Source organism: Pseudomonas sp. UM16 (assembly GCF_050312595.1).
In the GTDB taxonomy this organism is placed as follows: domain Bacteria; phylum Pseudomonadota; class Gammaproteobacteria; order Pseudomonadales; family Pseudomonadaceae; genus Aquipseudomonas.
On record NZ_JBNPJT010000001.1, the window covers coordinates 1 to 54,684 of the forward strand.

At 59.9% G+C, this 54,684-nt stretch carries 57 protein-coding genes and 1 pseudogene (1 of these 58 only partly in view); 28 read left to right on the top strand and 30 right to left on the bottom strand.

The window, feature by feature from the left end; genetic code table 11:
• Window positions 1–75: 75 nt before the first annotated feature.
• The 4 genes and pseudogenes from ACQRAX_RS00005 to ACQRAX_RS00020 all read right to left on the bottom strand — a co-directional run.
• Window positions 76–255: pseudogene (locus ACQRAX_RS00005) on the bottom strand (IS66 family transposase); the annotation flags it as partial.
• Window positions 256–272: 17 nt separating this feature from the next.
• Entirely contained in the window at window positions 273–632 is a 360-nt protein-coding gene (gene tnpB / locus ACQRAX_RS00010) for an IS66 family insertion sequence element accessory protein TnpB (protein WP_412037789.1), read from the bottom strand.
• Between the two features lie 213 nt (window positions 633–845).
• Entirely contained in the window at window positions 846–1,463 is a 618-nt protein-coding gene (locus ACQRAX_RS00015) for a GAD-like domain-containing protein (RefSeq protein WP_412037788.1), read from the bottom strand.
• A gap of 9 nt (window positions 1,464–1,472) precedes the next feature.
• Window positions 1,473–2,834: a DUF6861 domain-containing protein gene (locus tag ACQRAX_RS00020; protein ID WP_412037787.1), complete on the bottom strand. Its 1,362-nt coding sequence runs from the start codon at window positions 2,832–2,834 to the stop codon at window positions 1,473–1,475.
• Window positions 2,835–3,058: 224 nt separating this feature from the next.
• On the opposite strand from ACQRAX_RS00020, the gene ACQRAX_RS00025 reads away from it, so the two are divergent.
• Window positions 3,059–3,604, top strand: a complete 546-nt coding sequence (locus ACQRAX_RS00025; protein WP_412037786.1) for an AAA family ATPase — start codon at window positions 3,059–3,061, stop codon at window positions 3,602–3,604.
• A 71-nt stretch (window positions 3,605–3,675) separates the two neighbouring features.
• Here ACQRAX_RS00025 and ACQRAX_RS00030 read toward each other — a convergent pair whose 3' ends face one another.
• Entirely contained in the window at window positions 3,676–4,488 is an 813-nt protein-coding gene (locus ACQRAX_RS00030; RefSeq protein WP_412037785.1) for a class I SAM-dependent methyltransferase, read from the bottom strand.
• Window positions 4,489–4,864: 376 nt separating this feature from the next.
• Window positions 4,865–5,746: a LysR family transcriptional regulator gene (locus ACQRAX_RS00035; RefSeq protein ID WP_412037784.1), complete on the bottom strand. Its 882-nt coding sequence runs from the start codon at window positions 5,744–5,746 to the stop codon at window positions 4,865–4,867.
• A 170-nt stretch (window positions 5,747–5,916) separates the two neighbouring features.
• Between ACQRAX_RS00035 and ACQRAX_RS00040 the strand changes: the two genes are divergently transcribed.
• Window positions 5,917–6,711, top strand: coding sequence for an SDR family NAD(P)-dependent oxidoreductase (locus ACQRAX_RS00040; protein ID WP_412037783.1), 795 nt, complete (start codon window positions 5,917–5,919; stop codon window positions 6,709–6,711).
• Window positions 6,712–6,762: 51 nt separating this feature from the next.
• Here ACQRAX_RS00040 and ACQRAX_RS00045 read toward each other — a convergent pair whose 3' ends face one another.
• Together ACQRAX_RS00045 and ACQRAX_RS00050 are read right to left on the bottom strand one after the other, a co-directional pair.
• Window positions 6,763–7,701: a p-hydroxyphenylacetate 3-hydroxylase reductase component gene (locus ACQRAX_RS00045; protein ID WP_412037782.1), complete on the bottom strand. Its 939-nt coding sequence runs from the start codon at window positions 7,699–7,701 to the stop codon at window positions 6,763–6,765.
• A gap of 57 nt (window positions 7,702–7,758) precedes the next feature.
• A complete protein-coding gene (locus ACQRAX_RS00050) occupies window positions 7,759–8,928 on the bottom strand; it encodes a p-hydroxyphenylacetate 3-hydroxylase oxygenase component (protein ID WP_412037781.1) in 1,170 nt (389 codons plus the stop codon).
• Between the two features lie 290 nt (window positions 8,929–9,218).
• Between ACQRAX_RS00050 and ACQRAX_RS00055 the strand changes: the two genes are divergently transcribed.
• On the top strand, window positions 9,219–10,427 hold the full coding sequence (locus ACQRAX_RS00055) for an MFS transporter (RefSeq protein ID WP_412037780.1): 1,209 nt from the start codon (window positions 9,219–9,221) through the stop codon (window positions 10,425–10,427).
• Here the strand turns inward: ACQRAX_RS00055 and ACQRAX_RS00060 are convergent.
• From ACQRAX_RS00060 to ACQRAX_RS00075, 4 genes are all read right to left on the bottom strand, one after another.
• The gene (locus ACQRAX_RS00060) at window positions 10,414–11,589 is read right to left on the bottom strand and encodes a Bcr/CflA family multidrug efflux MFS transporter (protein ID WP_412037779.1); all 1,176 of its coding nucleotides are present in this window, start codon (window positions 11,587–11,589) and stop codon (window positions 10,414–10,416) included. The genes ACQRAX_RS00055 and ACQRAX_RS00060 overlap by 14 nt on opposite strands.
• Window positions 11,590–11,679: 90 nt before the next feature.
• Window positions 11,680–13,002, bottom strand: a complete 1,323-nt coding sequence (locus ACQRAX_RS00065) for a TRAP transporter large permease (protein WP_412037778.1) — start codon at window positions 13,000–13,002, stop codon at window positions 11,680–11,682.
• On the bottom strand, window positions 12,999–13,532 hold the full coding sequence (locus tag ACQRAX_RS00070) for a TRAP transporter small permease (protein ID WP_412037777.1): 534 nt from the start codon (window positions 13,530–13,532) through the stop codon (window positions 12,999–13,001). Before ACQRAX_RS00070 ends, ACQRAX_RS00065 begins: the two co-directional genes overlap by 4 nt.
• A 5-nt stretch (window positions 13,533–13,537) precedes the next feature.
• Window positions 13,538–14,557, bottom strand: a complete 1,020-nt coding sequence (locus ACQRAX_RS00075; protein WP_412037776.1) for a TRAP transporter substrate-binding protein — start codon at window positions 14,555–14,557, stop codon at window positions 13,538–13,540.
• 336 nt (window positions 14,558–14,893) lie between these two features.
• Here ACQRAX_RS00075 and ACQRAX_RS00080 point away from each other — a divergent pair, with 336 nt between their 5' ends.
• Window positions 14,894–16,159, top strand: a complete 1,266-nt coding sequence (locus ACQRAX_RS00080) for an OprD family porin (RefSeq protein WP_412037775.1) — start codon at window positions 14,894–14,896, stop codon at window positions 16,157–16,159.
• A gap of 108 nt (window positions 16,160–16,267) precedes the next feature.
• Here the strand turns inward: ACQRAX_RS00080 and hpaA are convergent, their stop codons facing one another.
• A complete protein-coding gene (hpaA, locus tag ACQRAX_RS00085; RefSeq protein ID WP_412037774.1) occupies window positions 16,268–17,176 on the bottom strand; it encodes a 4-hydroxyphenylacetate catabolism regulatory protein HpaA in 909 nt (302 codons plus the stop codon).
• 51 nt (window positions 17,177–17,227) lie between these two features.
• Window positions 17,228–17,650 carry a homoprotocatechuate degradation operon regulator HpaR gene (gene hpaR, locus ACQRAX_RS00090; RefSeq protein WP_412037773.1) on the bottom strand — a complete coding sequence of 141 codons (423 nt, stop codon included), beginning with the start codon at window positions 17,648–17,650 and terminating at the stop codon, window positions 17,228–17,230.
• Window positions 17,651–17,863: 213 nt separating this feature from the next.
• On the opposite strand from hpaR, the gene ACQRAX_RS00095 reads away from it, so the two are divergent.
• The 7 genes from ACQRAX_RS00095 (at window position 17,864) to hpaI (ending at window position 23,934) form a co-directional block, all read left to right on the top strand.
• Window positions 17,864–18,520, top strand: a complete 657-nt coding sequence (locus tag ACQRAX_RS00095; protein ID WP_412037772.1) for a fumarylacetoacetate hydrolase family protein — start codon at window positions 17,864–17,866, stop codon at window positions 18,518–18,520.
• Between the two features lie 11 nt (window positions 18,521–18,531).
• Entirely contained in the window at window positions 18,532–19,296 is a 765-nt protein-coding gene (locus tag ACQRAX_RS00100; protein WP_412037771.1) for a fumarylacetoacetate hydrolase family protein, read from the top strand.
• A 24-nt stretch (window positions 19,297–19,320) separates the two neighbouring features.
• Entirely contained in the window at window positions 19,321–20,781 is a 1,461-nt protein-coding gene (hpaE, locus tag ACQRAX_RS00105) for a 5-carboxymethyl-2-hydroxymuconate semialdehyde dehydrogenase (protein WP_412037770.1), read from the top strand.
• A gap of 117 nt (window positions 20,782–20,898) precedes the next feature.
• Window positions 20,899–21,822 carry a 3,4-dihydroxyphenylacetate 2,3-dioxygenase gene (hpaD, locus tag ACQRAX_RS00110; protein WP_412037769.1) on the top strand — a complete coding sequence of 308 codons (924 nt, stop codon included), beginning with the start codon at window positions 20,899–20,901 and terminating at the stop codon, window positions 21,820–21,822.
• 73 nt (window positions 21,823–21,895) lie between these two features.
• Window positions 21,896–22,306: a 5-carboxymethyl-2-hydroxymuconate isomerase gene (locus ACQRAX_RS00115; protein ID WP_412037768.1), complete on the top strand. Its 411-nt coding sequence runs from the start codon at window positions 21,896–21,898 to the stop codon at window positions 22,304–22,306.
• A gap of 8 nt (window positions 22,307–22,314) precedes the next feature.
• On the top strand, window positions 22,315–23,118 hold the full coding sequence (gene hpaH, locus ACQRAX_RS00120) for a 2-oxo-hept-4-ene-1,7-dioate hydratase (RefSeq protein ID WP_412037767.1): 804 nt from the start codon (window positions 22,315–22,317) through the stop codon (window positions 23,116–23,118).
• A gap of 12 nt (window positions 23,119–23,130) precedes the next feature.
• On the top strand, window positions 23,131–23,934 hold the full coding sequence (gene hpaI / locus ACQRAX_RS00125) for a 4-hydroxy-2-oxoheptanedioate aldolase (RefSeq protein WP_412037766.1): 804 nt from the start codon (window positions 23,131–23,133) through the stop codon (window positions 23,932–23,934).
• Window positions 23,935–23,983: 49 nt separating this feature from the next.
• Here hpaI and ACQRAX_RS00130 read toward each other — a convergent pair whose 3' ends face one another.
• Window positions 23,984–24,733 carry a PDC sensor domain-containing protein gene (locus ACQRAX_RS00130; RefSeq protein ID WP_412037765.1) on the bottom strand — a complete coding sequence of 250 codons (750 nt, stop codon included), beginning with the start codon at window positions 24,731–24,733 and terminating at the stop codon, window positions 23,984–23,986.
• A gap of 86 nt (window positions 24,734–24,819) precedes the next feature.
• On the bottom strand, window positions 24,820–25,572 hold the full coding sequence (locus tag ACQRAX_RS00135) for a FadR/GntR family transcriptional regulator (protein WP_412037764.1): 753 nt from the start codon (window positions 25,570–25,572) through the stop codon (window positions 24,820–24,822).
• A 262-nt stretch (window positions 25,573–25,834) separates the two neighbouring features.
• On the opposite strand from ACQRAX_RS00135, the gene ACQRAX_RS00140 reads away from it, so the two are divergent.
• The 5 genes from ACQRAX_RS00140 (at window position 25,835) to ACQRAX_RS00160 (ending at window position 31,226) form a co-directional block, all read left to right on the top strand.
• Window positions 25,835–27,259 carry a gamma-aminobutyraldehyde dehydrogenase gene (locus ACQRAX_RS00140; protein WP_412037763.1) on the top strand — a complete coding sequence of 475 codons (1,425 nt, stop codon included), beginning with the start codon at window positions 25,835–25,837 and terminating at the stop codon, window positions 27,257–27,259.
• A gap of 58 nt (window positions 27,260–27,317) precedes the next feature.
• Complete coding sequence (locus ACQRAX_RS00145; RefSeq protein ID WP_412037762.1) at window positions 27,318–27,923, top strand: dimethylamine monooxygenase subunit DmmA family protein; 606 nt, start codon at window positions 27,318–27,320, stop codon at window positions 27,921–27,923.
• Window positions 27,920–28,888 carry a PDR/VanB family oxidoreductase gene (locus ACQRAX_RS00150; protein ID WP_412037761.1) on the top strand — a complete coding sequence of 323 codons (969 nt, stop codon included), beginning with the start codon at window positions 27,920–27,922 and terminating at the stop codon, window positions 28,886–28,888. The genes ACQRAX_RS00145 and ACQRAX_RS00150 overlap by 4 nt, the downstream gene beginning before the upstream one ends.
• A 17-nt stretch (window positions 28,889–28,905) precedes the next feature.
• A complete protein-coding gene (locus ACQRAX_RS00155; protein WP_412037760.1) occupies window positions 28,906–29,952 on the top strand; it encodes a heme-dependent oxidative N-demethylase family protein in 1,047 nt (348 codons plus the stop codon).
• Window positions 29,953–30,023: 71 nt separating this feature from the next.
• Window positions 30,024–31,226 (top strand): MFS transporter, encoded by a 1,203-nt coding sequence (locus tag ACQRAX_RS00160; protein ID WP_412037759.1) that lies wholly within the window; start codon window positions 30,024–30,026, stop codon window positions 31,224–31,226.
• Here ACQRAX_RS00160 and ACQRAX_RS00165 read toward each other — a convergent pair.
• Window positions 31,223–31,837, bottom strand: a complete 615-nt coding sequence (locus ACQRAX_RS00165) for a dihydrofolate reductase family protein (RefSeq protein ID WP_412037758.1) — start codon at window positions 31,835–31,837, stop codon at window positions 31,223–31,225. The two genes, ACQRAX_RS00160 and ACQRAX_RS00165, sit on opposite strands and share 4 nt — an antisense overlap.
• Window positions 31,838–31,921: 84 nt before the next feature.
• On the bottom strand, window positions 31,922–32,590 hold the full coding sequence (locus ACQRAX_RS00170; RefSeq protein ID WP_412037757.1) for a class I SAM-dependent methyltransferase: 669 nt from the start codon (window positions 32,588–32,590) through the stop codon (window positions 31,922–31,924).
• A 109-nt stretch (window positions 32,591–32,699) separates the two neighbouring features.
• On the opposite strand from ACQRAX_RS00170, the gene ACQRAX_RS00175 reads away from it, so the two are divergent.
• Window positions 32,700–33,092: a GFA family protein gene (locus ACQRAX_RS00175; protein ID WP_412037756.1), complete on the top strand. Its 393-nt coding sequence runs from the start codon at window positions 32,700–32,702 to the stop codon at window positions 33,090–33,092.
• Window positions 33,093–33,097: 5 nt separating this feature from the next.
• On the opposite strand, the gene ACQRAX_RS00180 is transcribed toward ACQRAX_RS00175, so the two are convergent.
• Entirely contained in the window at window positions 33,098–35,011 is a 1,914-nt protein-coding gene (locus tag ACQRAX_RS00180; RefSeq protein WP_412037755.1) for a hypothetical protein, read from the bottom strand.
• A 388-nt stretch (window positions 35,012–35,399) separates the two neighbouring features.
• Here ACQRAX_RS00180 and ACQRAX_RS00185 point away from each other — a divergent pair, with 388 nt between their 5' ends.
• The 3 genes from ACQRAX_RS00185 (at window position 35,400) to ACQRAX_RS00195 (ending at window position 38,348) form a co-directional block, all read left to right on the top strand.
• Window positions 35,400–36,536 (top strand): acyltransferase family protein, encoded by a 1,137-nt coding sequence (locus ACQRAX_RS00185; RefSeq protein ID WP_412037754.1) that lies wholly within the window; start codon window positions 35,400–35,402, stop codon window positions 36,534–36,536.
• A gap of 24 nt (window positions 36,537–36,560) precedes the next feature.
• Window positions 36,561–37,619 (top strand): acyltransferase family protein, encoded by a 1,059-nt coding sequence (locus ACQRAX_RS00190; RefSeq protein ID WP_412037753.1) that lies wholly within the window; start codon window positions 36,561–36,563, stop codon window positions 37,617–37,619.
• 102 nt (window positions 37,620–37,721) lie between these two features.
• Window positions 37,722–38,348: a hypothetical protein gene (locus tag ACQRAX_RS00195; RefSeq protein ID WP_412037752.1), complete on the top strand. Its 627-nt coding sequence runs from the start codon at window positions 37,722–37,724 to the stop codon at window positions 38,346–38,348.
• Here ACQRAX_RS00195 and ACQRAX_RS00200 read toward each other — a convergent pair.
• The 7 genes from ACQRAX_RS00200 to ACQRAX_RS00230 form a co-directional block, all read right to left on the bottom strand.
• Window positions 38,306–39,865 (bottom strand): diguanylate cyclase, encoded by a 1,560-nt coding sequence (locus ACQRAX_RS00200; protein ID WP_412037751.1) that lies wholly within the window; start codon window positions 39,863–39,865, stop codon window positions 38,306–38,308. The two genes, ACQRAX_RS00195 and ACQRAX_RS00200, sit on opposite strands and share 43 nt — an antisense overlap.
• A gap of 123 nt (window positions 39,866–39,988) precedes the next feature.
• Complete coding sequence (locus ACQRAX_RS00205) at window positions 39,989–40,498, bottom strand: GNAT family N-acetyltransferase (RefSeq protein ID WP_412037750.1); 510 nt, start codon at window positions 40,496–40,498, stop codon at window positions 39,989–39,991.
• 134 nt (window positions 40,499–40,632) lie between these two features.
• On the bottom strand, window positions 40,633–41,811 hold the full coding sequence (locus ACQRAX_RS00210) for a trans-sulfuration enzyme family protein (RefSeq protein ID WP_412037749.1): 1,179 nt from the start codon (window positions 41,809–41,811) through the stop codon (window positions 40,633–40,635).
• Entirely contained in the window at window positions 41,808–43,184 is a 1,377-nt protein-coding gene (locus ACQRAX_RS00215; RefSeq protein WP_412037748.1) for a pyridoxal-phosphate dependent enzyme, read from the bottom strand. Before ACQRAX_RS00215 ends, ACQRAX_RS00210 begins: the two co-directional genes overlap by 4 nt.
• Window positions 43,185–43,303: 119 nt before the next feature.
• The gene (locus tag ACQRAX_RS00220; RefSeq protein ID WP_412037747.1) at window positions 43,304–43,729 is read right to left on the bottom strand and encodes a DUF1850 domain-containing protein; all 426 of its coding nucleotides are present in this window, start codon (window positions 43,727–43,729) and stop codon (window positions 43,304–43,306) included.
• Entirely contained in the window at window positions 43,726–45,750 is a 2,025-nt protein-coding gene (locus ACQRAX_RS00225) for a TRAP transporter permease (protein WP_412037746.1), read from the bottom strand. The genes ACQRAX_RS00220 and ACQRAX_RS00225 overlap by 4 nt, the downstream gene beginning before the upstream one ends.
• 85 nt (window positions 45,751–45,835) lie before the next feature.
• A complete protein-coding gene (locus ACQRAX_RS00230) occupies window positions 45,836–46,789 on the bottom strand; it encodes a TAXI family TRAP transporter solute-binding subunit (protein ID WP_412037745.1) in 954 nt (317 codons plus the stop codon).
• A 191-nt stretch (window positions 46,790–46,980) separates the two neighbouring features.
• Between ACQRAX_RS00230 and ACQRAX_RS00235 the strand changes: the two genes are divergently transcribed.
• From ACQRAX_RS00235 to ACQRAX_RS00250, 4 genes are all read left to right on the top strand, one after another.
• A complete protein-coding gene (locus ACQRAX_RS00235) occupies window positions 46,981–47,310 on the top strand; it encodes a hypothetical protein (protein ID WP_412037744.1) in 330 nt (109 codons plus the stop codon).
• A 218-nt stretch (window positions 47,311–47,528) separates the two neighbouring features.
• Window positions 47,529–47,861, top strand: coding sequence for a YegP family protein (locus ACQRAX_RS00240; RefSeq protein WP_412037743.1), 333 nt, complete (start codon window positions 47,529–47,531; stop codon window positions 47,859–47,861).
• Window positions 47,862–48,083: 222 nt separating this feature from the next.
• Window positions 48,084–49,298: a DUF1835 domain-containing protein gene (locus tag ACQRAX_RS00245; protein WP_412037742.1), complete on the top strand. Its 1,215-nt coding sequence runs from the start codon at window positions 48,084–48,086 to the stop codon at window positions 49,296–49,298.
• 140 nt (window positions 49,299–49,438) lie between these two features.
• Complete coding sequence (locus ACQRAX_RS00250; RefSeq protein WP_045179753.1) at window positions 49,439–49,687, top strand: hypothetical protein; 249 nt, start codon at window positions 49,439–49,441, stop codon at window positions 49,685–49,687.
• A gap of 31 nt (window positions 49,688–49,718) precedes the next feature.
• Here the strand turns inward: ACQRAX_RS00250 and ACQRAX_RS00255 are convergent, their stop codons facing one another.
• On the bottom strand, window positions 49,719–49,934 hold the full coding sequence (locus ACQRAX_RS00255; protein WP_412037741.1) for a DUF3079 domain-containing protein: 216 nt from the start codon (window positions 49,932–49,934) through the stop codon (window positions 49,719–49,721).
• A 197-nt stretch (window positions 49,935–50,131) separates the two neighbouring features.
• Between ACQRAX_RS00255 and ACQRAX_RS00260 the strand changes: the two genes are divergently transcribed.
• The 4 genes from ACQRAX_RS00260 to ACQRAX_RS00275 are packed head-to-tail and all read left to right on the top strand — an operon-like array spanning window position 50,132 to window position 53,279.
• Complete coding sequence (locus ACQRAX_RS00260) at window positions 50,132–50,662, top strand: iron transporter (protein WP_412037740.1); 531 nt, start codon at window positions 50,132–50,134, stop codon at window positions 50,660–50,662.
• A complete protein-coding gene (locus ACQRAX_RS00265) occupies window positions 50,662–51,036 on the top strand; it encodes a cupredoxin domain-containing protein (protein ID WP_412037739.1) in 375 nt (124 codons plus the stop codon). The genes ACQRAX_RS00260 and ACQRAX_RS00265 overlap by 1 nt, the downstream gene beginning before the upstream one ends.
• A 21-nt stretch (window positions 51,037–51,057) precedes the next feature.
• Complete coding sequence (locus ACQRAX_RS00270) at window positions 51,058–51,912, top strand: FTR1 family iron permease (protein ID WP_412037738.1); 855 nt, start codon at window positions 51,058–51,060, stop codon at window positions 51,910–51,912.
• Complete coding sequence (locus ACQRAX_RS00275; protein WP_412037737.1) at window positions 51,900–53,279, top strand: 4Fe-4S binding protein; 1,380 nt, start codon at window positions 51,900–51,902, stop codon at window positions 53,277–53,279. Before ACQRAX_RS00270 ends, ACQRAX_RS00275 begins: the two co-directional genes overlap by 13 nt.
• Window positions 53,280–53,299: 20 nt before the next feature.
• Here the strand turns inward: ACQRAX_RS00275 and ACQRAX_RS00280 are convergent, their stop codons facing one another.
• The 3 genes in view from ACQRAX_RS00280 to ACQRAX_RS00290 are tightly spaced (at most 32 nt apart) and all read right to left on the bottom strand, a layout consistent with a single transcriptional unit that may run on beyond the window.
• Entirely contained in the window at window positions 53,300–53,995 is a 696-nt protein-coding gene (locus ACQRAX_RS00280) for an anaerobic ribonucleoside-triphosphate reductase activating protein (RefSeq protein WP_412037736.1), read from the bottom strand.
• The gene (nrdD, locus tag ACQRAX_RS00285) at window positions 53,992–54,159 is read right to left on the bottom strand and encodes an anaerobic ribonucleoside-triphosphate reductase (protein WP_412037735.1); all 168 of its coding nucleotides are present in this window, start codon (window positions 54,157–54,159) and stop codon (window positions 53,992–53,994) included. The genes ACQRAX_RS00280 and nrdD overlap by 4 nt, the downstream gene beginning before the upstream one ends.
• Before the next feature lie 32 nt (window positions 54,160–54,191).
• Window positions 54,192–54,684 carry the end of a ribonucleoside triphosphate reductase gene (locus ACQRAX_RS00290; RefSeq protein ID WP_412037734.1) on the bottom strand. It continues 1,520 nt past the right edge of the window, so the window shows 493 of its 2,013 coding nt (coding positions 1,521–2,013); the start codon falls outside the window, past its right edge; it ends in the stop codon at window positions 54,192–54,194.

Sequence of the window (54,684 nt, forward strand, 5' to 3'; positions counted from 1 at the left end):
AGATAGCCGCCGACTCTACAAAATCTAAGCTTCCGAGGGACGCCGATTGGGTTTCTCGGGATTTCGTACAGAGCCTACGGTCTGTTCAGATTTGCGGCCAAAGATACGGTCACGCAACAACTTGATCTGTTCTTTCAGATCGACGATATGAGCCTCGTATGCCTCTGCGGTTACCTCCTGACGGCTGAATGCCTCAAGCAACATTTGCTTGAGCAGAACAGGATCATCAGGGAGGTCTTCGGGCAAGGGTCGCATGCCCTGGATTATACCCGTCAGGCAACAAATCTTGGAGTCAAAACCTTGTGCGGACGGTTGCGCCACAGATCAAATCCGTCCAGTAACCAGTTCAGTTCCTGCACTGTCAGGACGATGGCTTCGTCCGCGGCGTCAGGAGAGGTTTGGAAGCGCTCGGACTCGAGGCGCTTAAGCCAAAGACAGAAGCCGTTGCGCTCCCAGTACAACACCTTGATGCGGTTACGGGCTTTATTTAGGAAGACGAAAAGGACGGGGTCGAACACGGCGACTTTGATGTCCAGCTCGACCAGGGCGGCCAGGCCGTCGATTGATTTTCGAAAGTCCACTGGCTTGGGGTAGAGGTACACTTTTTCCACTTGACTGTCGGGGCGCATCATAGCGGCGGACTCCAGAAAGAAATCGGGAGCGCAGCATCGGGTTTCAGTTAGTCGCTTGGAATGTGGCCTTCATGGAGCGGATACCTGCAACTGAACATGCGCCCGCGTAAGCGCTTCGATTTCAAGTGCCCGATCGAAGCCATGGCTATGCGGCATGATGCTCCAGCTTCAATTCAATAACTGCGTTGCACTCAGCTCCTGCAACCGCCAGGATTAAAACTCTGGAAATCCCCAGTTCTGAAGCGGAGAGACTTGAGAAAGAAACTCGAGATGCTCAATAGCTTTAACCTTCTGCAGATTCTGCAAATCTATTGAACCACCGAGAGCCAATGCAGGTACGAACCCATACATCTCATCACCTTTCAGTTTACCCAACGTATCCACTGCAGGTTTAAAGAGATGTTCCAAATCATTATGCTCGGCACTCATTGAAGCGAAAAATGCTTTTACCCCGAAGTCGAGCTTGCCTTCAGAAAATATTGACGTGCGGGTCGAAAAGCGAGACATATAAGCAGTAACGGTCAAACAATATCCACTTCTTTCACCCCATACATAAACAACTCCAAAGGCGCTACGCGCGATGACGTAGTAGTTGTCCTGCCTGATCAGACCGGCATCAGTCAACCATTGATTGAGGATATGCTCATAATCCTGGGGATTTACAGTCCAGAACAATCCATCTGCATACCCGCACCAACCATAGTCCTTCCAATACTCGATCAATTGTTCAGGCAGCTTATTTCGATATCGCTGAATACTCGACAACGGAACTTCATGCCTTTCTATTACAGGGCTAAAATTTTTTAGAAAAAAACCATAATGCTCATCCATTGAAACACCTCATTTACATCTTTCAAGTTTGGCACTAATTTTAGTGGTACTGCGAACGCCCTCAGGCACTGCGGTTGCCGCCGTGTCTAAGCCGGAAATACGGCTTGGCCATTGGGGGCCAATACTGGAGTTCACACGCCGGTCACCGAAGGTACTGATGATGTCCTTCCCTCCAGCAACCAGATCAGGGTTATGCAAAGCCGCTAACGTAGCCATTTTTTGCGAGGCCTTTTCTTTGGCTATGATCATGGCTTGATCAGGTAGAGCGCCGACCGATAATAATTCGTCGAAAAATTTGGTTTCCAATTCAAGGCTGAGCCCTCGACGTGCGTCCGCAGCGATTTTCGGATTTCTAGAACTCGCCTTCGTCGTAAACGCCTCTCGTCCTCTCAAATACTCAGCTACAGTCAGCTCATTCAGCCCTTGCTGCTGTCCTGCCAACTGCCGATCAAACTCCGGAATCTTACTGGCAGGCATGTTGCTAGCGTTGAAGCATGGCACTTTATGCTCTGGCATGACTAACGTTTTTTTTGCCCCAGGCCGGGATGAGTCGCGAGGTGGAGGCGGCGGTGATTGCTGTGGAGTAAATTTCCCGCTACGCGGTTCCGGTACTTGAAGGTCTGACCGCTTTTTCAGGGCATCCTCATGTTTGAGTATCCATTGCCCCAAACGAGCGCCTTTTGAACTTGTTCGCATCTCGTGGGCGAGTACTTGTGCGCCTCCTCGACCACGTGTGAGGTAAGCAACAATAGCTCCCAACAACAACACCACAACTTCCTCGTGCCCTTTTGAGATGTAATGGGATGCACGTTCTTGCGCAAATGGATCATCCGAGCTGAAAGGGTTTAACCCTTCATCACCGCGGGGGCCTTCCCACGCGATACTGATTCCTTCCAAGTAATATTCGCCAATTCGCGGTAAATCTTCGACAAAAAACTCGGCGACAGAAACCAAACCAAGCGCTGCCAACATCCACGTGCTAGCCTGCAAGCCCATAGCAGCCCCGGCAGCGCCAACAGGAATAGCGCCTACCCCCCCCCCAGCAAATGCGCCTATACCTGCTCCAATGCCCCCTCCGGTCACCACGCTACCAACAACAATCATCGCCATTTGGTTCACGACCCCCAACAACTCAGTAAGAATGCTGGAAATGTCGAGGTCGGCGAAGCGTTGCCTCAATGCGTCGGCAGCTTGCCATTCCGCTCGATTGAATGCACTCCTGACACTCTCTACGCGCCGAATATTTAGACCAATAGAAGGTACGTATTCATTGAGATAGCTGCGAAAGCGCCCTCCCCCTTGAAATCCCATTTCTCGGGTAACTCGATTCTCTATCTCGAACCATGAGGGTACGAAGTTCCATAGTGGCATTCGGTGTCTCCCTGACACTTCCGAACTGCAAACGAGAACCTACCGTAGAAGATTGAGATAGAGATGTCAAAAACACGATGTTTATAGACCTAAGACATATCTGAGGCCGCCGTTACCGCTCCCGTAAACAGTGAAATCAAGCTGAATGTGAGAATACAAGCAGCTACCCCTTTAACTGTAATTGCAAAACCCACAAATTACCGGTTTCCGGAAAGGACGCCTCCATGCAACGCATCGTCATCCTGGGCAACGCCGGCAGCGGTAAATCGACCCTGGCCCGTGCCCTCGGCCAGCGCCTGGAAGTGCCGGTGGTGCACCTGGATAAACTGTTCTGGGAACCCGACTGGACAGAACCGGATCCCGAGGCGTTCCGCACCCGCGTCAGCAGCGTAGTGGCTTCAGACGCCTGGGTTTGCGAAGGCAACTACGCACGGCGCACCTTTGATTTAAGGCTGCCCCGTGCGCAGCTGATCATCTGGCTAGATGCCCCACGCATGACCTGCTTTACCCGGGTGATCCGGCGCAGCCTGTTGAATCGACCGCGCGCCGATAAACCGCTCGGCTGCGAAGAAAAACTGGACCGGGCGTTTTTAACCTTCCTTAAGTTCGTGTGGACGTTTGACCGTGACTATCGCCCGTCCATCGACGCCGTACGCGTGGTCAAAGGGCCGCAAATTCCAGTCATCCATTTGCGTGGGGCTCAGCAGATCGCCGAGTTCATCGAGCGATTGCCGAGCAGCACCACGCTGCGTTGCTCGGACTCAGGGTGAACAAAGGTCGTCAGATTGATGTGCTCGTCCTCATTCTGGAACCGTCGATGCGCCCGATTGGCGAGTTCAGTTCAACGCCGAGTGATAACGACTTCCAGGTACTCACTGGGCACCACCAGCGACGAATCACCAGCCACATTTTTGTCATTGAGCAATTGCGTCAGATCATTTTCCAATGCACTGGCCGCATCACGTTGCAACGAAGCAAAGGCTTTGTGAACCGGGCCATACCAGGTCTTGAACACCTCGATGAAGTGTGCTGGCGAGCGATAGCGAAAGTTGAAGTGCTGACGGCTGACATCGATTGCACCGATGGTGTCGCCGAACAACTGCCGCAACTGCTCTTCGTCGCCCCACCGCGAAGGCGGCAGCGCCCCAGCAGGGGGTGGCACATGCCGGCCCAGCGTTTTGAACATTTGCCCAACGAAACCTGGTGGCGTCCAGTTCGCCAAGCCGATTCTACCGCCCGATCGACAGACGCGGGATAGTTCCCGCGCCGCTTGCGCCTGATCGGGGGCAAACATTACGCCGAAGGTCGAGATGACCGCATCGAAAGCGCCGTCGGCAAACGGCAACGCTTCGACATCGGCCACCTGGAATGCGACGTTCAGATGTTCGGCCCGTGCGCGTTCCTCACCGCGCTTCAACAACTCGGGCACGTAATCCGTGGAGGTCACCTGACAGCCGCGTCGTGCTGCGGCAAGGGTGGCGTTGCCGTTACCGGCAGCGACATCGAGCACCTGTTCATCCCAGCGCAAATCACAGGCCTCGGCCAATCGTTCGCCAACCAACTGCAAGGTAGTGCCAATGACAGCGTAATCGCCGCTGGCCCATGCCGCTTGTTGGCGCGCCTTCAACGCGTTCATATCCAGGGGTGTGCTCATGACGTGCACCTTGCTGTATGCGCGTGGCCGGCAGCTTTCTGGCGGTCAACGCGCCATCGTTGTTATTAAAGTGGTCAGGTTGGAATGGCGAGGTGAGCAACGACGCAGCTTCTCCCCAAGCCAGCGACTAGCTAAACGCCAACCTCGACAACCGGCAAGTGCTGGTGACAGGGGTGTAAGACGAGTTGGATACATGGGTATAGCCTTAGCGCATAATCAGTTGCGGGGGGGCGAGCGCTTCGCGGCCGATCGCAGTCTCACGACAGCGGCTACCAGGGGCCGATCACGACCGTATGTCACCCCCGGCTATTCTGGGCAAAGAACTTTGACGCATCGAACATTTCCGCACCGCACGCATGCAAACAGCGACGTGAGTCTAGTGAGCAAGTGATCGGTAGAGAAAATCGATAAACGCCAGCGTTCTTCTGTTGGGAATGTCTTTCGGATAGACCGCATACAAATCGACGCGTTCTTCAACCGCATCGCCCAGCACAACCTCCAACTCGCCCGCTTGTACGTGCGCCTGGATATCCCATTCGTTTTTGATAATGACGCCCTTGCCCTCCACCGCCCACTGGCGTAATACAGCGCCGTCATTAACCACCCGATCACCGCTGACCCTTACCGAAGACCGCACGCCGTTGACCACAAAATTCCATACGGACAGCGGTGCTCCCGAGCGCAACAACACCAGGCAGTTATGCTTGACGAGGTCGTCTGGGCGCGCGGGCCTGCCATGTTCCTGCCAATAGGCCGGCGCCGCGCAGACGACCCGTCGGCCGTTGATTAACAACTTGGCTTTGAGCCGCGAATCCTCCAACGGCCCACTGCGTATCGCCACATCGATCTGCTGCTCCAAGAGATTTTCGATGCCATCGCTGAACAGCAGCGTCAGCTGCACTTTCGGATGAAGCTGCATGAACGGATCGAGAATTGGCAGCACGCATTGATGGCCGAAATCATTATTGACGGTGATACGGATCGGCCCTTGCAAATCCTCCGATTGAGAAATGTCACCCAGCGTCGTCTCCCAGATATCGAACATCGCCCGCGCTGCCGATAACAACCGTTGGCCTTCATGAGTAAACGCCAATTTGCGCGTTGTCCGGGTAATCAAGCGCGCGCCGACACTGTTCTCCAACTGCTGAATCACCAAGGTCACCTTGGAGGCGGCAATGGCATGGGTGCGTGCCACTGCCGAAAAGCTACCCTTGTCAGCAATGTCGATCAGTAAACGCAGCGCAAATAACCTGTCCATTGTTTCTAATACTCGAAAATACTATTGCAGCCAGTCGAATTAAAGCGGCGAAACAATAACAATTATTCCGATTTCAAGAAATATGTTTTCGGCAGTGAGGCAATGATCATCAGCGCATATTGCTGCTAGATTGCGGACATCTCCTTCGACTATTGATGAGGCTTCATACCATGAAAATTGATTTGAGCGGCAAGATCGCGCTGGTCACCGGTTCGACCCTGGGCATCGGATTCGCCATCGCCAAAGGCCTCGCCAAAGCAGGCGCAGAGGTCATCGTCAACGGTCGCAAGCAACAGGCCGTGGACACCGCCGTCGCCGAAATCAAACAAGCCGTGGCCACCGCGAAGGTGAGCGGCGTCGTCGCCGATGTTGGCGATGCCGACGGTTGCGCGCAGTTGCTTGCGGTGGTGCCCCAGGTCGACATCCTGATCAACAATGTCGGCATCTATGGCCCACAGGATTTCTTCGAAACACCGGACGAGGTCTGGCAGCACTTTTTCGAGGTCAATGTCATGTCCGGGGTGCGCATGTCCCGTGCTTATGCCCAAGGCATGGTTGAACGCCAGTGGGGGCGCATTGTCTTCATCGCCTCTGAGTCAGCACTGAACATTCCGGCAGACATGATTCACTACGGTTTCAGCAAAACCGCCAACCTCTCGGTTTCCCGCGGGTTGGCCAAACGCCTGGCTGGGACTGGGGTAACGGTCAATGCCGTACTGCCCGGCCCGACGCTGTCTGAAGGGATGGCTGAAATGCTCAAGGATGAAGTGGCACAGAGCGGGAAGTCGCTGGAAGAATGTGCCGCAGCCTTTGTCGTGGCGCACCGTCCAAGCTCCATCATTCAGCGGGCGGCAACGGTCGACGAAGTGGCGAACCTGGTGGTGTATGTAGCCTCGCCCCAAGCCTCGGCCACCACCGGCGCGGCGCTGCGAGTCGATGGTGGCGTGGTCGACAGCCTGGCTTGAGCGGGGCAAGGGCGCAGCGGCGGTCAGCTCCCGCCGCTTGCGAAAAAGCTGTCAGCAGCAGGCAATGACTTGCTTGAGCATGCGTTTGAAGGTCTCGATCTGTTCCGGCGAGAAGTCGGCAAACACCCTGCCCTGTTGTTCTGAGGCGATGGTCCATAACGCTTCGGTCTGTTCGACGCCAGCGCCGGTCAGGCCGAAGCATGCTGCAGGCCGATCCTCGACCCAGCCTTTGCGCTTGAGAATATCCAGCGATTGTTCAATCTCGCGCATGGGCATCGCCACTTCGCGCTGCAGTCCTTGCATGTCCAGACCCGAATCGTTCTCCAGGACCATCAACATACGCGCTTCGCTGGTGCGCAAGCCGCTGGACAGCTGACGCGGCTGATAGTCAGCCTGGTAGCTACGCACCGCCTGGGTCATCAGGTAGTAGAGGTTGTGGCTCAGACGTCCCTGAAAAGCGCTTTTTTGCGCGCCTTCCGGGCGCGAAGCCAGACGCGGATGCGGCAACACCGAAGAATAGGCACCTTGGTGATACAGCAGTGGCGAGCGACCGAAATCGTCGAAAGCAATGACCTTGCCGATCAGAATCCAGTGATCGCCACCGTCAACCTGTTGATGCAGTTCACATTGAAAACGCGCGGCGCAGTCACTGAACAAGGGCGCGCCGCCAGCACCCTGCTCATAGGCGATGCCGGCAAATTTGTCGTCCTTGGGCCGTGCGAACTGGTTGGACAGGTCGATCTGGTCGGCGGCCAGGATGTTCACGGCAAAGTGACTGGCATCGTTGAACACTTCATAGCTGGTGGAGCGCTTGTCGATGCTCCAGAGAATCAGCGCCGGGTCCAGCGAAACCGAGTTGAAGCTGTTGGCGGTGACGCCGACGGTACGCTCGCCAACAGCGGCGGTCATGATGGTTACACCGGTGGCGAAATTACCCAAGGCACGGCGAAAGGCGCGCGGATCAAATTCCGCTTGTTGTGGGTGGTTCATGCTGTCCTCAGTGCCGGGCGAACCCGGCAGGTGAATGGGTGTGAAAGGCGGGTAGCTTCAGACCATGCTCGGATCAGGTTCGAGCCCCATCAATTCACGCCCGAGGATTTGTGTGCAGACGTCGTAGTCGGTATAGGCATGGGCAGCGGTCATATGCGAATCGCGCCACAAGCGCTGCAGCTCGTTGCTTTCCATCCAGGCGGTACCGCCCGCGGCCTCGAACAGGCGATCAACCGCCTGCACGCACATCTTCACCGCATAGGCCTGGTTGGTGCGCCAGAACGCCAGGGTTTCCCGGCTCGGATAAGTTTGGCGCTCGCCGTGATCCGCGTGGTCTTGCCAGGTTTTCTCGAGAAAGGCCCGCGCAGCAGCCACTTGGTGGGTGGACTCGGCCAGGCGCATCAAGGCAGGCGTCGCCACGCCAACGTTGACACCGGTGTAGGCGCGCACGCGATTGCGGGTTTTTTCCTTGAAGGCCTCGAGCATGCGCTCGGCGATGCCCAGGCCGATAGTGGCAAAACCGCTGGCGAAATACGGCCGATAGGGGCTGTAGAAGATCTTGCTGTCCGGATACAGACCGAACCCGGCAGACTTGCCTTCCATCATGTCCTTGGCTTTCTGAATGCGGTGCTCAGGCACGAAGACATTGTCGATAGACAGGGTTTTCGTCCCACTGCCCTTCATCCCCATGGCGTACCAATCGTCAAGAATTTGATAGTCGCTGCGCGGCAGTACGGCGAAGCAGTAATCCTGGGTGCCTTCGGCGTTCAGACGGCGGCAACCGACAATGGCCCATTCGGCGTGATCACTGCCGCTGCTCCAGCCCATCTGGCCGCTGAACATCACCCCACCTTCAACCTCCTCCACCTTGCCGAACGGCGCAATCGAACTGCTCGCCGTGGCATCGGGATTTTCGCCCCAGATTTCGTCCTGCAGTTGCTTGGAGAACATTGCCAGTTGATGACTGTGGGTGCACAGCAAGCTCATGGCCCAAGCGGTGCTGGCACAGGCTCCGGCCAGCAAGGCAACGTAGTCACAGAACTCCGGCAGGGAGATCTCCAGGCCACCAAAGGCTTTGGGCAGGAAGGCACGGTGCAGGCCAATGCCTTTGAGCATGGCAATGTTCTCGGCCGGGACCATGCGGTCCTGTTCGGCTTTCGCGGCATTGGCGGCGATGGCAGGGAGAATTTCCTTGAGTGCTTCAAGGAGCGGGGTTGGCTTTTTCATTGTTAGCGACCTTGTTGTTAGATATTCGCTTGGCTGGCCGGACCTAAGAGCAGGCTGCCTGCCAGTAGGCCGTGTTGCGGGTTCAGGGGTGTCCCGAGCGGCACTGACAGCTGAATTATGCGCAGCCAGGGCGGTGGCCAAAATGGACATTCCGAACTGTGCATTGCACTTTTCATGGCCTTTGCAGGTTTCGCGCTGATTACCGCCGTCGCGTTACGAAAAAATTGTTAACAAGACAACGAAACACTTACCATAGCCCTTCCCATTCGGCACCGGAACCGCTCTTCGTCATGCGTCACTGGCCCCGTTCCATGCGCGCCCTGCGCCACCGTAATTTCCGCCTGTATTTCATCGGCCATGCGATCTCCACGCTCGGTACCTGGATCCAGCAGGTGGCTTTGTCCTGGCTGATCTATCGCTTGACTGACTCGGTCGCCCTGCTCGGCCTGACCACCTTCGCCGCGTTGATCCCGCAATTGCTCGTGGGCCCCTTTGCCGGCGCGTGGATCGACCGGCATGACAAACGTCGGCTGCTGATCATGGTCGAAACCGCGCTCGCTTTGCAGGCGCTGGTGCTGGCAGGGTTAACCGCCACTGAGCAGATTGGGCCAACGCTGATCGTGACCATGGCCGCCCTACTTGGCGTGCTCAACGCTGTCGATACGCCGTTACGCCAGTCGCTGCTCAGCCAATTCGTCGACGACCGTGCGGACCTGCCCAACGCCCTGGCACTCAATGCCCTGTTGTTCACCCTCTCGCGCTTCATCGGCCCGCCGCTGGCCGGTTTGCTCTTGGCGCTGGTCAGCGAGGCGTTCTGTTTCACCCTGAACGCGGTGTCCTATCTGGCCCTGGTGATCGGCTTGGCGAGTGTGCGCCTGCGCGCCTCGCCACGTGCCAGCGGCTCGTTTGCCAATGTCTTCAGTGAGGGCCTGCGTTATGCCCTGGACAACAAGCAGGTCAAACAGCTAATGCTCACGGTGATGGTGGTCAACCTCACCGCTTCCAGCTATGTGGTACTGCTGCCGGTGTTCGCCCGTGACATCTTCGCTGGCGATGCCAGCACCCTCGGCTGGCTGTGGGGCGCGGCAGGGCTCGGTTCGCTGGCCTCGAGCATGGTGCTGGCGACCAATCACAGCACCACCCCACTGGCGCGTTTGGTGCTTGTCAGTGCCGCCAGCAGCGCGCTGGCGATGGTGCTGTTCGCCGCCAGCAGCCAACTCTGGCTATCCCTGACTGCGATGGCGGTGCTTGGGTTCGGCATCACGCTGTGCAACGTCGGCACCAATATATTGCTGCAGAGTGATGCACCCGAGGCGTTACGTGGCCGAGTGGTGGCCCTGTACACCTCGACCCGCTTCGGTTTCGATGCGATCGGCGGTCTGCTCGCCGGGCTGCTGGCGGCTCGCCTGGGTGCGCCGGCGGTGCTGCTCGGTGCCGGCGCTGTGCTGATCGCCTACATCGCCTGGGCTGCACGCCGGCCTGACGTCAGGCGCGCGTGAGGCGAAAGGCCAGGAAGGCGCCGACACCGGCGCCCCCCACTACCAGCCCCATTGGCCAGGGGCTGCCGTCATACAAGGCGCCAACCATGGCGCTGGCCAAGGTGCCCAGGCCGAACTGCATCGCCACCGCCAACCCCGCTGCCGCGCCGGCCTGACCGGCAAAGATCGACATCAGGCTGGCCAGGCAGTTGGCTGCAATCAAGCCAGTGACGCTGACAAACAACAGGACACAGAGCACCAGCGCTGGCAGCCCTCCCGCGCCGCTGCCAGTACAGAGCAACAGCGCCAGGCCCGAACCGGCCGCCAACCGGGCACCGAAGCCCAGCATGCGCTGGGAACCCAGGCGCCCGACCAGGCGTGCATTGAGCAGGCTCATGCCCATGATCCCGCCAATGTTCAGGGCGAACAGCCAGGCGTAGTGCTGGGGAGACACGCCGAAGTACTGGATATAGACAAACGGCGAGGCGGTGATGAACGCAAACATGCCAGCGAAGGTCAGGCCCATGCAGAGGATGTAACCCAACGCCTGCGGATTGCGGACGATTTCGGCATAGGCCTTGAAGGCGTTCACCAGCGAGGTACCGCGAGCCTCGGCTGCGTGGGTTTCCGGTAGGTAGCGCAGCACCAGCAACAGACACAGCCCGGCGAACCCCAGCAAGACCATGAACAGCATGCGCCAACTGCTCAGCAACATCAGGTAGCCGCCCAGCACGGGCGCGACCAGGGTGGCGATCATGGTTACCTGCTGCATCAGCGACAGTACCCGCGCGGCTTCATTGAGCGGGAACAGGTCACGCACGATCACCCGCGCCAGCACCGACGCGGCGGCACCGCCCAACGCCTGGATCAAGCGCCAACCGATCAGTTGGCCTGGCCCGCTGGCCATGGCGCAGCCGAGGCTGGCAAGCATGTACAGAACGATTCCAGCCAGCAGCAGGCGACGCCTGCCAAAACGGTCGGACAACGGCCCGTAGAACAGCATGCCCAGGCTGAAGCCGGCCAGGAACAGGCTGATGGTCAGTTGCACCTGTTGTTCGCTGGCCGCCAGATCAGTGGCTATCAGCGGCAAACTGGGTAGGTACATGTCGATTGATAGCGGACCGAACGCCACCAATGCAGCAAGCAGGATGATCAGCCGGTACGGTTGGCGAGTGATAGACAAGGACTCTCCGGATCTTTGATTTGAAAGATTTTCACGCTCAAGCGTCATAAAAAAGCCACCCGAAGGTGGCTCAAGGAGCAAAAAGCAGATTCAGAACGTCAGCAACCACAGGCTCAAGCCTGGGAACGCGACCAACAGGGCAATACGCAACAGGTCCGAGCACAGGAACGGCACAATGCCTTTGGCCGTTTCACCGTAAGGCACATCGCCGGCCGTGCGCTGGACGATGAACAGGTTCATGCCAAGCGGCGGATGGATCAGGCCGATCTCCACCACCATCAAGGCAAGGATGCCGAACCAGATGGATTTGTCGGTCTCGCTCATGCCGAAAAAATCCAGGCCCATGATCATCGGGTAGAAGATCGGAATGGTCAGCAGGATCATCGCCAGCGAATCCATGACGCAGCCCAGCACCAGGTACAAACCGAGAATGATCAGCAGTACCAGCATCGGCGCCAAACCACTGCCAATGACCCAGGCCGCCAGCTCACCAGGCATCTGCGTCAGAGCCAGCCCGGAGTTGAGCAGGTCGGCACCGAGCAGCACGAGGAAGATCATCGCCGTGGTTTCTGCCGTGCCCAACATGCTCGCGCGAAACCCGCTCCAGCGCATACCGCCCTGCCACACCGCCAGGATGCCGCAGGCCGCGGCGCCAATCGAGGCAGCCTCGGTAGGGTTGGCCCAGCCACCATAAATGCCGACGATCACCACCAGAAACACACCGATCACCGGTGACACGCTGACCAGTGCCTTGAGCCGTTCAGCGGCCGAAGCCTTGGGCGATACAGTGGCCTGGCTCTCATCACGGGAAACCATGATACGCAGAACGATCATGTAGCCAATGATGGCCACCACGCCTGGCACGATGGCCGCGACAAACAGCTTGGCAATCGACTCCTGAGTCAGGACGGCATAGATAATCAGCGGTACCGACGGCGGAATCAAAATCCCCAAGGTGCCACCGGCAGCCACGGTGGCGGTCGCCAGACGCCCGGAGTAGTTGTGGCGGCGCAGCTCCGGCAGCGCCACATGACTCATGGTCGCGGCGGTCGCCAGCGACGAGCCACAGATGGCCCCGAAACCGGCACAGGCACCGATCGCCGACAAGCCCATGCCGCCTTTCCAGTGGCCGATAAAGGCCGCGGCGCAACGGAATATTGCGCGAGATAAACCACCATGGGTGGCGAACTGCCCCATCATCACGAACAGCGGGATCACCGCCAGGTCGTAGTTGGACAGGCGCGAATAGGCCAGGGAGTTGAGGGTGAACAACAGGCTCGACAGATCACCGTCATTGATTGCCCAAAAGCACGCCGCGCCTCCGATCAGCATGGTGACGCCAATATGCACCCGCAGCAGCAACAGCCCCGTGGTGATGCCCAGGGCAATCAGCCCCAATACCAGACCGCTCATGAACGCCTCCCGGCTTTACGACAGATATCCTGCACACGCGCCAGGGCGCACAAGCCCAGCAGCACCAGGCTGGGCACGATCAGCAACAACGGAATCCACAAGGGGAACGCCAACAACGTGGTGGTCTCGCCGAACGCGTGGCTTTCGAGCATCTGCAGCCAGGTACGCCAGGCCAGAATCCAGGCCGCCGCACAGCACAACAGATGACCGATGCAATCGAGCGTGTTGCGGACGCCGGCCGGCAGCCAGGACGTCAGCGCATCGACCTTGATGTGCGTACCACGCAGTTCGCACAACGGCAGGAACGCCGCGATCGCAATGGCCGCGCCGACCTCCACCAGCTCCATGTCACCGCGCACCGGCATCGAGAACAGCTTGCGGCCGATGATCGAGACCATCGACATGGCAATCAGACCAATCAACAGCAGGCCGCCGGCCATGGCAAAGCCCTGAGTCACGTATAACAAGGTGCGACGCACCCACCCACGATGCTGTCCGGCATCAAACGTTATGGTCAGAGACTCCTGCATGGCGATTACTGCGCCAGGCCAGAGAGACTGCGAACGTCCTGTACCAGCGCCTGGCCGTCCAGGCCCTTGTCATTGGCTTCCTGGATCCACTGCTGCACGGCATCGGCCGTTGACGCCTGCATTTCGCTGTAGGCTTTTGGCTCGATGTTAACCAGTCCCGCCGCCGGGGTTGCGTTGTATGCCACATCCGTGGCTTTGTCCCAGGCGGTGGCGAAGCGCTCAGACAGCGCCTTGCCGCTGTTGCGCTCGATGATCGCCTGCAGGTCGGCTGGCAGGCTGTCGAACTTGCGTTGGTTCATCAACATCGCCAGCACCGTGTAGCCAAACGCTGGCTGCCCAGCCGGGGTCACGCTGTGGTACTGGGTCACTTCGTCCAGTTTGGTCGCCGGGACCACTTCCCAGGCAGCCAACGCGCCGTCAACCACGCCCTTGGAGATCGCCTCAGTCATCTGCGCCGGCGGCATGCTCACCGGTGTTGCCGCGAGGCTCTCGACGGTTTTCGCCGCAGTACGGCTCGAGGCCCGCAGCTTCAGGCCCTTGAGATCGGCCAGGGTCTGCACCGCCTTGCCGCGGGTATGCAGGCTCATGCCACCATCACCGTGCACCACCAGGACCTTGTAGCCCTTGAAATCGTCCTTGGCGTACTGCTCGTAGAACTTCCAGATGATCTCGTTACCGGCCTTGCCGCCGTAAGGCAGTACGAACGGCAACTCCAGTGCTTCGACCCGAGGAAACTTACCCGCGGAATAGGCCGGCGCCGTCCAGACGATGTCGGCGACACCGTTACGCGCCATGTCCGCCAGTTTGGCCGGGGTCCCGCCCAGTTGCATCGACGGATACAGCTGGCACTTGATGCGATCGTTGGACTCCTGACGCAGCTGCTCGCACCAGGGCTCAATAATGTTGGCCTGAGCGTTTGAGGTAGAGGGCAAGAAGTGAGCGATTTTCAGGGTAACGGTTTCGGCCTGAGCCGATGCCGTCCCCGCAATGGCCAGGCACAGGGCCGCAATTGTGATTGTTTTCATGGTGTTAGCTCCGTGTTGTTGTTGTGGCCACGCTGGCGCGATAGCTGTGAGGAAGCGCAATACGTTAATAAGTTAATTTTTTATCCGAGATTGTCAACCACTAAGCGCGTCAGCTGATGAGCGCAGGGAAGCCTGCCAAGGGTGTGAAAAAGATTATTATTCGTTCTATATCAACACGTTATAGGTAAAAAATAGCTTAAAAACGACACATAGATCTTTTCTCCAGGTGCAAAATACTATTGTTAATAACTTAACAATAAGGCTAGATTACTCTCACACAGCGTGGGGACTTAACGCCGTGACGACACGCCAACACCTATCCTAGAGACAACAATAATGATCAGGATTGCCCGCACTACCCCAGCACTCGCTTGCCTGTTAGGTACCGCCTGTGGCTTCAGCCAGGTGGCCAATGCCGATTTCTTCAGCGACACCAAGGCCAGCCTTGAGGCGCGCAACATGTACATGAACCGTGACTTCCGGCAAAGCAATGCGCCCCAGGCCAAGGCCGAAGAATGGGCACAAGGCTTTACCGCACGAGTTGAGTCAGGCTTCACCGAGGGCACCCTCGGATTTGGCCTGGACGCGATTGCCGAGTCCGCCATCAAACTCGATTCCAGTCGTGATCGTCGTGGCACGGGCTTGCTGGCCTATGGCGCCGACAGCCTGGAGCCGGAAGATACCTACAGTGAACTGGGGCTGACCGCCAAGCTGCGGCTGTCGAAAAGCGTGTTGAAGGTCGGCACCTTGCAGCCGCAATTGCCGGTAGCTGCCTACAACGATACGCGCCTGCTCTCCTCCACCTATGCAGGCAGCCTGCTGACCTCGCAGGAAATCGACGGCTTGACCATCAACGCTGGCCGCCTGGAAAAGATCAACCTGCGTGACTCCTCAAGCAATGACGAGATGAATTACACCGGTGTCGACAGCGCTCACCTTGACCTGGCAGGCGGCAGCTACACCCTCAACCCGGGTCTGATTCTGAGCTATTACTACGCGCAGATGGACAACATTTACCAGCAGCACTACGCCGGGCTGGTCCATAACGCGAAGCTGGCCGAAGGCATCAACTTGAAAACTGACCTGCGTTACTTCGACACCGGTGAGGCAGGCGACCATCGCTACCGCAGCGGTGCCCGTGTCGACGCCGGGCGTATCGACAACCGGTTCTTCAACGGCATGCTGACCTTGGGCGTTGGCGCCCACAAGTTCGGGGTGGGCTACCAGAGCCTGTCCGGTGATGGTGATTTCGCCTTCCCGGGCCTGGATCCGTATTCGGTCAACCTGGTGACGGTCAATACCTTCACCAAAGCCGAAACCGATGCCTGGCAAGCGCGCTACGACTATGACTTCGCCGCCCTTGGCGTGCCTGGGCTGGCGTTCATGACCCGCTATGTCAACGGCCGTAACATCGAAACCGCGAGAGTCAGCGCTGGCAAGGAATGGGAACGTGACACCGACGTGGTCTACACCTTCCAGTCCGGCACCTTCAAAAACCTCAACATCCGCTTGCGCAACGCCACCTTCCGTTCCAGCGCCGGCCTGACCAGCGATATCGACGAGAACCGCATCATCATCGGCTATACCCTGCCGCTGCTGTAACACACAACCTGTGGGAGCCGACCTTGCCGGCGATGGAATCAGCGCAGTGTCAGCTATGTCGCGTTGCCTGCATCGCTGGCAAGGTTCCCACAGAGTCTGGTTTGCCGGTTAACCGTCAGTGCCGGCGCGACTGCGCAGCCGGTATTCGCCAGGGGTGACGCCAGCGTGGCGGGTGAAGAACCGGCTGAAATAAGCTGGGTCCTTGAAACCGAGCTGGTAGCAGATCTCGTTCACGGTGCTGCCGGTAAACAACAACAGTCGCTTCGCTTCCTGCATCAACCGCTCGAACACCAGGCGCTTGGAGGGCATGTCGGCAATCCGTCGGCAGACGTCGTTCAGGCGCGCCTCCGTTACCCCGAGCTGTTGTGCATAGCGCGTCAACGGCAAGTGTTCAAGGTAATGCGCTTCGATCTGCAGGTTAAAGCGCTGAAAGATGTGCAGGTCCTCACTGCGTGAAGACTGCGCGGTCAGCGAGCGCGCCGACAGCCGCAGCAAGCTGATGAAAATCAATCGCGTCAGCGCCTCCAGACTCAACGCACGCCCTGGCTGGCTGCCGGAAAATTCGCTACGTAGCTGATCGAACAACAGGTTCAGACGCGTCACTTCCTGGTCATAGGCTTCATCCAGATCCGCCACTGCTACGCAGATCGGTGCAATGCGTGCACCACCGGCCAAACCCACACTTTCTTCAAGCAGTGGCCATATCAGTTGCTGGCTGACGGTAAGTACATGGCCATCGCTTTGCGCATCGGTGACAAAAGCATGGGCAATGGTCGGCGGTGTTAGAAAGAACATCGGCCCTTGCTGCACGTAACGCTGGTCATCCAGGTACACCCGTACGCTACCGCTCTTGACGTAGTGCACCTGGAAGAACCGGTCATGCCGGTGCACAGGCATGTTACGGCCGAAAAAATCAGCCAGCTTGCCCAGCGCCTCGTAGTGAACCTCGGCATCGGCATAGCGTTGATCGTAGGCCTGACCGATATGGATGTTGGGGATTGGGGGCCGCACTGCCATTTGCGCTACTCACTCTGCGTTACAGGGTTGCTTGGCAGCCGCGACCGCAGCTCAGGACTTGATCTGCTTCAACTCATTGAGCAAGCCGAGCAGCAATTGCAGCTTGTCGTCACCGAATTGCTCAAGGAGGCGCTGGTAGTTGTGTTCCATGTCCTCACTCATCGACACGAAGCATTGCTGCCCCTTCTCGGTCAGCCCTACGTGCACACGCCGCTGGTCTTGCGGCGAACGCCAGCGGCGCACCAGGCCATCACGCTCCATGCGCGACAACACGCCGGTCATGCTCGGTTTGAGGATGCAGGCCTGCTCGGCCAGTTGATAGCTCTCCAGCTCACCATTCTGGCGCAGGATGCGAATGATCCGCCATTGCTGCTCGGTCAGTCCGTGCAGATTCAGCGAAGGTCGGAAAAAACCCATCGCCGCTTCGCGGGCTTGCAACAGGGTCAATGTCAGTGAGGGGCGAGTTACAGGCATAGGGGGATCGGCACTCCGGCCAAATAAAGAAATCAATGAACGATTTAACCAACAACCAAGGTAGGACGCAAACGGCTAAGCGCACTTGATGGCTTGACCATCGTTAACATATTAATTATAACATTAGCATGTTAACAATTTACCGGCGATCGCCCTCCCCAGAGCATCGTCAACCGCTACCCACTGGGAACTGCCCAGAACCAGGAGTGAAGCATGCGTCGCGCCGCTAGCGAAATCGCCACAGGCAGCCTGTTCGGCATTGCCTTGAACTACAAAGGCCTGCTGCAAAGCCGTCTGGCCGAATTCAACCAACCGCCTTACCAACAACCGCCGGTCAAGCCGGTGTTGTTCATCAAAACCCCCAACACCCGTAACGGCGATGGCCAACCGGTAATCGCCCCGGCTGGCGAGCGCCTGCAGCCAGGCCCGGCCCTGGGTGTGGTGCTTGCCAAGGATGCCAGCCGCGTCAGCGTCGAACAGGCCTTCGAGTACGTCGAAGGTTTTGTGATCGTCAACGAGTTCAGCCTGCCGGAAGACAGCTACTACCGCCCGGCAGTCAAGGCCAAGTGCCGCGACGGCTTTTGCTCATTGAGCAATGAAGTGGTCGCGCCGAGCGAAGTGGCCGACCCGCACAATCTGACCCTGACCTTGCTGGTCAACGGTGAGGTTCGCCAGGAAAACACCACCGCCAACTTCGTGCGCAGCATTCCCCAGCTGATCGCCGAGCTGAGTGAGTTCATGACCCTGCACGCGGGTGACGTATTGATCACCGGCACCCCGGAAGGCCGTGTCGATGTGCAGCCAGGCGATCTGGTGGTCGTCGAGATCAGCGGCCTTGGCCGCCTGACCAACACCGTCGTGGCGCAATAAAGGAGACGCACATGAAACTCGCCCGCATCCGCTATGAAAACCAGATCCACGTCGTTACCGTTGAAGACAACAATGCCGTACGCCTGGAGGATGGCCGTCTGATTGCCGAAAGTGCCGTGCAATGGCTGCCGCCGGCCGAGGGCAGCATGTTCGCCCTTGGTCTGAACTATGCCGACCATGCCGCCGAACTGGCCTTCAAGGCGCCGACCGAGCCACTGGCGTTCATCAAGTCGCCCGGCACCTATACCGGCCACAACCAGGTCACCTGGCGCCCGGACAACGTCAAGTATATGCACTACGAGTGCGAGCTGGTGGCGGTGATCGGCAAACCGGCACGCAACGTCAAGCGCGAGGATGCCCTGAGCTACCTGGCCGGCTACACCGTGTGCAACGACTACGCCATTCGCGACTACCTGGAAAATTACTACCGCCCCAACCTGCGGGTAAAGAACCGCGACTGCACCACCCCGGTCGGGCCGTGGATTGTCGATGCCGCCGATGTCCCAGACCCGTCGAAGCTCAAGCTGCGCACCTGGATCAACGGCGAGTTGAAACAGGAAGGCAGCACCGCCGACATGATCTTCGACATCCCCTACCTGATCGAATACTTCTCCAGCTTCATGACCCTACAGCCGGGCGACATGATCGCCACCGGTACGCCGGAAGGTCTGGCCGATGTCGTTCCAGGCGATGAAGTGGTGGTTGAGGTGGAAGGTGTTGCTCGCCTGGTCAATCGCATTGTCAGCGAAAGCGAATTCTTTGCCGCCCGCGGCTAACCCGAACGTATAGAGGCATGCAACATGATCAAGCACTGGATCAACGGTAAGGAAGTCGAGAGCAAGGACGCCTTCACCAACTACAACCCGGCCACCGGCCAAGCCATTGGTGAAGTCGCCAGCGGCGGCGCAGAGGAAATCAACCTGGCGGTAGCGGCCGCCAAGGAAGCCTTTCCGAAGTGGGCCAATACCCCGGCCAAAGAACGCGCGAAACTGATGCGCAAACTCGGCGAACTGATCGAGCAGAACGTGCCAAACCTGGCCGAGCTGGAAACCCTCGACACCGGGCTGCCCATCCATCAGACCCGCAATGTGCTGATCCCGCGTGCTTCGCACAACTTCGACTTCTTCGCCGAGGTCTGTACGCGGATGGACGGTCACAGCTACCCGGTCGACGACCAGATGCTCAACTACACCCTGTATCAGCCGGTGGGCGTGTGTGGCCTGGTGTCGCCGTGGAACGTGCCGTTCATGACGGCCACCTGGAAAACCGCGCCTTGCCTGGCGCTGGGTAACACCGCCGTGCTGAAGATGAGCGAGCTATCGCCACTGACCGCCAACGAACTGGGGCGCTTGGCGCTGGAAGCCGGTATTCCACCGGGCGTACTCAACGTCGTCCAGGGTTATGGTGCCACCGCTGGTGATGCCTTGGTGCGTCACCCAGATGTGCGCGCTATTTCCTTCACTGGCGGCACCGCCACTGGCCGCAAGATCATGCAGACCGCCGGCCTGAAAAAATACTCCATGGAGTTGGGCGGCAAGTCGCCGGTCGTGATTTTCGATGACGCTGACCTCGACCGCGCCCTGGACGCCGCTCTGTTCACCATCTTCTCGCTGAACGGCGAGCGCTGCACCGCCGGCAGCCGGATCTTCATCCAGGAAACCGTCTACGACCAGTTCGTCGCCGAGTTCGCCGCGCGCGCCAAGCGTCTGATCGTCGGTGACCCGACCGACCCGAAAACCCAGGTCGGTTCGATGATCACCCAAGCCCACTACGACAAGGTCACCGGCTACATCAAGATCGGCATCGAGGAAGGCGCCAGCCTGCTCGCCGGTGGCCTGGAGCGTCCGGCCAACCTACCGGCACACTTGGCCAAAGGCCAGTTCATCCAGCCGACCGTATTTGCCAACGTCGACAACAAGATGCGCATCGCCCAGGAAGAAATCTTTGGCCCGGTGGTGTGCCTGATCAAATTCAAGGACGAAGCCGAGGCGCTACGCCTGGCCAACGACACCGAATACGGCCTGGCCTCCTACATCTGGACCCAGGACATCGGCAAGGCGCATCGCCTGGCCCGCGGCATTGAAGCCGGCATGGTGTTCATCAACAGCCAGAACGTACGCGACCTGCGTCAGCCGTTCGGTGGTGTAAAAGGCTCGGGCACCGGACGTGAGGGCGGCGAATACAGCTTTGAAGTATTCGCCGAAATCAAGAACGTGTGCATCTCCATGGGCAGCCACCACATCCCGCGCTGGGGCGTGTGACATTCGGCTCGCAAGAGTGACCCGACCGGGTTTATAACCCGGTAAGGGTCGCCAGTTTCCTGCGTGCAGACCAATCACAAGAATCAGGCCCCTGCGGGCCACGCGAGGAGAAGTACCATGGGCACACTAGCTCTGGCTGCCAAAGTCACCCACGTACCGTCGATGTACCTGTCGGAATTGCCTGGCCCACGCCAAGGCTTTCGCAAGGCGGCGATCGACGGCCATATCGAAATCAGCCGGCGTTGCCGTGAACTGGGCGTGGACACCATTGTGGTGTTCGACACCCACTGGCTGGTCAACGCCAATTACCACATCAACTGCGCCTCGCACTTCAAGGGGTTGTACACCAGCAACGAGCTGCCGCACTTCATCAGCAACATGGAATATGAGTTCCCCGGCAACCCGCAGCTGGGCAAAATTCTTGCCGAAGCCTGCAACCAGTTCGGTGTGGAAACCATGGCCCATGACGCGACGACTCTAGCGCCGGAGTACGGCACCCTGGTGCCGATGCGCTACATGAATGCCGACCAGCATTTCAAGGTGATCTCGGTGTCGTCGCTGTGCACCTCGCACTTCCTCAACGATAGCGCCCGCCTCGGCTGGGCCATGCGCAAAGCGGTCGAAGATCACTACGACGGTACCGTGGCCTTCCTCGCCAGCGGCTCGTTGTCGCACCGCTTCGCCCAAAACGGCCAGGCGCCGGAGTTTGCCACGAAAATCTGGAGCCCGTTCCTGCAGAACCTCGACGAACGTGTGATCCAGATGTGGCAGAACGGCGAGTGGGAAGCGTTTTGCGCGATGCTCCCGGAGTACGCGGCCAAAGGCCATGGCGAGGGCTTCATGCATGACACTGCGATGCTGCTGGGTGCCTTGGGCTGGTCCCAATACGACGCCAAGGCCGAAGTACTGACCCCCTACTTCGCCGCCTCCGGCACCGGCCAAATCAACGCGGTGTTCCCGGTGACGCCACAGGAGGGCACAAGTCTGCCTGCGCCACAGGCCTCCAACCCAGCCGCTATTGCCTCCACCAACCGCCTCTGATCAATCCCGGGTGCCAGGCCGCTCCACCTCAATGGAGCTGGCCTGCTCCCGGCCATCACACAGGATAGCCAGCATGCCTCATCTGGTACTGCTCTACACCGCGGACCTCGAACAACAGGCGGACATCCCCGGCCTGTGCCGCGACCTGGCCGACACCATGCTGCAACAGCGCGACGAAAGCGACAAAGCGGTATTCCCCACCGGCGGCACCCGCGTCCTCGCCTACCCCGCAGCGCATAGCGCGGTGGCCGATGGCAACGGCGACTATGGCTTTCTCTACGCCAACCTGCGCATGGGTGCAGGCCGCAACCCCGCCGTACATAAGGCCGTCGGCGACAGTTTGCTCGCCGTACTGCGGGCCTGCTTCGAGGAGATCCTCGAGCAGCGCCCGGTCGGCATCACCCTACAGATCGATGAGAGCCCGGGGCAGGTCTACGACGGCAAATACAGCAGCCTGCACCCCCTGTTCAACAAGACTTCCTGAGGTTTCACATGCTTGATGCTACCTTTATTCAACAGGCCGCCGCCCGCCTTGACGCCGCCGAGCGCTCGCGTGAACAGCTACGCCAGTTCTCTCTTGACCAGCCTGACATCACCCTCGACGACGCCTACGCCATCCAGCGCGCCTGGGTTGCACGGAAAATCGATGCAGGGCGCAAACTGGTCGGCCACAAGATCGGCCTGACCTCCCGCGCCATGCAAGTGTCGTCGAACATCACCGAACCGGACTACGGCGCCCTGCTCGACGACATGCTGTTCGACGAAGGCAGCGACATTCCCTTTGACCGTTTCATCGTGCCGCGTGTGGAGGTCGAACTGGCGTTCATCCTCGGCAAACCGCTCAAAGGCCCGAACGTTACGGTGTTCGACGTCCTTGATGCCACCGAGTGGGTGATCCCGGCGCTGGAAATCATCGACGCCCGTATCCAGCAGGTCGACCCGCAGACCAACGCCACCCGCAAGGTTTTCGACACCATCTCCGATAACGCCGCCAATGCCGGTGTAGTCATGGGTGGCCGTGCCGTGCGCTCGACCGAGATCGACCTGCGCAAAGTGCCGGCGGTGCTCTATCGCAATGGCGTCATCGAAGAATCCGGTGTTTCTGCGGCCGTCCTCAATCATCCGGCCAAGGGGGTGGCCTGGCTGGCCAACAAGCTGGCGCCGTACGACGTCACCCTCGAGCCTGGGCAAATCATCCTCGGCGGCTCGTTCACCCGTCCGGTAGCTGCGCGTCCTGGCGACACCTTCCACGTCGATTACGACCTGCTCGGCAGCATCGCCTGTCGTTTCGTCTGAAGGAGGCCTGCCATGCAAATGCCCATCAACACCTTCAAGCAACGCCTGAAGTCTGGTGAAACGCAGATCGGCTTGTGGCTCGGTCTGGCGGATCCGTATTGCGCGGAGCTGGCGGCCAATGCCGGTTTCGACTGGTTGCTGATCGATGGTGAACACGCGCCCAATGACCTGCGCGGCCTGCTTGGCCAACTGCAAGCGGTGGCGCCCTATGCCTCGCAGGCCATTATTCGGCCAGTGATCGGCGATACGGCCCTGATCAAGCAAATCCTCGATATCGGTGCCCAGACCCTGCTGGTACCGATGGTCGAGAGTGCTGAACAGGCCCGCGAACTGGTACGCGCCCTGCACTACCCGCCCAGCGGTGTACGCGGCGTGGGCAGCGCCCTGGCCCGCGCTTCGCGCTGGAACAGCATCCCAGGCTACCTCGACCAGGCCGATCAACAAATGTGCTTACTGGTACAGATCGAGAACCTCGAGGGCCTGGCCCGGCTGGATGAAATCGTCGCCGTCGAAGGCGTCGATGGCGTGTTCATCGGCCCGGCTGATCTCAGCGCCGCCATGGGTCATCGTGGCAATCCCGCTCACCCGGACGTACAGGCGACCATCGAAGACGCCATTGCGCGGATTCAGAAGGCCGGTAAAGCCGCTGGCATCCTCAGCGCCGACCAGACACTGGCGCGGCGCTACATCGAGTTGGGCGCACGCTTTGTTGCTGTGGGTGTCGACACCACGGTGTTGATGCGCAGCTTACAAACCTTGGCCAACGCCTTCAAAGATGCCCCGCTGCCGTCCACCAGTGGCGGTGGCGTTTACTGACGGGACAGGCCGCAGCCACCAGGCTGCGGCTACGAGCTGGCGTGGCCCTTCAGAGCACCTTGCGCAGCGCCGGTAAGCGCACCAGCGACCAACCCGCTTCTGACTCCGCCAGGGCCAGGCGCAGGCCGTCCTTGGGCAAAGTATTCAACAAGGTCAGGGCCAGGTCGCCGACCATCCAGTTGGCGGTGTTGGAGGCAATCACCCGTCCATCGGCGGATATCAGCACCGCCTCATGCTCCAGGCGCATCAAGCTGCGCACCAGCAGACGCTCAACGTTATGCAGCGACAAGTCCAGCCCGGCAACTCCGATGAATTGTCCTTGCACCAGAATCGGCATGGTAAAGGTCAGCACGTACATGTTGGTGCCGTAGAGATCCACGTAGGGGCCCTCCACCACACTCTTGCCAGAGTCACGCGGGCGGCTGTACCACGGCATCGCGGTGTAGTCGTAGTAGTTCTCCCGGCGCTGGTCGAAGTTGGGACGCAACGGCAGCGTCTTGCCGCCATCCGCCAGGTACCACCATTCCAGGTGCATCTCCCGGTCAGCCAGGCAGTTGGGCTCGACAATCACGCCACCCCCACAACCAAATGCACCCGTGGCCAACAGCTGTTGGTCGATTGCCGGGCGCAACGAGGCCAAGTCGCGGGCTGTGGGTTGCCGGCCTTCCGCCAGAATGCGCTCCCACAGTACACGGGTCTCTTCCACCAACTGGCGGACCTGGCTGAAGATCGTGCCTAAAGTGCTGTCCAACTGCTGAGCACAGGCTGACAGGGGATCGTTGTCGCTCACGGCAAACATGGCATTACCTCACACAAGGTCGGCTTTATTGTTATAGGTTGCTAATCAGGCGCCACGCCGGGCGCCTTGCTGCTCAACAGCCGGGCTCAGTCCTGATGCTCTTCGGCCAGCAATTCCAGGCGCAGGCTGATCAAGCGCTTGATTCCACGACTGACATGCGCCTCAGCCAAGGCCCCGGCCAACACCGCATCGCCGGCAACCAATGCCTGAAGTATGGCCCGGTGCTCCTGTTCGACCACCGTGACATCGCCACCACCAGCGGCTTCCAGCCAGAGCAGTTCACCCACTTCGGACTGCAGGCGCATCTCGGTGTGGGTCAGGCGCAACGATTGCGCAGCTGCCGCCACTTCAATATGAAAACGGGCATCGGCGCGGTGCCGGGCCAGGCGTGAAGCGGCCTGCTTGAGAGTTTCGATGTGCTGGGCGATCCGTGCCTGTTGCTCCGGTGAACTACGCTTGGCGGCCAGACGCGCTGCGGTCCCGGAGATGGCGGTCTGCTCATCACCGAGGTCACGCAGGTCCGGGCCGCTCATCTCGCGCAGGCGTTGCAGCAGCAACACCTCGGGCAATTCCACCGGGGCGCAGACAAAGCTGCCACCGTTACGGCCTCGGCGCGTTTCGATCAGGCCACGTTGGCGCAGTACCACCAGCGCTTCGCGCAAGGTGACAGTGGCCACCCCCAGTTGCAGGGCCAGCTCCGACTCGCTCGGCAGTTGCTGGCCTTCGGCAAACAACCCCAGTTCGATGGCTTCGACCAACCTTCGCGCCACCTCATCGGTACGCCCTTCCTGGCGCAACCGGATAAACGCGGTATTACGAGCAGTGTTCAGGGCATTCATTGCCTCTCCCTATCGAGTCGCCGCGCAGCGTGGCGCGCGTCCCGGCTAAAAATTCAGTTTCGTATCTTATAACCAACCGTCGGTCAGCCGATACCGATTAATTGACCATTTTACGGCGAAAATGTTGTTTTTCAGGCCAGTTGGCAAACGTCAAACTTTAAGATATGGTTTCATATGTATAGGCCTTCAGCAAACCCCAACGGTCGCTTTTGTGCCTGCGTTCAGCGATTTTCCAATTACAAGACTGACCAAGGAATACGCCATGCAAACCCAACTTCTGATCAACGGCCAATTGGTCGAAGGTCAAGGCAGCCCTTACGCCGTGTACAACCCTGCCGAGGGTTCGGTACTGGTGAACATCGCTGAAGCCAGCAGTGCCCAGGTCGACGCCGCTGTCCAAGCCGCCGATCAGGCGTTCGCCAGCTGGTCTCAGACCCCCGCCAAAGACCGTGCACAGTTGCTGCTCAAGCTCGCCGACCGCATTGAAGCAGAAGCGCAGACCCTGGCCCGCCTGGAATCACTGAACTGCGGCAAGCCTTATCAGGCGGCGCTGAACGACGAAATCCCGGCAATTGCCGACGTGTTCCGCTTCTTCGCGGGTGCCAGCCGCTGCCTGTCGGGTTCGGCCGGCGGTGAATACCTTGCCGGGCATACCTCGATGATTCGCCGCGATCCACTCGGTGTGGTGGCCTCCATCGCGCCTTGGAACTACCCGCTGATGATGGTCGCCTGGAAGCTCGCCCCGGCTCTGGCCGCTGGCAACTGCGTGGTGCTCAAGCCGTCCGAGCAAACCCCGCTCACGGCCCTGGCACTGGCGCGAATCATGGTCGACCTGTTCCCGGCCGGGGTGGTCAACATTCTGTTTGGCCGCGGCCCGAGCGTCGGCGAACCGCTGGTCAATCACCCCAAAGTGCGCCTGGTCTCGCTCACAGGCTCCGTCGCCACGGGCGCGCGGATCATCGCCAGCACCGCCAGCAGCGTCAAACGCACGCACATGGAACTGGGCGGCAAGGCGCCGGTATTGATTTTTGATGACGCCGATATCGATGCCGCCGTCGAGGGTATCCGTGCGTTTGGCTTCTATAACGCTGGCCAGGACTGCACCGCGGCCTGCCGCCTGTATGTTCAGCAAGGCGTGTATGAAGCCTTCGTCAGCAAGCTCGGTGAAGCGGTGGCGGGCCTGCGCATGGGCCTGCAAGACGACCCGCAAACCGAACTCGGGCCATTGATCACCCGCGACCATCTGGAACGCGTAGAAGGCTTCGTTGAACGCGCCAAGGCCCAGCCGCACATCCGCGTAATCACCGGCGGCAAGCGCGGCGAAGGTCCGGGCTTCTTCTTTGAGCCGACCGTACTGGCTGACGCCCGCCAGGATGATGAGATCGTCCAGCGCGAGGTGTTCGGCCCCGTGGTCAGCATCACCTCCTTCAGCGATGAAGCACAGGCCCTGGCCTTCGCCAACGACTCGGACTACGGCCTGGCCTCCTCCGTCTGGACCCGTGACGTCGGCCGCGCCAACCGCTTGGCGGCACGCCTGCAGTACGGCTGCACGTGGGTCAACACCCACTTCATGCTGGTCAGTGAAATGCCCCATGGCGGCATGAAGCAATCGGGTTATGGCAAGGACATGTCCATGTACGGCCTGGAAGACTACACCTGCGTGCGCCACGTCATGTTCAAGCATTGATGCGTTGATAATAAAACATATAACACCATAGGCAATATCGCTTAAGAGGTGCGTCACCATGCTTATTACCGGCATCAAGAGCCGTCCGGTCTACGACCAATTGCAACCCATGACAGGTGGCTTGCGTCACCTGATCGCGGGCCAGGGCAGCGGCGGAGCAGCCATGCTGCGCCTGCTCGCGGACATGTCTGCAAGCCAGCGTCATAACAGCACCCTGCTGTATTCAACCGAGTCGTTCTCCGGCCATAACCACTTACAGGCCCTGCAGCTGGCAGAAGCTGCCGGCCTGGAGGTGTTCGCCAGCAACCAAGCCTTGATCGAGGCCCTGCGTGAGCGCCTCGGCGACGCTTATATGGGCACTCGCCTGTACCTGAGCGGTTCGGAAAGCTTCATCGGTACCGCTATGCAGGCCGCCAACGCCGTGGACCTCAATCGCGATGAAGTACTGCGCGAACACAGCGGCACGCTGGTGCGCCGGGTCTGGTGCGCGCATTGCGACACCTACACCGAAAACGTCACCCAACGCGTATTTACCTGCCCGGGCTGCCAGCTCAGCCTGGTCGTGCGTGATCACTACTCCCGTCGCCTGGCCGCCTTCCAGGGCATCAAGGCCGATGGTGAAGTCCCAGGCGAACTGCCAGCTGCCGAGGAGCTCGACACATGAATACCCATAACGGCACCCTCAGCGTGCGCGTTGCCCGAATCGAGCAACTGACGCCGCAAATCAAGCGCTTCACCCTGGTCGACCTCGACGGCAAGCATCTGCCCGCCTTCTCCGGCGGCAGTCACGTGGTGGTGGTTCTCGAGGACGATGATAAAACCCACCGCAACGCCTACTCGCTGATGAGTTCGCCCTACGACTCCAGCGCCTACCAGATTGCCGTGCGTCGGGTCAGCGAGGGCCGCGGCGGCTCACGTCACCTGCACGACAAGATCAGTGAAGGTGACCAGCTGCAGATTCTGCAACCGGCCAACCTGTTCCCCCTGGCTAAGCATGCCCGCCAGCACCTGTTCATTGCCGGTGGTGTCGGCATCACCCCGGTGTACTCGCAACTCCAAGAGCTGCAGGTGAAGCAGTCCACCTTCGAACTGCACCTGACCGTTCGCGGCCCGGAGCACACCGCCTTGGGCCTGGAACTGCAAGCCCGCTACGGCGAGCGTGTGCACCTCTATGTGCAAGGCCAAGGTCCGCGCATGGACATTCGCGGCATCCTCGGCGCTCGTCCGCTGGGCAGCCATGTCTACGTCTGCGGCCCGGACAGCATGATCGATGACACCCTCGACAGTGCCCACGCGCTGGGTTGGACCGACAGCCATATCCACTATGAGCGTTTCGTCGAGCAAGGCTCTACCGGCAAGCCGTTCAGCGTTACCCTCGCGCGCCAAGGGGTAACCCTGGAGGTGCCTGCCGAGCAATCGCTGCTCGAGGCCGCTGAACAGGCCGGCTACAAGGTGCCCTACCTGTGCCGGGGCGGTGCCTGTGGCTATTGCGAAACCGAAGTGCTGGAAGTCGACGGCGACCTCGACCATCGCGACGACTGGCTCAGCGACGAAGACAAGCTGAGCAAACGCAAATTCATGCCTTGTGTATCACGTGCCAACTGCAGCCGCCTGGTCGTAGACCTCTGAAACAGGAAAACAACAAAATGACCGTATTCAAGCCTATCGAAACCTATGCCGACGTTGGCAGCGACCACACCTACAGCAACAGCCGAGAAGCAGTGCTGCGCCTGCCCTTCCCTTACCCGGAAGACCAGTACATGTACTCGATGAACGTCGAACCGCATGTACCGTTCGGCAGCGGCGCATTGCGTGGCCAGTTCGACATCGACGAGCATTACATCTCCGAATGCCATCACCGCGCGCAAACCCTGGAAAGCCAGCCCGGCGTCCACTACGCCGCACTGGCGCACATGATGGAAGCGCAATGGGACTTGCTCGAGCTGCTGATGGAGTCGTACTCGCGTGATTTCCCCGAGCATTTCACCCTGGAAAAAAGCGGCAGCCAGTGGCACTGGATCAACCGCCCACTGCAAATCGACGACACCTTCACTTTCGGTGACCCGACCACGCTGCCGATGGACCCGATGGAGTACATCACCCGCCAGGCGCAAGGTGAATTCATCCTCCTTGAAGAACGTGATGACACGCTGGTGATGGGCGCGGGCATGGCCACCCAACGGGCCGACTATTCGCTGCGCTTCAACCTGGGCATGAGCTTCATGGAGTTCCACGGCCCGGTGCCCAAGCTGCATGAAATGGGCATCTTGCAACGCGCCCTGAAGTTCCTTCTGCGCCTACGTCCAGGTCACCCGGTACGGCGTACCAATTGGTCGATCACCGTCAACCCACGCTTGGAGACCTCTGCCGAAACCTTGCCGGACTGGGCACCCGACCGCACCATCGTCACCCCTGAAAACGCCGGTGAGCTGGTCAACTTGCGCATTGAACTGCAGCCACTGCACCGTTTGCCACGCAGCAATGCTGTGCTGTTCCCGGTACGCACTTACCTGATCAGCCTCCAGCAACTGGCCGACTTCGCTCCGCAATGGGCCAAGCGCATGCACCGGGTGATCCGCGACCTGGACCAGGAGCTGGTGGACTACAAGGGTTTTACCCGCTACCGCGATGCGATGGTCAGCTTTCTAGCGCAATACGACGACGGCACGCCAGTCGACGAAAGCCTGCAATAACCCGACAGACTGCGAGCGCGCCAGCCCGGCGCGCCTTTATCCTTGATGTGCTTGCCATCCACGGATCACCTATGAAAACAATACGAAATTTCCTGCCCGAGAGCTGGAGTCTGGTGTTCTCCGCTGCAGGTTCGGCCTATGGTGTCGGCCTGCTCGGCCTCTGGGCCTTGCCCTTCCTGATCAGCGCCATCATCCACGACTTGAAGCTAAACGAAGCCCAGGCCGGTCTGCTGATGTCGGCGGAATTCGGCTTCACCATGCTCGCTTCGCTGCTGATCGCACCGTTCATGGGGCGCGCCCCCCGCCGCACCCTGGCCCTGATCGGCACATTACTGGCCATCGCCGCCAACCTTGCCAGCGCCAATATTGAAAACCTCTATGCCCTGGCGGCGGTGCGTTGCCTTGCCGGCCTCGGTGCCGGTCTGGCCCTGGCCTGCGGCAACGCAGCGGTGGCCAGCGCCAAACACCCGGACCGCATTGCCGGACACATGAATGTGCTGTCGGTGCTGCTGATGATCGTAGTGATGCTCGGCTATGCCAAGGTCATGGCCCTGTACGGCCTGCCGGGGCTGTACTACGCCATGGCAGCGACCATGGCCGTGATGCTGCTGAGCATCCCGGCCATGGCCCAACGCGCACCCGTCGTAGAAGCTGCGCCGGTGCTGCAGGGGGCAAAAGGCGGCGGCAACATTCTGCTGAGCCTGCCCGCCATCTGCATGATGCTGGCGATGTTCGTGTTCCAGGCCCGCGACACCATGGGTTGGGCCTTCGTCGAACGTATTGGCACCATGGTCGGCTACAGCGGCGACGAACTGGGGGTGCTGCTGTCGTTCCAGTCAGTGGTCGGCCTGATCGGCCCGCTGATTGCGGCAATGATCGGCAAACGCTTTGGTATGAGCACCCCGGTGATCCTGGCGATTCTGCTGACCGGCGGCACTAGCCTGAGCTACGTGCTCGGCGAACATTCCAAGACCCTCTACACCGCTGGCGTGATGACTATCTGCGTCACCTACTTCTACGCCTTGAGCTACCTCACCGGCCTGGCCGCCGCCCTGGACCGTGAAGGCCGGGTAGTGGCGGCAGCCAGCAGCTTCCTGAGCCTGGGCCTGGCCGTCGGCCCGGCGATCTCCGGTGGTCTGATCTCCCTCGGCGGCTTCACCCTCGCTGCGTGGGGCATTGGTGTGACCGTGGTACTGACCCTGCTGTTGGTGATTGTGCCGCTGGCGAGCATTCGTCGGGAGCACATGCCGCTGACGCCAGCGCTGGCGCTCTAAGCAAAACTGCCGGTGCGCACCTCACCGCTGCGTACGTAACGCGCGACCAGTACCCCACTCGGGGTGCTGGTCGAGTGCGCCAAGGTGAAGGCTGAGGCTTGCCCGCAGTCGTCATACAGGCGCTTGCCATGCCCAAGTATCACGGGGAAAGTCATCAGCCGTAGCTCGTCCACCAACCCGGCCACCAGTAATTGACGCACCAGCTCGGCGCTGCCCTGGGTCAACAGGTCGGCACCGTTGTCGTGTTTGAGTGCATTGATCGCATCGACCAGGTTGCCCCTCAGCGCATGGCTGTTGTGCCAGATAAGCGTCTGTGGATGATGCGTGGCCACGTGCTTGGCCACGCCGTTGAACAGATCTGCGATGAATCGGTCCTCGGAACCGCTGTACTGCGGCCAATAGCCAGCAAAAATATCGTAGGTGCGCCGCCCCAACAGCAATTCGAACGGCTGCGAGAACAATGCCTGTATGGCCTGGCCAAACTGTTCATCGGCATAAGGCACTAACCAGCCACCCAGGCGAAAATCGCCACTGGGGTCTTCTTCAGGGCCGCCAGGCGCTTGGATAACACCATCCAGGCTAATGAACGCGGCAACAGTGAGCTTGCGCATGGCCTTCTCCTCGTGGGTCGTGATCAGACATCGATAACCGATAGTCGAACCAGAGGCAGAGAAATCGACAACGCTGATGCGTATTCAACGCGTCTGGAAGACCATTAACAATGACTGCGGTACCGCGCTTTGCGGATGCTGCGGCTCTTGCAAACTGACCAGGCGAAAGTCGGCCATGTCCAGTGCATTGAGCCAACTGGACAAAGTGCGCATATACCACGGCATGGGTTGCCACTGGCCCTGGAACCCGGCAAAGGTTTCCTGCCGCCAACCATCCTGATAATTGCCGCAGGCCGCCGTCCATGGATGCAGCGTCTGGATCGCCAGCGCACCGCCGGGGATCAAAAGTGCGTGCAGAGCGCAGAGCAGCGGGATGATGTCCTGATGCAACAGCGCGAAGTTGGCGCAGATCAGTTCATAGTTGTTGCCAATGTCCACCGTTGCCTCTGCCAGCGCTTGATAACTGGCCAGGTGCACCGGGGAAGTACCTGCTGCCCGAGCCGCCTTAACCAGAGTTGGATCGCCATCGACACCCACAGCCTTGATTCCGCGCTCAGCCAACGCCCGCAACAACCACCCTTCCCCACAGCCCAAGTCCAGCACGCGCTCCGGTTGACGGCCGAGCACCGCCAACAGGATTGCCTGGTCAGTGACTTGCTGGCGGCTTTCAATGCTGCCGGTACGAATCGCCGCGATCCATGATTGGGCATTAGCGTGCCAGCTTTGCAGAAGGTCGGTTTCGGGAGTGGGCATGGCGTAATCCGGGGTTGGAACCTGGAGGGAGAATAGGACAAATAAGGGCAGCAGAAAGCAAGCTGCTATTTTCAACGTACCGATCGTGACTGCTTCGAGGAGGCCCAACATGGAATCATTCACTGGCGGTTGCCTATGCGGCAACGTACGCCTTGTCGCCACAGGGCGCCCCTACCGGGTCGGCCTTTGTCATTGCCTGGACTGTCGCAAGCATCACGGCGCGCTGTTCAATGCCTGTGCGATATTTCCTCAGGCTGCAGTCACCATCAGCGGCAAAACCCGCGATTACGCCGGGCGCTTCTTTTGCCCACGCTGCGGCTCGTCGGTTTTCGCCCGTAGTGCTGACGAAGTCGAAGTTCACCTGGGATCGCTGGATGCGCCCGACCAGTTGATACCCACTTACGAAAGCTGGACCCTGCGACGTGAATCCTGGTTACCCGCGTTTGCGCTGACAAGACGATACGAGCACGACCGTGACCCAACGGACCGCTTTGAACAATAGCGCTTTCATGAAGCACGCCAACTCAAGGCAAACAGTGTTTGCGCAGGCACTTCGAAACGAATGCGACCGTTGCGGCATTCAATCGCGGCATCACGACTTCGGCTGTCAGGACCGAACAGCGTGAGCGCCGGACAGGCATCGCCGAGGCCTTGCAAGCTGATCTGTTGCAAACGCTCGCCCTTGTTCACCCCTAACATGCTGCGTTGCTGGTCGCGGGCCATGGCCAAGGCATCGACTTCAAACGCGCTGTTATCCAGGCGCTGAACCTGATCGAGCCAGTGCGCCTGCATGAACTGTTGCGCCAGGCCGACCGGCTTCAACTCGAAGCGGTTGGGCCCCGGCAAACGAATCATGCCTTTGAGGTGATCAGGGTCATCGGCAGCCTGGAACCAGTTGATCATATCGAGCAGGCCATCTTGAGCGGAGTTGATCGCAACCGACGCCCACCACAGCGAAGCGAAGTGCGTTTCCTGTTCATAGGGGCTGACGCTGCCACCGCTGGAGATGTTGGTCTGATCCAGTAGCAGTGCCTTGCGTGGTCTGCCATTCGCTTGCAAGCCCACCACTTCGGCCGCGCGACGCACATTGTCACGGTAGACGCGGGTCGCCAGCAGGTCGCGGATCATCCATTCATGCCAAGCCAGGGCGTCGATCTGCGGCGCCGATTCAGCCAGCATGCGCCGCGCCCAATTGATCCCGCGGCGCTGGTCACCCTGGGGAATGAACGGTCCATTGACCAGCCGCGAGCTCGCCGGCATGGCAATCCGCACCCCGGCTTCGCGGGCTCCCGGATAGGCGCGAACCTGACGGTCCATGGCATCGAAGAAGCGCTTGTAGGTGGCGTAATCGCGATAGTTGTAATTGGGCTCATCGGCAAACGACAGGTAGTGAATGCCCTTGCCTCCCAGGGCTACGGTTGCCGCCAGCCAAGCATCAAGGCCAGCAATACTCTGGGCGTTTTCTTCCAGGTCGGCCTTGCGCTTGGAGGCGCCGAGCAAGGTGATGTTCATGTCGATAGCGGCGCGGTCCTGGTAAAAGCGCCGGAAGGCATCTTCGTAATGGGGTCGCCCGGCCATGATGTCGACGTTGCTGTAGAAACCGGCGGCGCGCGGCTTGAGCGCATCGAGGGCGGCGTGGCTACCCGGCGGCGGTAGCAGGTACGGCATGGCAATACCCAGGCGCGGCGTCGGGCCGAGTACCTCGGCATGCAGGTTGAGTTCTGTGTGGCCGCTGTCCTGGCGCAGGGGCTGCAGGTGCTGCACACGTTGCGCGAACAGGTTGGCGGTGCCATCGAGCCAGAACGCCGCCTTACCGCTGCCTAGCAGGCGCAGGCGCCAGGCTTGGTCGGTGGCCGCAACCGGCAAGGCCACCTGATCATACAGCGGGTATTGCGTGTGCGGCTTAAGCCTCAGCGCAATCTGGGTGCCATCGCTTAGGCGCTCAGCCTGCAACGCCTTGATGCCACCGAAATACTTGCCCGCGAGGATTGCCTGCTCACCCGCGCGGACCTTGAAGTAAAGCTCGACATCGTTGCCGACTTCGACGCTGAAATGCACTTTAGTTGGCGCAAACAGGGCGACCGTTTTGTCATCGTGTTCGAACCGGTAACGCCTGAAACTGTAGCCCGGCACTTCCATGCGGTAACTGCTGACGCTGGCAGGCAAAGCCCAGGTTTGTTTGCCACGACCTTCGCTGGCGGGAATAAAGCGCTCGCCACGCAATTGACCCTGACCGTCGAGCAAGTAGATACGCTCTTCGTTGGCACTGGTTTGCCAGGCCGGCACCCAACTGACGCGCAGCGTGTCATCGCGACTGGGCTGCAGATACAGGCTGCCGTCACGAATCGCAGCCCAGCGCATCGGCGCGGCCTGGGCCAGGGTGCTGAACACCAGAGTCAGGAGTAAAAGCGTTGATTTCATACGTTCCTTCGCCTTGGCCTACGACGCAACGACGCCAACTGCGCGCTGCTTCAGATTCAAGACAGTTGTAAAAGGCGTGAGACAACTACAACGGGTATAGATCAAGTAGTGGCACATTGCGCCAACATACCGCCAACGATGGACGGAAATGTTCTTATCAGGCGATGGACGGTATATAACTTTTTCGACTTGTTGCCTGAATTGCCCAACACCGCGCTGCTAACCGAATGTTTTGACTGCAAGCGCTACATTAATAAGCAATGGCTTGCCGGAATTACGGCGTCAATATTGCGTTCACGCTACGTTCGGCACCTTACTTGCTCTTTGAAAAGGTGATGCTAATGTGACATCGACCTAGCAGTTCGCGAACAAGGACAGAGGCCTGGAGATGAGTGCAGAGAAGCGGTTTCATTCGCTGGACAGTTTCCGCGGCCTGTTTGCAGTGGCGGTGGTGCTCTATCACTTGCGCGTCAGTGGTAGTTTTACCGAATGGGCATTCTTTCGTCATTCTGAAGTATTCGTTGCGTTCTTCTTTGTCCTCAGCGGTTTTGTTCTAACCCACGCCTATGGCAATAAAGCGCAGTTGAATTTTCGCAAATTCTTTATCTCGCGGACGTTCCGCTTATTACCGTTGCACCTGTTCATGCTTGGCGTCTTCATACTCTTGGAGTGCGGCAGGTACATTGCCTACCACAAAGGCATGGCGTTCAATAATCCTCCGTTCAGCGAAAAGTTCGCTCCAGGTGAGATCCTGCCGAATGCGCTGCTGCTGCAATCCTGGACTCATTTGACCAACCCGCTGTCGTTCAACTATCCGTCCTGGAGCATCAGCATCGAGTATTACACCTACATGCTATTTGCCTTGATTTTGAGCGTCGCCGGCGGGCTCCGGCAATGGCTATGGGCAGTGATCGTGCTGGTGACATTGACGCTTATTTATACCGGCAATACCTTCTTTACCGTTGAGTCTATCCGTGGCCTGGCCTATTTCTTTACCGGCTGCCTTACTTACCTGTTGTACCTCAAGTTTGCCCAGCCCGGGCAAGCGCGGTTCTGGCTGATGACCCTGCTTGAAGTTACCGCGGTTGCTGCGGCGCTGCTGTTCGTGGTCAATGATTTTGCCACCAAGGCCCTGGTCGCCAGCCCGCTGTTCGCCGTCATCATCCTCATATTCGCCTTTGATAGTGGAGCCCTGTCGCGGGTGCTGGCGGGGCAGTTCTTCAGCTTTCTGGGCACGTTGTCGTATTCCATCTACCTGACCCACGCCGCCATTCTGTTTTGCGTGGTGTCGGTGTTCATGGTGGCGAAAAAACTTCTTGGCATCGATCTCGCACCCATGATCGACGGTACGCGCTACCTGGACACCGGTAATGCCCTGTTCAATAACCTGGTGGCCTTGCTGGTGGTGGCGGTGGTGGTACTGGTGTCGATGTTCACTTACCGCTACGTGGAAATGACCGGCCAAGCCTTTGGCCGTACGCTGGCCAACAAATCCGCGGACAAACGCCCCGTGCTCGAGTCCTGAACCCACACTGAAAAGGATTTCACCATGAATCCCGCCCACCAGGCTCCAGTCGACAAGCTGGACAGCGTTCAAATGCTGCGCGCAATTGCCGCCCTGGCGGTGGTGTTCTTCCATATCCCGTTGTTTCGCAACGGCGACTGGGGCGTAGACATCTTTTTCGTCATCAGTGGCTTCATCATGGCCCTGGTCACTGCCCAGTCGGGCAGTCACTTTTTCAGCAAGCGGCTGATCCGCGTGGTGCCGTTGTACTGGCTGGGAACGCTGGGCGTGTTCGGCGTCGCCCTGGTGCTGCCAAGCCTGTTGGACAACACTACAGCGGACATTACCGGCCTGGTCAAATCGCTGTTGTTCATTCCCTATCAGAAAGGTGAATACGTCCAGCCGCTGTTGTACCTGGGCTGGACCTTGAACTTCGAGATGTTTTTCTATGCCGTATTCGCCCTCTCGATGGCCATCAGTCACCGTCACCGCCTGCTGATCTGCTCGGTGGTGCTATTGACGTTGGTTGGCTTGGGCCATCTGGTGACTTTCGAGGCGCTGCTGGCCAGGTTCTACACGCAACAGATTCTCGCCGAGTTCGTCCTGGGCATGGGTTGCTACGCCGTCTATGCCCGTACCGCAGCGTGGCGTGGTGCGGGCCCAAGCCGCAGTGTGCGCATGGCGCTGATTGTGATCGGCCTCGCGGCGCTGGCGTATATGCCATTTGGCGGTGAGCTGACAGCGTCACTGGGACGCGCGCTGGGCTGGGGCTTACCGGCGACGCTGGTGTTTCTGGCGCTGGTGCATGGCCTGGCGGGGCTGCGTTTGCCTGCGGTACTGGTGTTGATCGGCGATGCCAGTTACTCGCTGTACCTGTTCCACCCCTATGTGCTGAAAGTCTTCAACAAGGTCTTCCACGTCTTCGATGCGCCAGGCGCCCTCGCCTACGTAATGACACCGGTCAGCATTGCCTTGTGCTGCCTTGTCGCCATCGGCATTTACCGTCTGGTGGAATTGCCGGTAACCCAATGGCTACGGACTGTTTTCATTGATCCACGCAAAACAAAGCGCCCGCCGGTTTTACCCGCGACCAGCACCGAGTAATCGCCACAGGCTTGCCCTGCGATAGCTACACTCTTTTGTACCAAGCCTACGCAGCAGGCAGAGGGTGTGTGATCAGCGCCCTGCACGGTTGAGGTCCAGCCCATGAACGCACGCCCGCGTTGCACTGCCTTCCACGAAGCAGGTCATGTGTTGGCCTTTTGGTGGAATGAGCAGCGCATCAAACGGGTAACCGTGCGCACCCGTGCCGAAGCCCTGCTCGGGCCAATGGTGGACCTGCGTGGCAACCTGCAGCAGGTCAAAGGCCTGGTCGAAGCCGAGTACCTGGTCCCGCTGCCCGCCTTCGAGCCTCCCGGCATCGCCGAATACTTGCCCTCGATGATCGATGCCATTGAGCGCGACCTCGTGCATTGCTTTGCCGGGCCGGTGGCCGAGGCGATCTACCGACACTGCCCGTGCGAACGCTGCCTTACTCGCAGCGGCGCCGGTGACCGTCGGCGGGGCATGGAATTGATCAGCTTGTTACCCGCACGTCAGGTCCTCGATGCCGAAGCCCGCGCTATCGCCCGCTCAGGCTACCTGGTTCGGCGTTACTGGCCGGCGCTCAGCGCTGTCGCCGAACACCTGCTGGACCAAGGCACAGTCAATGGCGATGAGCTCAGTGCGCTGTTGTGCCAGCTCACCGGAGAGACACCGACACGCGTCTGCAATGCGCTGTCCAGCCTTGATCATGCTGCCACCCGATTACGGCCTGTTTCTTTGGCGAGATAGAGCTGTTGATCAGCGCGCTTGAGCACTGATTCCGCTGTCGGTGTTTCGACACTGCGCGAGGCCACACCAATGGAGATGGTCAGCGTGCCGACCTGCGCCACCCGGGTAGAGGCAATGGTTTGGCGGATACGCTCGGCAATTTCCCGCGCTACCTCCAGGCTCGCTTCCGGCAAAATCAGGACAAACTCCTCGCCACCTGCCCGACAGGCCAGGTCCTGCTCCCTGGAGTTCTCGGCAATGATCGTGGCCACCTGCTTAAGAGCTTCATCGCCAGCATCATGGCCGAAGGTGTCGTTAACCCGTTTGAAATGGTCGATGTCCAGCGCCAATACCGCATATGGGCGTTGCGCCTGGGACAGTGCGTCCAATGCGGCGCCCATCGCGCGGCGATTGGCCAGGCCCGTCAACGGATCGCTTTGAGCCTGATGACTGAGGCTGCCGAGCTTTTGCTGCAGCAGTTGCACACCGGAGAGCAAGGCTCGGCGGATAGCTGCCGCTTCGCCATACCAGGCGTTGATGGCCGTGAGCTGCTCGCTGGCCTGCGGTGCCGCCAATTGTTCCGCGCTGTCTGCCAGTTGTCGTAACGGCCGGGTAATCAGCAAAGTGGCGAGCAGAATTACCACCAGCCCCACCACACCTGCCGGAATGACCTTGATGAGCATGTCACGCATCAATTGCCCGAGCGGCGCCAATGCCTGATCACGCGGCTGTTGCGCAACCACAGCCCAGTTGGCCTCCGGAACCTGGGCATAGCCTGCCAACATCGCAATGCCGCGGTAATTGACGGTCTCCATTGAACCATGCTCACCGCGCAGGGCCGCATCCACCGTGGCACTGGTGCTGAGTACTTCGCCAATACGCTGGTGATCGGAATGGTGCAGCAGCCGCCGGTTGTCATCGGCGATAAAGGCAAAGGTGCCGTCGCGGTGATAGTGGTTACTGATCAACGTATGCAAGGTGCCTTCCTTGCGGATCTGAATCGCCGCACCGATGACACCGAGAAACTGCCCAGACGGGCTGAACACCGGTTGTGAGATGAACACGATCAGGTTACCCAGCACATTGACATAGGCGTGACTGACCAGTGGACGGCGCGCTTGCAATGCGTGCTGGACCTCTTCAGTGGTCAATGTCACATCAACCATCTGCGCCTGGTCTGGATAGATTTGCAGGACCTTACCTGCAGCATCCAGGATCAGGACCGCGTTGAACGCATTGTCCTCAGCCTGCAGGCGCGTGACCTCTTCCTTGAGTAACGGCTGGTCGTTGAAGTGGCGTCCTACTCTCTGGCCGCTGAAGTGCAGGCGATTGTGCGCAGACTTTATAAACTGGCCGATGCTGGAGGCGACTTTGGAGGTGTAGGCTTGATTGGCTTGCAGCGCCGAATGAACCAGGGCATCGCGCTGCACGCCATAGGCCACCCACAAGCTGTTGCACAGCGTTGCCATCACCGCCAGCAGCACAAGCAGCAGAATCAGGCCACGCAGGCCGATGGACAACGGACGGAACTTGATCATGGACACCCTGCCATTAGCTTTCTTCCCTGCATCACATAGTAGGTGCTGTTGGCTGACCGGGTTGCGTGGCGTGCGCAAATGGAACAGGACAGCGTCAGCCTTGGCTAGCCTGGCTGAAGCCATTCAATGCAATGCGCGAGTGACCAGGTAACTGAGCAGCTCAGGTTCGTCATCCAGTTCAATGGTGCGGACCGGCCGTGGCAGGTTGTCCAACACTGTACGCCAGAAGGCCTGGGCGGTTTCGTCCTGATCATAGAAACGCACCAGCCAGTCGTTCTCCCCGCTGGTCAGCACCTGGCTGGCCACGGCACGACCGATACCTTTGCGCCGGTACCGTTTGAGGATGAACAGGTCCGCCAATTCCAGGGCATTGAGTGCCGGTAGCTCGCTGCGCTCGACCAGCAGAAAACCCGCGATAAAGCCATCAACCAGAATCAGGTTGGCGCTCCACTGCGGCGCTTGCCAGTAACGCCCCAGGTGTTCCTCGTGGATGTAGAAGCGGCCATCCACCTCAACATCCTCTTGCTCCCAATCCGACGACTCGTAGGCGTAGAACTGGTACAGGTTGCGAATCGTTTCGGCTTGTTCCGCGCCGGTTTGCAGCAGTTCGACGGTGAAAGGGATTGCAGGCATGGGTTTCTCGGTCAATAAACAGATAGCGCGTTTTTCGCGGGCGCTATTGTTTACAAAACCGCTGACCAATACCAGCAGGAGGTAACCCGATGACCGACAATCAACCTGCACGTGACCCTGCGCCTATGTCGTATTCACACCCGCGCCAGGGCCTGGGCCAGGTCCGCGCGCAGGTCTTCGACATCTTCCACCCCCACCGACAGGCGCACCAGCCCATCGCCGATCCCCAACTGTGCGCGGGTTTCGGCCGGGATGCTGGCATGGGTCATGATTGCCGGATGCTCGATCAGGCTTTCCACCCCGCCCAGGCTCTCGGCGAGAGCAAAAATGCCGACGCTTTCCAGAAAACGCCTGGCACCGGCCAGGTCGCTGTTGAGATCCATCGAAATCATCCCGCCGAACCCTCGCATCTGGCGCCGAGCCAAGCCGTGCTGAGGGTGCGAGACCAGGCCCGGGTAGTAAACCCGCGCTACCTGCGGCTGGCATTCCAGCCAATGCGCCAGCTCCAGGGCATTGCTGCAGTGGCGCTCCATGCGCAGGGCCAGGGTCTTCACCCCTCGCAGGGTCAGAAAGGCGTCGAACGGCCCGGCAATCGCCCCCACCGCGTTCTGTAAAAAACCCAGGCGCTCGGCCAGTTCCGGGTTCTGTCCGACCACGGCAATCCCGCCGATAACGTCGGAGTGGCCGTTGAGGTACTTGGTCGTCGAATGTACGACGATGTCAAAACCCAGCTCCAGCGGGCGCTGCACCCAGGGGCTGGCAAAGGTGTTATCGGCAACACAGAGAATACCGCGCTGGCGACACAGCTCGGCGACCGCAACCAGGTCAGTGAGACTGAGCAACGGGTTGCTCGGCGTCTCGATCCAGACCATACGGGTGTCGTCTCGCAACGCCGCTTCAAACGCCTTCAGGTCACTGAGGTCGACAAAGCTGAAACGGTGTCCGGCGCTGCGCCGGCGCACCCGTTCAAAAAGCCGGAAAGTGCCGCCATACAGGTCATTGCCGGAGACGATATGCGCGCCGGCATCCAGCAGTTCGAGCACGTTGGCAATGGTCGCCAGGCCCGAGGCAAAAGCGAACGCCTGGGTGCCACCCTCAAGGTCCGCGACACATCGTTCCAGCGCCCAACGTGTGGGGTTGTGCGAACGGCCATAGTCCAGGCCCTTGTGCACCCCAGGGCTCTGCTGGGCATAGGTGGAGTTGGCATAGATCGGCGGCATCAAAGCCCCGGTAGACGGGTCCGGGCTTTGCCCGGCATGGATGACGCGGGTGGCAAAGCTGCGGGGCGCGGCGGTTTCGTCGTGCTGGCTCATGGCAAGGACCTGCGCAAGTGGTTGAGCATGTCGACGCGGGTAATCAGGCCATAGAAGCCCGAGGCATCGGCGATAATCGCCACCAGCCCACGGTCGAGTTCCGCTTGCAGTGTAGCCAGGCTGGCATTGGGCGGCAGGGTCTGCAGCTTGTCGGTCATGGCGTTGGCAACCGGCAGGCGAAAGTGCGTGGGGTCGGCATGCATGCCGACAAGAATGTCGGACTCGTCGATCACCCCGACCAGCCGCTGCCCACCCTCCAGCACCGGCAGTTGCGAGACATCGGCTAGGCGCATGCGCTGGAAGGCCGTGAGCAACGTGTCGCCAGGCCCGACACTGATCACCCGGCCATCTTCGAAACGCCGGGCGATCAGATCGCGTAAATCGCCATAATGCTTGAACTGCAGCAGGCCCTGGTCAGTCATCCATTGGTCGTTGTAGACCTTCGACAGGTAACGGGTGCCGGTGTCGCAGACAAAGCTGACCACCCGTTTCGGTTCGCGCTGCTCGCGGCAATAGCGTAACGCTGCAGCCAGCAAGGTACCGGTCGAGGAGCCGCCGAGAATACCTTCGGCACGCAGCAACTGACGGGCATGGTCGAAACTCTCTTCATCGCTGATCGAATAGGCCTGGCGCACGCTGGAGAGGTCGGCAATCGACGGAATGAAATCCTCACCGATGCCCTCCACCGCCCAGGCGCCGGGTGTGCCTATGGCGCCGCTGCGGCTGTACTCGGCCACCACCGAGCCGAGCGGATCGGCGAGGATCATCGCCAGGTCGGGCTGCACCCGGCGAAAGAAGCGGGTCAGCCCGGTCAAGGTGCCTGCCGAACCGACGCCGACGACAATCGCATCAACGTCATGGTGCATCTGCGCCCAGATTTCCGGAGCAGTGCTGCACTCGTGCGCCAGAGGGTTGGCCGGGTTGTTGAACTGATCGGCGAAAAACGCCTCAGGGATTTCGCTACTCAGGCGCGCTGCCACATCCTGGTAATACTCCGGATGGCCCTTGCCGACATCGGAGCGGGTAATGTGCACTTCGGCACCCATTGCCTTGAGGTGCAGGACCTTCTCGGTGGACATCTTGTCCGGCACCACCAGCACCACCCGATAGCCCTTGGCCCGACCGACCAAGGCCAGGCCCAGGCCGGTATTGCCCGCAGTGGCTTCAACGATGGTGCCGCCGGGGCGCAGGCGTCCGTCGCGTTCGGCCGCATCGATCATGGCCAGGCCGATGCGATCTTTGATCGAGCCACCAGGGTTTTGCGATTCGAGTTTGAGAAACAAGGTACAAGGACCGGTATCGAAACGACTGACACGCACCAGGGGTGTATTGCCGATCAGTTCGAGCACGGCCGGACGAGAATCATTGGGCATAACGTCACCTCGCAGCGGCAATCAGCGCTGGGTCGGCAACCACCGCTACCCGATCGGCGCTACCTCCCAGGCAAGACCTCGTCTGGACCATAGGCCCGCTTTGCGCTTGCCGCAACCGTTCATGGCTGATCGGTAGTGCCAGGGCCCCCGGCGCGCAGCCGGCCAACTTCGCAACTCCACAACTCCACCTGCGGTTGACTGGCCTGCGGTGGCCCCAGCCAGCGGCTCAGGGCCTGGCAACGCGTGTCGATGCACAGCTGGTAGTCCCCGGCCTGCGGCGTACGCCCCAGGCGTAAGGGTTGCAACGGCGGCAATGGCCGCCGGTAATGCCAACTGCCGTCGCGCAATTGCGCGCCATCGGGGATTTCCATGCCCGCCCCCGAACCCTTGACCCGCGCCTCGCCCAACAGTAACCCCGCAGGCATAACGTGGTAATCCTCCTCCCAGCGGATCTTCTCGATGCTGTGAGTCCAGGCCAAGGTGAAGTCGCTGACCGCCAGCTCACTCCATACCACCCCGGCCAGCCCCAGGCACAGTCCGATCATGCCAGCGCCTCGGTCCTGCGAGTGCGCCACAGGTGCTGGCCGAGTACCAGCAGGCTCAAGGCAAAACCCACCTCATCGGTGATCGGCAGCGCCAGAATCAAAAACCCACCGGCAATGAACGCCAGCAAACGCTCCCACCAGGCTAGAGGAGCGTTCAGGTGTCCGATTGACGCCGCCCCCCAAAGGCCGATGGCCAGAGTCGCCTTGAACACCATGTAAATACTCATCCACACACTGTCGCCTTGGAGCATCAACGCCGAGTTGTACACTGCCATGTACGGCACGACGAAACCGGCGACAGCAATACGCACCGCCCACAGACTGATCTTCAAACCGGATTCGCGGGCAATCGGCGCAGCGGCAAAGCAGGCCAGCGCCACCGGTGGCGTAAGATCGGCAAGGATGCCGAAATAGAACACAAACATGTGCGAGACAATCAGTGGAACGCCCAGCTCCATCAGCGCCGGGGCAGCAATGGAGCTGGTGATGATGTAATTGGGAATGGTCGGAATCCCCATGCCCAGCACCAGGCAGGTGAGCATCGTCAGAACCAACGACAGCAACAGGTTGTCTTGCCCGATGGCAAGAATGTAGCCAGCGAAGGTGGTGGCCACGCCAGTCAGGCTGACGATGCCGATGATGACCCCGACCAGCGCACATGCAATCCCCACCGGTACAGCATGCCGTGCACCTTCAACCAGCGCATGCAGACACACCAGCAAGGTCTCGCGCCCGCCTTTGATGAACCAGCAGACCACTACCAGGGCGGCAATGACCGCAAAGATAACCCCGATGCCCAGTTGAAAAAAGCCCGCGCACAACACGCCCAGAGCGATCCAGAAAGCCACCCGCAGCGCATTGTTCGAGAGTTTCAGAATCAGTGCGGAGCCGAGAATGACGATCGCCGTCAAGGCCAGGCCGACAGTACCCGAGAATAACGGCGTACGCCCCGAGAACAGCAGGTAGACCAGTACAAACAAAGGGATCAGCAAGTACCAACGCTCGCGTACCGCCGCCCAGGGGTTGGGGCACTGGTCCTTGGGCAGCCCCTTGAGGTTGGCGCGCTTGGCGGCCAGGTGCACCATCCAGAACACCGAGCCGAAATACAGCAGCGCCGGGATCAACGCCGCCTTGGCCACCTCGACGTAAGGCACGTTGATGGTCTCGGCCATGATGAACGCCACCGCCCCCATGACCGGCGGCATGATCTGGCTGCCCATGCTTGCCGTGGCTTCCACCCCGCCAGCGAACGCTGGTTGGTAGCCAAAGCGCTTCATCAACGGAATGGTGAATTGGCCGGTGGTGACCACGTTGGCTACACCAGAACCGGTGATGGTGCCCATCAGCGCCGAAGACACCACCGAGACCTTGGCCGGCCCGCCCACCTTGTGACCGAACAGGCCCATGGAGAAATCAGTAAACAGTTTGATCATGCCGGCCTGTTCGAGAAACGCGCCAAACAGGATGAACAGGAAGATATAAGTAGCGGACACGTAGGTCGGCGTGCCGTACAGGCCTTCAGTGCCGAAAGACAACTGGTTGACGATCTGGTCCAGGCCGTAGCCGCGATGCGCCAGCTCCCCCGGCAAATACTCGCCGAACAACCCATAGGCCAAAAACACCCCACAAATAATGGGCAAGGCAATACCCATCACCCGCCGCGCGGCCTCAAATACCATGGCAATCAGGATCAGCCCAACCAGCATGTCGGTCTGGGTCAGGTCGCCTGAGCGTTGGATCAGGTCACCCTCAAACCACCACTGGTACAACGCAGTACCCATACCGAGCAGCGCCAGGAGCCAAGCCACCGGCTGAAACGGCCGGGTTTTGCCCAATGCCGGATAACTGAGAAACACCAGCATCAGTAAAAAACCAACGTGGCCGGCGCGCTGCACCTGGGTCGACACCGGGTGAAAGGCGGCGGTAATGATCTGGAACGTGGTGAAAGCCAGGGCAACGAAAAACAACGCTTTCGGCCAATTGCCAACGGCGGCGGCCAGGCCCTGCGGTTGCTCACTCATGGGGCATTACCTCGTAGCGGTAATCACAAACCTGCAACACGTCGGGCCATTATCCAGCTGGCCCGACCGGCGAATGCGCTGTCGATTACAGTGCGCCTTTTTCCTTGAAGTAACGCTCTGCGCCTGGATGCAACGGAATCGGCAGGTTTTTCGTCGCAGTCTCGAGCTTGATGTCTTTGGCTGCCGAATGAGCGGTGGACAGACGATTGAGGTTTTCGAACATCAGCTTGGTCATTTGATAGGCCAATTCATCGGACACCTTCTCCTGACTGACCAGGATATTGGCTACCGCCACCGTCGGCACGTCAGCATCCTGACCGTCATAGGTACCCGCCGGGATGGTGCCGGCCTGATAGGCTGGGTTGCCGATCTTGGCCACCACCTCCGCGGGAATAGCGACAAAGTTGATCTTCATGGTCGAAGCCAGGTCGCGAATGGCGGCCATGCCCAGGCCTGAGGACTGCAAGGTGGCATCCAGCTGGCGGTTCTTGATCAGTTCCACCGACTCGGCATAAGGCAGGTATTCGACCTTGCCCATGTCCTCATAGGACAACCCGGCAGCCTTGAAAATCGCCCGTGCGTTAAGCTCGGTACCGGACTTGGGCGCCCCCACCGAGATCCGCTTGCCCTTGAGGTCAGCCAAGGTCTTGATGCCCGACTCTTCGCTGGCTACTACCTGAATGTAATTGGGGTAAGTGCTGGCGATGGCCCGCAGTTTTTTCAACGGTGCTTTGAAGCCTGCATCCTCGACGCCATTCCAGGCATCCGCCACCGAGTCGGCCAACGCCAAAGCAAGTTCGCCGCGATCGGCCTGCAACAGGTTTAGATTTTCCACTGAGGCCTTGGTCGCTTGCACCGAGGTCTTGGCGCCTTCAATGCCCGTACTGTAGACCTGCGACAAGCCCACGCCAATCGGGTAATAAACCCCGCTGGTGCCACCGGTGAGGATGTTGATAAAGGTTGGCGCGGCCAGTGCCGCGGTGCTTGCAGTGAAGGCCGCAGCGGCGGCAAACAGACCCAGGCGCTTGCTCAGTCGCATAGGGAAACTCCGTCGTTGTTATGATTATTGGAAACTTCAATGTAGACGAGGAAGCGCCGTACGGCAGAAGGGAGGCCGTTGAAGGTGTTAGTAAAGATGGCAAAGCAGCGACAAAAAAACTTCACTGCTGGCCCCCTGCCCTCTGGCGTATTGGCAAACTTGCTTTCCTTTCAATAGCTTAGGTTTGGTACATGCGGGCTTATGGATTGACCCTTGCAACGTTTTTTCTCGCCACCCTGTCACTTGACGCCCAGGCCAAAACGCTGGGCCAGAATGACCGCTATGTGTGTAGCTGGGGCGCGGATATCGCCGCTGGCGCACAGCAGTCCAAGCTCTCGGGCGTAACCCTGTACTCGGCCCGCAAACGCCTGCAGGTACGCAAGTTCTCCAAGCCGTGGATGCGCATGACCGCCATGGGCATCACCGAGCAGACCTACAACAGCCAGTCACGTCTCAAACCTGCGGCCATCAAGCAGACCTATTTCGAGCAATGCACCCAGCATGCCCTCGCACGCCGCTGACAGCGTGGCCGAGGTATGATCCTCGGTTATTTGTTCTGGACGTTTTAGCGGATGGATAGTGCACCACAGTATTTCGGCAGGCGCGTGGCCGCACATCACAGGTAATGCGCACCGCCAGCGTCATTGGACAAGCGCACAAAGCCCACCATACTCACTGGTCACTGCATGCAAGCACGCAAGCAGCGTACCCAGGCTTATCTGCGAAATAAGGAGTTCCCATGGCTGGATGGTTCGAGTTAAGCAACAGCAGTGACGGTCAGTACCGCTTTGTCCTCAAGGCAGGCAACGGCGAAACGATTCTTACCAGTGAGTTGTACAAGGCCAAGGCCTCTGCCGAAAGCGGCATTGCTTCAGTTCAGAGCAACAGTGGTAGCGACGAGCGCTATGAGAAGAAAGAGGCCAGCAACGGCAAATTTCATTTCAATCTCAAGGCCGCCAATCACCAGATCATCGGCACCAGCCAGATGTACGCCACGACACAATCGCGTGATGCCGGCATCGCCTCGGTGAAGACCAATGGCGCCAGCAAGACCATCAAAGATCTCACTTAAGTGCACGAGTCCCCTGTGAATACCCGTGCGAGTGTTCACAGGGGATCCGTCCTTTTTTAGCGCCCATGCGCATTGCCATTTACCCCACACCCGGCCTATAGTCGCAGCCGGCGTCATCCACGCCCCCCGTCCGCGGAAAGGGCTGCGCCCAGGACTGTAACCCAGGCATTCTCACTACGACTCCCGGCCTGACAGCGGACAAGGCTCGCACAAGGAGTTCGTATGTCCGCTCGACTGTCATCGCCGTCCGAAGATGGCCGCATCAACCTTGAACAACAGCGCAAGCGCGCCAAACAATTGCTCCAGCACCTGCGCTTGGGCGCTGCACCCGCGCCATGTCTGGCCGATGCTCAACGCCTAATCGCTCGCGACCTGGGCTTTGCCAGCTGGCCCAAGCTCAAGGCCCATATCGACGCCATCGATTTTGCCGCTCGCCACCCCCAGTTCGTCGCCGACGATGAAGCACGCAGCCAACACTGGCGTTGCGGTAACGACATCAGTCACAGCTTGCGCCTGGCCGGCTTTAGTGGGGCGTTTCACATGCTCAGCGATCCGCTGTGCATGGGGCCGGTACGCGATTTGCCGAGTGACCACTACTACCGCCTGCGCAGCGACTACATCAGCCAGGCCTACGGCCTTGAGCGCGCCCAGGTGCTACAAAGAATGGCGGATGAGTACCGTCAGTTGTCGCTGCTGAGCGATTGCCCGCGCGCCGTGCTCTGGTGCGAAGCCGACGCCTACGATCAATTGTTTCTGATTCGCCTGCTGGCCAGCCTGCAACGGCTGCCGCCACGGCTGGAACTGATCCAGATCGACCGGATGCCCGGCGTGCAACGTTTTATCGGTATCGGGCAACTGGCACCGGATGTATTGGCCTGGCTGTGGCCACAGCGTCAAGCCGTCAGTGAAGCGATGCAGCAGCTTGCACGACAGGCCTGGAGCGCTTACTGCGCGCCCTCCCCCGAAGCCTGGGCACAACTGGCGCACCGCCAGGACCTGGCCTTGCCGTTGCTGGCACCGGCGCTGCTGCGCCAACTGCAGGAGCTGCCAAGCTTGAGCGATGGCCTGTCGCTGAGTGAGCGGCTGTCGTTGCAGATTATCGCTGAGTTTGGCGAAGTCCCCTTCGCGCGCGTGTTTGCCGAATTGATGGCAAAGCGTGAACCATTGCCCTATCTCGGCGACATGATGTTCCATGCCTTGCTGCGGCCGTTGATTGACGCGCCAACCCCGTTGATCACCGAAACCCAACCCGAGCTGGAATGGCCAAAACGGACGCTGAAGCTGACGGCCTTAGCGCAGCGGGTATTGGCAGGCGAGGCTTACTGGCTGGAGCAATCAGCACCTGAACGTTGGGTCGGCGGCGTGTGTTTACGCGCTGGGCAAGGGCACTGGGCGCTGGACGAGGACCTCTGGCCGGTGTGGCGGGAACCTTCGTAGACGACGCATTGGCAAACGCGCACGTTCGTCGGTCCGGACCACCTCGGGCCGCTGCTGTGGTATACCCGAAAGAGCAGCCCTGCCTGCACCCTGAGCGAGGAACCCGTAACGTTCGATACCACAGCAGAGAGGTCAGGACGATGAAAACCCTTCAATGCGTGCATCGCAATCACACCATCACCGCCAGTGTCGAAACCCACGATGGCATCCCTACCCCCTTTGCTGGCGGTTGCCTGATTACCGATCCTGAAGGACACACCAGTCGGCGCCTGCCGTTACCGCTGAAAATGGCGTACCTGGCAGACCTGGACAATGCCCAGCATGCGTCACTGGCCCACGGTAAATGGCTGGTCGATCAGCAGCTGGACAAACGTCAACAGCTGTTCTGATCCAGTCTGCAATGATCTGCGGGGGCTCGACCTATGTGGGCCCCTGGTTTTCCAGCGAGTCAGTGCTGGCAGGCGGCTCGATCCCCCAGTCGCCATGCAGGTACCAATCGTCACCGAGCATTTCGGCCGGATGCATGGTGCGGTCGGCTCCGTTGCCGCAGGCCAGTGCGTTGGTTGCGCAATAGCGGTCACAGCCCCAACAGATTCGCTCGGGATGCTTGGGATTGATGGGAAAGGGTTTGGCCATGGAAATTCCCCAAATTGGCGGGAGCAGCCCGTTAAACCTAGCGCGCCACCGGCAGCATTCCCTTGATGCAGATCAATAACAGCCCACACGCTTGGGCGAGTCCGGCGTATCACCGGTAAAATTGATAATAATCATTATTATTCACGCGACACCTTCCTAGACTTGGGCCCTCTCTCCTCAGCACCCAGGAAGACGTCATGCGTACCCCCTTCTCGCTGTCACTTGCCTTGCTCCTGATCACCCCGCTGGCCCAGGCCAAGGAATACCCCATTGGCGAACCGCAACTGTGCCCGGGCCTGGAAGTCGGTGCGGTGTACCTACAGCCGATCGAAATGGCGCCAGCAGGGATGATGCGTGCCACCGCCGATTCCGACATCCACCTGGAAGCCGATATCCGCGCCTTGGCAGACAACCGCCAAGGCTTTCAGGAAGGCAGTTTCGTACCCTACCTCAGGGTCGCCTTCAGCCTGCAGAAACAAGGCGGCGACACCCCGATCAGCGGTGACTTCCATGCCATGGTCGCCAACGACGGCCCGCACTATGGCGACAACGTCAAGCTGCAAGGGCCAGGTAAGTACCAACTGACGTTCACCGTCCTGCCGCCCAGCGGCCATGCCTCCCTCGGACGCCATACCGATAAGGAGACCGGCGTCGAGCCATGGTTTGAACGCTGCGAATTGCACTACGCCTTCGTCTATGCCGGCATTGGCAAGAAAGGCGGTTACTGATGACTAGGTCACTGCCCGTTGACGCCGGCCGCAGGGGGGTTGCCCACCTGCACCGGCGTTTGGCCTGGTTGATCCTGGCTGGGGCCACGTCCTCGCTGACAGCAGCGCCGTTGCCCAGTTATGAACTGATCCTGCGCGACGGTCATTTCACCCCTGCGGTGCTCGAAGTGCCGGCCGGCCAGCGCTTCAAGATCATTCTGAAGAATCAGGGTGAAGGCCCGGCCGAGTTCGAAAGCACGCCTTTGCGGGTGGAGAAAGTGCTGTCACCGGGGGTGACCACCTTTGTTGTCATTCACCCGCTACGGCCTGGGCGCTATCCGTTCTTCGACGAGTTCAATCCGCAACTGCCCGAAGGCGCCATCCTCGCGCACTAGCCGCAGGTGCAGGGAGTATTCATGAATCAAGCTCTGTTTATCGTCTGGCGCGAAAGCGTCGAGGCCCTGCTGGTGATCGGCATTCTCCAGGCCTGGGCCAGCCAGCAAGCGCGCGGCGAGCGTCTGCTCAAGTTTCTGTGGACAGGCGTCGCCCTCGGTGTACTGCTCTCGGCCTTGCTGGCGGTACTCATCCTGTTTGCCGGCGAAGCCATGAGCGGTAGCACCAGTGAATGGTTTCAAGCTGCCCTGGCCTTGCTGGCCAGCGTGCTGATGGTGCAGATGGTCGGCTGGATGCACCGCCACGCGCGCACCCTCAAAGACAACCTGAGGCGTCATGCCGACCAGCAACTGGCCCGTCAGGGCGGTGTCGGGCTGTTGCTGCTGGCGATGCTGGCGGTCAGTCGTGAAGGCAGCGAAACGGTGGTCTTTCTGTATGGTGCCGGGGCTCGCTTGCACGGCGAACAATTGGGCCTCTTTGCCGTCGGAGGCATCGCCGGGCTATTGCTGTCGGGGCTGACCGTAGCCCTGTTGCACAGCAGTCGACGGTTGATTTCCTGGCGACGCTTCTTCGGCCTGAGTGAGGTGGTTTTGCTGTTGCTCGGCTCAGCCTTGCTGGTCAGCGCTGCCGAACGGATCGGCGGCCAGTTATTGGCCATGGAGTTGCCGGAAATGGCCTATAGCCTGGTCGGCGATGCCCTCTGGGACAGCAGTGCACTGCTCAGCGACAGCCAGGGCCTGGGCGCCTTTTTCGCAGGTTTCGCGGGTTACCGGGCCACGCCCAGTGCCTTGGCCTTACTCGTACTGGGCGGCTACTGGCTGAGCGTGGGTAGCTGGCTGATCCAACGCAAAACAGGCGTCGCCCCATGTCCAGCCTGAGCCTGCACAATCGCTGGTTGCAACGTGTGGGGGATGGCATGCGCCGCCATGCAGGCGTGATTCGTACGCTGCAGTGGACGGTTGTACTGTTCTACGCTCTGCTGCTGGTGCTCCCGGCACTGCTGCCGTTGCCAGACAGCCAGGCACGGATGCTGGATAACCTGACCCTGTTCGCCCAGTTCCTGTTCTGGGGCATCTGGTGGCCGTTCGTATTATTGTCGATCGTGCTGTTTGGGCGGCTGTGGTGCGGCGTGTTGTGCCCGGAAGGTTCGCTGAGCGAATGGGCCAGCCAGTATGGCAAGGGCATGGGCGTGCCGCGCTGGATACGCTGGGGCGGCTGGCCAACCTTGGCGTTCTGCCTGACCACCCTCTACGGCCAACTGATCAGTGTCTACGACTACGCCCAGGCTGCCTTGTTGATTCTGGGCGGTTCGACCGTGGCGGCCATTGGTATCGGTTTATTGTTTGCTCGCGGCAAGCGTGTGTGGTGTCGATACTTGTGCCCGGTCAGTGGTGTCTTCGCCCTGCTCGCGCGCTTGGCCCCGGTACACTTTCAGGTCGACGAACAGCGCTGGAAGGACAACAACGCACTGCGACTGCCACCGCCCAACTGTGCGCCGCTGCTGGATATCCGTCGCCTGCAAGGCGCCAGCGAATGCCACGCCTGCGGCCGCTGCAGCGGACAACGTGGCGCAGTACAACTGATCGCCCGCTCGGGTAATCGAGAGATCCTGCAGTCAGCTAACCGCACCCCTTCGCCCTGGGATAGCCGCTTGCTGTTGTTCGGCGTCATCGGCTTGGCCATGGGCGCCTTTCAGTGGACAGTCAGCCCATGGTTCATCGCCCTCAAACAGTCCCTGGCGCAGTGGCTGGTGGCCCACGATGTGTTCTGGCCGCTGGAAGACAATGCGCCCTGGTGGCTGCTGACCCACTACCCGCAACTCAACGACAGTTTCAGTTGGCTCGACGGCTTCGGTATCAGCCTGTACCTGGGCGCCACCGCGCTGTTGTTGGGCGGCGGTTTGTGGGTGTTGCTGCGCCTGGCAGCACGCCTGGCGGGCACACCCGCCCTGTATGGGCCGTTGAGCTTGAGCCTCACACCGCTTGGCGCTGCCGGGCTGTTTCTCGGTTTGTCGGCGACCACGGTGAAACTGCTGCGCTATGAAGGGTTGCTGCTTGATTGGGTGCAGCCGGCACGGGCGCTACTGTTGATCGCCGCCATGACCTGGAGCGGCTACTTGGCGTGGACGCTGCTGGCCCAGCAAAACATCACCTTGCCCCGGCGCTGCGCCGCCAGCCTGTGCATGCTGGCAGGCATCGCCGCGGTGGGCGCAGGTTGGTGGTTGCAGTTTTGGGGGTGGCTCTAGAGATTCAAGCGGGCCACCGGTTAGCCACGTAGCTCAAACCGTGGAAACAAGTTACCGAGGGTGTCCCACAGTACTGGCAGCGCGTTGGCCACCGACAGCCTCGACAATTGCGAATCAAGCATCGTTGCCGTGCGCACCTGTTGAACGACGAAATGCTTGACCCCTCGCTCGCTCAAGCGCTGGGCCAGGGTCAACAGCCGTGACGGGTCGATCAACTGCCAATGCACGGTTGTCCGACACTCATAGTCCACGCCACTGGCCAACAGCATTTCCAGGCTGCGCCAGTTGGCCACGCCACTGCCCTGAACCTGGGTAATCAGCGCACACTCCTCGGCCAAAGCCTTGACGTCAAAGCCGACCCAGTCCACCCCCGGCAACGCCCGGGCGAAAGCAGCCGGCTTGATGCCAGCACTGTGCAGGCCAACGCCGAAGCCCATCTGCCGGACTTGGGCCATGGCCTGCGGCAGGCTGTCTTGCAAGGTGGCTTCGCCGCCACTGAAGACCACCGCATCAAGCAGACCCTGGCGGCGTTCAAGGAACCTCAGTACCTGCGGCCAGGCAATTTCTTCTGCGCCGCGTGGCGGGATCAACTGCGGGTTGTGGCAGTAACGGCAACGCCAGGCACAGCCCTGGCAAAACAACACACAGGCCAACTTGCCGGGATAGTCGAGGGTGGTCAGGGGCACCATGCCCCCGACCCGCAGTTGTCGGCTCATTGCTCCCCAACGGCTGCCGTACGTTCGTTGAAATGTTGGCGCTCAGCGTGCTCGGCCTGTTTGCCCGGGTTGAATGCCGAGACCGGGCGGTGATAGCCCATCACTCGGGTCCAGACTTCGCAGCGTTGGCGTTGTGCTACAGGCAGGGTTGGTTGTGCGGTCATGATCTAGCTCCTTGCGGTTGAGAAAAACGAAATCAGTGAACACTGCCGGCCTGCGGCGCCAGCAACAGGGCTTCGTCGCACTTGGGGCAAAACTCGTGTTCGCCATCCAGGTAGCCGTGTACCGGGCAGATGGAAAAGGTCGGGGTTATGGTCAAGTACGGCAGGCGAAAGCGCCCCAGGGCTTTGCGCACCAGTTGTTTACAGACTTGGGCCGAAGAGATCCGCTCGGCCATGTACAGGTGCAATACCGTGCCGCCGGTGTACTTGCACTGCAGTTCATCCTGCAGTTCCAGCGCCTCGAAGGGGTCATCGGTGAAGCCCACCGGCAGTTGCGAGGAGTTGGTGTAGTACGGCGCCTGACTGCAACCGGCCTGAAGAATGTCGGGGAAGCGCTTGCGGTCCTCTTTGGCGAAGCGGTAAGTGGTGCCTTCGGCCGGGGTCGCTTCGAGGTTGTACAGGTGACCGGTTTCCTCCTGGAATCGCACCAGCGTGGCGCGAACATGGTCCAGCAGATTCGCGACAAAG

Coding starts and splice junctions, on each gene's coding strand:
- ACQRAX_RS00270 (WP_412037738.1), top strand. CDS start 51,058: ATGAATCAAGCTCTGTTTATCGTCTGGCGCGAAAGCGTCGAGGCCCTG.
- ACQRAX_RS00180 (WP_412037755.1), bottom strand. CDS start 35,011: ATGAAATCAACGCTTTTACTCCTGACTCTGGTGTTCAGCACCCTGGCC.
- ACQRAX_RS00280 (WP_412037736.1), bottom strand. CDS start 53,995: ATGAGCCGACAACTGCGGGTCGGGGGCATGGTGCCCCTGACCACCCTC.
- ACQRAX_RS00165 (WP_412037758.1), bottom strand. CDS start 31,837: ATGCGCAAGCTCACTGTTGCCGCGTTCATTAGCCTGGATGGTGTTATC.
- ACQRAX_RS00200 (WP_412037751.1), bottom strand. CDS start 39,865: ATGATCAAGTTCCGTCCGTTGTCCATCGGCCTGCGTGGCCTGATTCTG.
- ACQRAX_RS00210 (WP_412037749.1), bottom strand. CDS start 41,811: ATGAGCCAGCACGACGAAACCGCCGCGCCCCGCAGCTTTGCCACCCGC.
- ACQRAX_RS00260 (WP_412037740.1), top strand. CDS start 50,132: ATGCGTACCCCCTTCTCGCTGTCACTTGCCTTGCTCCTGATCACCCCG.
- ACQRAX_RS00170 (WP_412037757.1), bottom strand. CDS start 32,590: ATGCCCACTCCCGAAACCGACCTTCTGCAAAGCTGGCACGCTAATGCC.
- ACQRAX_RS00040 (WP_412037783.1), top strand. CDS start 5,917: ATGAAAATTGATTTGAGCGGCAAGATCGCGCTGGTCACCGGTTCGACC.
- ACQRAX_RS00070 (WP_412037777.1), bottom strand. CDS start 13,532: ATGCAGGAGTCTCTGACCATAACGTTTGATGCCGGACAGCATCGTGGG.
- hpaD (WP_412037769.1), top strand. CDS start 20,899: ATGGGCACACTAGCTCTGGCTGCCAAAGTCACCCACGTACCGTCGATG.
- ACQRAX_RS00035 (WP_412037784.1), bottom strand. CDS start 5,746: ATGGACAGGTTATTTGCGCTGCGTTTACTGATCGACATTGCTGACAAG.
- ACQRAX_RS00130 (WP_412037765.1), bottom strand. CDS start 24,733: ATGTTTGCCGTGAGCGACAACGATCCCCTGTCAGCCTGTGCTCAGCAG.
- nrdD (WP_412037735.1), bottom strand. CDS start 54,159: ATGACCGCACAACCAACCCTGCCTGTAGCACAACGCCAACGCTGCGAA.
- ACQRAX_RS00030 (WP_412037785.1), bottom strand. CDS start 4,488: ATGAGCACACCCCTGGATATGAACGCGTTGAAGGCGCGCCAACAAGCG.
- ACQRAX_RS00160 (WP_412037759.1), top strand. CDS start 30,024: ATGAAAACAATACGAAATTTCCTGCCCGAGAGCTGGAGTCTGGTGTTC.
- ACQRAX_RS00225 (WP_412037746.1), bottom strand. CDS start 45,750: ATGAGTGAGCAACCGCAGGGCCTGGCCGCCGCCGTTGGCAATTGGCCG.
- hpaR (WP_412037773.1), bottom strand. CDS start 17,650: ATGCCTGTAACTCGCCCCTCACTGACATTGACCCTGTTGCAAGCCCGC.
- ACQRAX_RS00215 (WP_412037748.1), bottom strand. CDS start 43,184: ATGCCCAATGATTCTCGTCCGGCCGTGCTCGAACTGATCGGCAATACA.
- ACQRAX_RS00100 (WP_412037771.1), top strand. CDS start 18,532: ATGAAACTCGCCCGCATCCGCTATGAAAACCAGATCCACGTCGTTACC.
- ACQRAX_RS00235 (WP_412037744.1), top strand. CDS start 46,981: ATGCGGGCTTATGGATTGACCCTTGCAACGTTTTTTCTCGCCACCCTG.
- hpaA (WP_412037774.1), bottom strand. CDS start 17,176: ATGGCAGTGCGGCCCCCAATCCCCAACATCCATATCGGTCAGGCCTAC.
- ACQRAX_RS00045 (WP_412037782.1), bottom strand. CDS start 7,701: ATGAACCACCCACAACAAGCGGAATTTGATCCGCGCGCCTTTCGCCGT.
- ACQRAX_RS00275 (WP_412037737.1), top strand. CDS start 51,900: ATGTCCAGCCTGAGCCTGCACAATCGCTGGTTGCAACGTGTGGGGGAT.
- ACQRAX_RS00145 (WP_412037762.1), top strand. CDS start 27,318: ATGCTTATTACCGGCATCAAGAGCCGTCCGGTCTACGACCAATTGCAA.
- ACQRAX_RS00175 (WP_412037756.1), top strand. CDS start 32,700: ATGGAATCATTCACTGGCGGTTGCCTATGCGGCAACGTACGCCTTGTC.
- ACQRAX_RS00025 (WP_412037786.1), top strand. CDS start 3,059: ATGCAACGCATCGTCATCCTGGGCAACGCCGGCAGCGGTAAATCGACC.
- ACQRAX_RS00050 (WP_412037781.1), bottom strand. CDS start 8,928: ATGAAAAAGCCAACCCCGCTCCTTGAAGCACTCAAGGAAATTCTCCCT.
- ACQRAX_RS00095 (WP_412037772.1), top strand. CDS start 17,864: ATGCGTCGCGCCGCTAGCGAAATCGCCACAGGCAGCCTGTTCGGCATT.
- ACQRAX_RS00140 (WP_412037763.1), top strand. CDS start 25,835: ATGCAAACCCAACTTCTGATCAACGGCCAATTGGTCGAAGGTCAAGGC.
- hpaH (WP_412037767.1), top strand. CDS start 22,315: ATGCTTGATGCTACCTTTATTCAACAGGCCGCCGCCCGCCTTGACGCC.
- ACQRAX_RS00220 (WP_412037747.1), bottom strand. CDS start 43,729: ATGATCGGACTGTGCCTGGGGCTGGCCGGGGTGGTATGGAGTGAGCTG.
- ACQRAX_RS00065 (WP_412037778.1), bottom strand. CDS start 13,002: ATGAGCGGTCTGGTATTGGGGCTGATTGCCCTGGGCATCACCACGGGG.
- hpaE (WP_412037770.1), top strand. CDS start 19,321: ATGATCAAGCACTGGATCAACGGTAAGGAAGTCGAGAGCAAGGACGCC.
- ACQRAX_RS00230 (WP_412037745.1), bottom strand. CDS start 46,789: ATGCGACTGAGCAAGCGCCTGGGTCTGTTTGCCGCCGCTGCGGCCTTC.
- tnpB (WP_412037789.1), bottom strand. CDS start 632: ATGATGCGCCCCGACAGTCAAGTGGAAAAAGTGTACCTCTACCCCAAG.
- ACQRAX_RS00155 (WP_412037760.1), top strand. CDS start 28,906: ATGACCGTATTCAAGCCTATCGAAACCTATGCCGACGTTGGCAGCGAC.
- ACQRAX_RS00055 (WP_412037780.1), top strand. CDS start 9,219: ATGCGTCACTGGCCCCGTTCCATGCGCGCCCTGCGCCACCGTAATTTC.
- ACQRAX_RS00150 (WP_412037761.1), top strand. CDS start 27,920: ATGAATACCCATAACGGCACCCTCAGCGTGCGCGTTGCCCGAATCGAG.
- ACQRAX_RS00015 (WP_412037788.1), bottom strand. CDS start 1,463: ATGGATGAGCATTATGGTTTTTTTCTAAAAAATTTTAGCCCTGTAATA.
- ACQRAX_RS00080 (WP_412037775.1), top strand. CDS start 14,894: ATGATCAGGATTGCCCGCACTACCCCAGCACTCGCTTGCCTGTTAGGT.
- ACQRAX_RS00135 (WP_412037764.1), bottom strand. CDS start 25,572: ATGAATGCCCTGAACACTGCTCGTAATACCGCGTTTATCCGGTTGCGC.
- ACQRAX_RS00075 (WP_412037776.1), bottom strand. CDS start 14,557: ATGAAAACAATCACAATTGCGGCCCTGTGCCTGGCCATTGCGGGGACG.
- ACQRAX_RS00250 (WP_045179753.1), top strand. CDS start 49,439: ATGAAAACCCTTCAATGCGTGCATCGCAATCACACCATCACCGCCAGT.
- ACQRAX_RS00190 (WP_412037753.1), top strand. CDS start 36,561: ATGAATCCCGCCCACCAGGCTCCAGTCGACAAGCTGGACAGCGTTCAA.
- hpaI (WP_412037766.1), top strand. CDS start 23,131: ATGCAAATGCCCATCAACACCTTCAAGCAACGCCTGAAGTCTGGTGAA.
- ACQRAX_RS00240 (WP_412037743.1), top strand. CDS start 47,529: ATGGCTGGATGGTTCGAGTTAAGCAACAGCAGTGACGGTCAGTACCGC.
- ACQRAX_RS00255 (WP_412037741.1), bottom strand. CDS start 49,934: ATGGCCAAACCCTTTCCCATCAATCCCAAGCATCCCGAGCGAATCTGT.
- ACQRAX_RS00115 (WP_412037768.1), top strand. CDS start 21,896: ATGCCTCATCTGGTACTGCTCTACACCGCGGACCTCGAACAACAGGCG.
- ACQRAX_RS00195 (WP_412037752.1), top strand. CDS start 37,722: ATGAACGCACGCCCGCGTTGCACTGCCTTCCACGAAGCAGGTCATGTG.
- ACQRAX_RS00245 (WP_412037742.1), top strand. CDS start 48,084: ATGTCCGCTCGACTGTCATCGCCGTCCGAAGATGGCCGCATCAACCTT.
- ACQRAX_RS00205 (WP_412037750.1), bottom strand. CDS start 40,498: ATGCCTGCAATCCCTTTCACCGTCGAACTGCTGCAAACCGGCGCGGAA.
- ACQRAX_RS00020 (WP_412037787.1), bottom strand. CDS start 2,834: ATGCCACTATGGAACTTCGTACCCTCATGGTTCGAGATAGAGAATCGA.
- ACQRAX_RS00265 (WP_412037739.1), top strand. CDS start 50,662: ATGACTAGGTCACTGCCCGTTGACGCCGGCCGCAGGGGGGTTGCCCAC.
- ACQRAX_RS00185 (WP_412037754.1), top strand. CDS start 35,400: ATGAGTGCAGAGAAGCGGTTTCATTCGCTGGACAGTTTCCGCGGCCTG.